This window comes from Pseudovibrio sp. Ad5, assembly GCF_001623095.1.
Lineage (GTDB): Bacteria > Pseudomonadota > Alphaproteobacteria > Rhizobiales > Stappiaceae > Pseudovibrio.
In genome coordinates, this window is record NZ_LMCH01000066.1 from 400,535 (window position 1) to 458,205 (window position 57,671).

Sequence of the window (57,671 nt, forward strand, 5' to 3'; positions counted from 1 at the left end):
CCTATGAAAATCGGTGTAGTTGGTGTTGGCGCTGTTGGAAGTACTGCAGCCTACGCCATGGCCATGAACGGTGTGGGCAACGAAATTGTGCTCGTCGATTACAATCCGAAACTCGCTATTGCCCAGGCGGAAGACATTCTTCACGCGACCCCATTTGCGCGCCCGATGAGTGTTATTGGTGGCGATTACAGTGACTTGAAGGATGCAGCAGTCGTCGTGATTGCAGCTGGTGTCAACCAGCAACCGGGAGAGACCCGGATTGAGCTATTGGCACGCAATGCTGGTGTGTTTGCAAAAGTCATTCCTGAGGTGCTGAAATATGCACCAAATGCGATCCTGATCATCGCAACCAATCCGGTTGATATCATGACTCAGGTTGCGACCGAGATTTCTGGTCTGCCGCGCAATCGCGTTATCGGCTCAGGTACAATTCTGGATACTGCACGGTTCCGTACTTTATTGGGTAAACATCTGGGCATCACACCAACCTCTGTACATGCAGATGTGCTTGGTGAGCACGGTGACAGTGAAGTGCTTGTCTGGTCTGGCGCCAAGGCAGGCAACACGCCGTTGTTTACCTTTGCCGAGCAGATCAACAAGCCAATCACTCAAGATGTTCGTGACCGTATTGACCATGGTGTTCGTTACGCTGCCTATTCGATCATCGAAGGCAAAGGGGCAACCAACTATGGCATCGGTGCTGGGCTCTCCCGTATCGTGAAGGCTATCGTGACAAATGAACACGCCGTCATCAGCCTTTCCATCGTCAATGAAGAGATTGTTGGCGTGAGGGATACAGCCCTTTCAGTGCCGCGAGTGCTGGGTGCTGATGGTATTGAAGCTACCCTCTTCCCTAGTATGGATGAGTTGGAACGCAGCCAGCTGCAAGCGTCCGCAGTGGCGTTGGAAACAGCGGCAAAAGAAGTGCTTTCCAAACACCTGAAATAGTGCTGATCCCGCAAAAGCTTTATTTCGGCAGTTTTATTAGGCTTTTGCGGAATTTTCTTATTCTCACCTTGGCAAAAACCTGTTTTTCACCTATGCCACAGACCTAGTTTCTGATGCACAAGCGCATACAATCGCCAAGTTAGCTATTGGATTAGGTTTGTTGCGCGCGTCTGTGCACCACTTGCAGCGCGGAGAGTATTGATGACACAGGCGGATATCGGCCTTGTTGGACTAGGCGTCATGGGAGCCAATCTGGCTCTTAATATCGCAGACAATGGCTTTAAAGTAGCGGTGTTCAACCGTACTGCAGAGGGAACCCAAGCTTTCATGGAGAAGGCTGGACACCTCAAAGACATGTTTATTCCCTGCTACAGCACAGAAGAGCTGGTAGCGAACATCAAAGCCCCTCGTCCTATCATTTTGATGGTTCCCGCAGGCGAGCCAGTTGATCAGCAGATTTCTGTTCTGAAAGACCATCTGACAGACGGTGACATTCTGATTGATGCAGGCAACAGCGACTTCCACGACAGTAATCGCCGCTACAAAGAATTGGCCGACACGCCATTCACCTTTGTTGGTATGGGCGTTTCTGGTGGTGCGGAAGGCGCTCGCTTCGGTCCATCAATCATGGTTGGTGCTTCTGAAGCCGCTTACGGGCGTATCGAACCTATCCTGAAAGCGATCTCAGCAAAGCACAATGATGAACCTTGTGTTGCTTTGATGGGTCCTGAAGGCGCTGGCCACTTTGTAAAAACCCTGCACAACGGCATTGAGTATGCCGACATGCAGATGATTGCTGAAGTGCACGAAGTGCTCACCGAGACCCTTCACCTAAGCATTCAGGAACAAGCCGAGATCTTCTCCAAATGGAATGAAGGCCCGCTGGCGTCTTACCTCATTGAGATCACCGCAAACGTTATGGGTGTGATTGATGAAGAGAGCGGCAAGCCAATTCTGGATGTTATTCTGGATACTGCTGGTCAAAAAGGCACTGGTCGCTGGTCCGCTGTCGAAGCGCATCTGCTTGGCGTTCCGGCAACTGGCATTGATGCAGCTGTTGCAGCTCGCTGCATGTCTGCAAGTCGCGCACTCCGTCAGGAAGTTGCAGAACTATACCCGCAGTCTGATGCAGTGCTGACTTGGGAACTCAAGCAGGAAGGCATTGATGCCTGTGAACGTGCTCTGATTGCCGGTAAAATTGCAGCCTACGCTGAAGGTTTTGCTGTGCTGGCTGCTGGTGGCAAGGAAAACGGCTGGGATCTGCCAATGGGTGACATTGCCCGCATCTGGCGTCAGGGCTGTATTATCCGCTCACGCTTCCTGGATGAGATTGCGCAGGCATATGACCAAAATCCTGACCTGAAATCTCTCTACCTGGCTCCTGCTATTGCTGAACGTATGAAAGATGCTGTTCCTGGTCTGCGCGATATGCTGAGCTTGAGCATCACCAACGGCGTGCCTACGCCTGCTCTTTCAGCAGCGCTTGGTTCGTTTGATATGATCCGTCAGAAGCGGACTGCTGCCTACGTCATTCAAGGTCAGCGGGACTTCTTCGGTCAGCATGGCTTTGAACGTACGGACAAAGAAGGTTCCGGCTTCCATGGCCCTTGGCCTGCTGGTGGCGCGTAAGCCAGATACAACTTAGGCATGCTAGTTATTAACTAGGCTGTGCTATGCCTGATTGAAATTTGATACAGAAACTGGCAGGACCCCTATGTGGCCCTGCCCGTCTTTAAGAAGGCTGGCATGTGGAAGCTACAAACTAAGCCTTTACTAATCCCGGGAATAAGATGTGACTGCCAATTCACCCAATGGAGCTGAGATTTACCGCCGTCTCATTAAAGCGATTGAGAGCCGTGAGCTGAAACCCGGCAGTCGCTTGAGAGAAGCTGAACTGGCAGAGAAATTCGGTGTCAGCCGCACACCTATCCGGGAAGGCCTGAAGCGCCTTGAGGCGCAAGGGCTTGCTGTTCATGAACCAAACCGCGGCATGGTCATTCCTAGTCTGGACCATAACCAGATCAGCGAACTGTACTATCTGCGCGAAGTTCTGGAAGGAACTGCTGGTCGTCTTGCTGCGCAGCACGCCTCAAGCGCTGAGATCGAAATTCTGCAGGAAATGGTCGAGTCCGACATGCAGAACCTTGCGGATGCAGAGCGTCTGATCAAGACAAACCGTGAGTTCCATCGCCGCTTCTATCTCGCTTCCCACAACCGCTATCTGGTTGAGCAGATTGATCATATGCGCCTATCTTTGCTGCTGCTCGCGGGTACGACCCTGACGGATGATGACCGTCGTCGTCTGGCGATTGAAGAACATGCTGAGATTGTGGATGCAATTTCCAAGCGGGATTGTGACCGTGCAGACAAAGCTGCACGTCACCACATCGCAGAAGCCCATAAGGCTCGCTTAAAATTCTTCACTCAACTCACCTGAGTCTTGTCAAAATCTGGATGATTTGGAGCGCGTTCTGCTAACAGGGCGCGCTTTTTTGTTTAAGTGAGTCGGTATAAGTACCTAGAAAACCAGCCAAAACAAGCTTCACTTTTATTAGTATGAGATATCACATAAGTTTCATATGAACATAGTAGACGTTCATATGAACAGCATATTTGCAGATTGAAGCAGACTTTTGTGATGGAAACAGCGCTCAGTACAAGACAATCAGAGATCATCTCTCTCGTGCGGTCCAATGGTTTCGCGAGCGTAGACTCGTTGTCGGAGCAGTTTGCGGTTACCACCCAGACGATCCGTCGAGACATTAACCGCTTGAGCGAGCTGGGGCTTTTGAGACGGGTTCATGGTGGCGTCGAGGTTCCGGCAAATAGGGGCAACATCACCTACAAAGCCCGAAAGATCCTCAATTTTGAAGCAAAGAACGCGATTGGGAACTCTGTTGCGGAGTACATCGACGATGGTGCAACACTTGCTTTTTCCATCGGCACGACGCCCGAGATTGTTGCAGAAGCACTTGATACCCATGAGGGGTTGAAGATCTTCACGAACAACATGAACGTAGCCATTGCAGCACTACGGAATACTTCCAGCGAAGTTACGATTGCAGGAGGCCGATTGCGTCATGGCGACCTAGACGTTCTTGGTTCAAGCGCGGAAGGTTTTTTCAAAAACTACAAGTTTGACGTCGGCATCTTTGGCGTTGCTGGCGTGGATAGCGATGGCACCCTTCTGGACTTCAATGAGGATGAAGCCACTGCCCGTCAGGCCATTTTGGCGAACTGTCGTCAATCATTTCTTGTTCTGGACCATTCCAAGTTCGGTCGCCTCGCCCATGTTCGCGCTGGCTTTCTGACTGATGTTTCGAAGATCTTTTGCGAAGAAACTCCGCCAGCTTCAATCCTTTCAATAATTGAGAAGTCATCTGCAGAGCTCGTAATCTGCAAACAGGAGCCTACTCTATGAGCAACCTGAACCATCCAGCTCGCCTAGAACTCTCAAACCTGACCAAGTCCTGGGGAGACTCAACGGCAGTCGACAATGTCAACCTGTCCGTGGATGGTGGAAGTTTTACGGTCTTATTGGGGCCAAGTGGATGCGGCAAATCCACGACGTTGCGCTTGATTGCCGGGTTGGAAGAAGCGACTTCCGGGCAAATTACAATAGGCGGGAGGGATGTAACTTATCATTCCCCCGCCCAGCGCGACATCTCTATGGTGTTCCAAAACTATGCGCTCTTTCCGCATATCTCTGTGGCTGAAAACATTCTGTTTGGGCTCAAAGTGCGCAAAGTAGGCAGAGCGGAACGGGATGAGCGGCTGAAGACTGCAGCTGATCTTCTCGGGATTTCTCAATTGTTGGACCGGAAGCCATCCCAGTTATCCGGAGGGCAGCAACAGCGGGTTGCTCTAGGTCGCGCCATCGTTTCACAAAAGCCTGTTTGCCTTATGGATGAGCCTCTCTCTAACCTTGATGCCAAGCTTCGTCAGGAGATGCGCGTAGAGCTGAGGGCACTACAGCAGCAGCTTGGGCTGACAATGGTTTATGTGACCCATGACCAGACAGAAGCGATCACCATGGCCGATCAGGTAGTGCTGATGAACAAAGGTGAGGTTGAGCAGGTTGCAACACCAAAAGTGATCTATGAGCGCCCTGCCAGCGTGTTTACAGCGCGTTTCATTGGTACTCCGCCGATGAACATTGTGGAGCTGGATAAGGTTCGTTCTGTCACCCCTGTCACGGCTCAATCCCTGCTGCCTGATGCACCAAAAGGATGTTTGCTGGGCCTGCGCCCGGAGGACATCAGATTAACTGGTGAAAACGGCGTTCCGGCCCAGGTGATAAGCCTTGAATACATGGGGGCAGATACGCTGGCTAATTGTTCTGTTGGCGGTGAAAAGCTGTTTGTTCGCGTGAAAGGCTGCACCGAATTGAGCCCGGGGCAGAACATTGGCCTGGCCTGGGATGATAAAATTCCTGCAAGCTTTCAGAGAGATACCGGCAAGCGCCGGGAAGAATTCAAGCCGGTCGAGGTGCAATTCGAGCCGGCTTGAAAAACGCGCATCAGCGCATTGGAGTGCCCCAATTACTAGGGCAATTTGAGGATATAAACCTATGAAATCCATTTTCAAGTCTTTAGGTCTGGCAGCTTCTGTTGCTGCTCTATCCCTTGGTACTGCGATCAGCGCTCATGCGGTTGATCTGCAATTCTATTTTCCTGTGGCTGTTGGCGGTACAGCCGCGACAACAATTGAAGAACTGACAGCAGAATATGCAGCGGCTCATCCTAACGTGAATATCGATGCTGTTTATGCCGGTTCTTATCAGGATACTGTTTCCAAAGCTCTGACCGCAGCGCGTGGCGGCAACCCTCCGCAGCTCTCTGTAATTCTGTCAGTCGACATGTTCACTCTGATCGATGAAGACGTGATTATTGCGTTTGATGATGTGGCAAACTCTGACGAAGACAAGACGTGGTTGAATAGCTTCTATCCTGCCTTCATGGAAAACTCCCAAACTGGTGGGAAGACTTACGGTATTCCGTTCCAGCGCTCGACACCAGTTCTCTACTGGAACAAGGAAGCCTTTAAAGCGGCAGGTCTGGATCCTGAAAAAGCACCTGCAACATGGGAAGAAATGGTTTCCATGGGCCAGAAGCTGATCAAGAAAGACACTTCCGGCAACGTCACCCAGTGGGGCGTGCGCATTCCTTCCTCTGGTTTCCCATACTGGCTGTTCCAGGGCCTGACCACCGAGAATGACGCTATTCTGGCGAACGCTGAAGGGAACAAGACCAACTTTGACGATCCAAAGGTTGTTGAAGCTCTGCAGTACCTTGTCGACCTTTCTGGCAAGCATGGTGTGATGGCTCCAGGCATCATCGAATGGGGTGCTACTCCAAAGGCCTTCTTTGAAGGCAATACCGCTATGATGTGGACCTCCACTGGTAACCTGACCAACGTGCGCAACAACGCTCCGTTCGATTTCGGCGTTGCTATGTTGCCAGCCAACAAGCGTCGCGGCGCACCGACCGGTGGTGGTAACTTCTACATCTTCAAAGATTCCAGCGATGAGCAGAAAAAGGCATCTGTAGACTTCGTGAAGTGGATCACTGCTCCGAAACAGGCTGCGAAGTGGTCTATGGCGACTGGCTACGTTGCGCCGTCTCCAGCTGCTTGGGAGACTGACGAGATGAAGGCTTATGCAGCTGACTTCCCGCCAGCACTCGTTGCTCGTGAGCAGCTGAAGCACGCCGTTGCAGAACTCTCCACGTACCAGAACCAGCGCGTGACCCGTGTCTTCAACGACGCCCTGCATGCTGCAATCACCGGCAAGAAAACACCGGAAGAAGCTCTTAAAAGTGCCCAGGCAGAAGCGGATCGCATTCTTTCTGAGTACCGCTAAGCCACATTGATTTCATATGACCCAGCGAGGCGCAGCCGTTCTGTGCCTCGCTCCAGCATTTTCCAAGAGGTTGCCCGATGACCAGACGTATGCAGTGGATTTATGCGTGGCTGTTGCTCACTCCAGCAATGGTGATGTTGTTCGCGTTTACCCACTTCCCGGCCATCACCACTATCATCAATAGCTTCTTCTCCACTCCGCGTGGGCGCAGGCCGACCAAGTTTGTTGGACTACAGAACTATGAGGAGTTGATGGCGGACCCAACCTTCTGGAAAGTGCTGGTCAATAACCTTTGGTATGCGATGGCAACCATTCCAGCTTCTATCGGCATCTCTCTGCTGATGGCCATCTGGGTGAATGACAAGCTTAAGGGACGTAGTCTTGTGCGCATGTCGTTCTTTGCACCGACTGTGTTGCCTTTGATCGCGGTCGCAAATATCTGGCTGTTCTTTTATACGCCGGGCTTTGGGTTGATCGATCAGATCCGCATGGGTGTCTTCGGGCTTCCCGAGAACTCATGGCTGGGCCAGCAGGAAACAGTGCTGATTTGCATGATGGTTGTGACTATCTGGAAAGAAGCCGGGTTCTTCATGATCTTCTATCTGGCAGCACTACAGGCCATTCCACCCTCCTACAAAGAAGCTGCTGATATTGAAGGGGCGAGTCGTTGGACCTTCTTCTGGAAAATCACATGGCCTTTGCTTATGCCAACAACTTTGTTCGTATCTATCAACGCTGTTATCAATTCTTTCCGTCTGGTGGATCACATCTTCACCATGACAGGCGGAGGGCCAGATAACGCATCGTCTTTGCTGCTCTTTTATATTTACGAGGTCGCCTTCAAGTACTGGCAAACCTCTTATGCCGCCACGCTGACTGTCGTGATGCTGGCGCTTCTTTCGATCATTGCGATCGGCCAATTCTTCTTCATGGATCGTCGGGTGCACTACAGATGAGCGACTTATCTCTTTCCAACACTGTTGAAGCAACACGTCCACGCCAGTTCGATTTTGACCGTGCTCTCAACACGTTCGGAGCATGGACACTGGCGATCTTATGGGCCCTGCCTCTGCTCTATGCGATCTGGACTGCATTCCATCCAGCAGCTTATGAAGCCAACTTCGAGTTGTTTGCACCGCTCACTTTGGAGAACTTCACTAAAGCCTGGTCAGCAGCTCCATTTGCTCAGTACTTCCTGAACACGACCATGCTGGTGACGATCATTTTGATAGCGCAGTTTGTTTTGGGCACTCTGGCAGCTTATGCCTTTGCACGCTTTGAGTTTCCCGGCTCAAATATCCTATTCACTCTGGTGCTTTTACAGCTGCTTGTGATGCCGGATATCCTGATTGTCGAGAATTACAAGATGATCCGAAACCTTGGCCTGATAGACACCATCGTAGCAATTGGCTTGCCCTATATGGCATCTGGGTTCGGAATCTTTCTTCTGCGACAGACATTTAAGACTATTCCGCGAGAGTTAGATGAAGCCGCACGCGTTGAGGGCGCCGGACCTTTAATAGTGCTCTGGAAGGTTTACGTGCCGCTGGCAATTCCGACCTACCTCGCTTACGGGCTTGTTTCAGTCAGCCACCACTGGAACAATTTCCTCTGGCCTCTGATTATCACCAACTCGGTAGAGACGCGTCCCGTCACTGTTGGACTTTCTATCTTTGCTGCGGTTGATGGAGGTGTGGAGTGGAGCGTTATCAACGCAGCAACGCTCATGACATCAGGTCCGCTGTTGATCGCTTTCCTGCTGTTTCAGAGACAATTTGTGCAGAGCTTCATGCGCGCAGGGATTAAGTAGGGAAATCGTAATTCTTACCCCTCAAATTTAAGTGAAATAGGTGACCTTTAAGGAGGTTCACGACAGTTTTTTGAGGGGAATGAATGAAACTTACCGCGATAACAGCCAGTATCTTTACAGTATTACTCGGAATTTCTGGGTGTGCCGTGGTTTCAGTCGGGGGAGCTGCGGTCTCTGTTGCTACAACTGCAGTAACAACAACTGCAAAGGTTGGAACAAGTGTCGTAGGAGGAGCGGTGGATCTTGCTATTCCGGACGATAACGAAGATGATGAGTAATAGGCCTGTTACTTCAGGTAGATAGCGTAGTATTTCAGATTAATCTACGCTAACGGTATCAGTACTCGCCAAAACCACTTCTATTGCGCGATGTAACTCGGACATTTGATCTTCATCGAGAACTTCAACGAGCTCACTGCGCGTTTCGACATCCAGTTGCTCAAGTGAAAACTTGTCAGCAGGAAGCTCCACGAGAGGTTCTGCACTGGCAGAAATCGGCAGAATTGGGCTATCCAGGCGCTCTGCTTTGACACGAGCATCTTCCAAAATGACATGCACGAGGCCACGGCGGTCGTCAGGGAGGTTAACCTCGGCAACAATCGCATTGACAGTGTCGCGGTCTCCCAGCAGCAATACTGGCGGCTTGGAAGTCGCAGAATTGGTCATCGAGAGGGCAGTCAGCAACGCGCCCATAAACACTACTAGAAGATACGGCATATACTAGATTCTTACGGTCTAAGTGTCAGTTCAAGCTCAGATTATACAGGACAGAAGTATGAAGTAATAACCGCTCGAACTGGTTCATTTCTTTATATTCTTCCAAGGTGTTACGCGCCAGTGCAGGATCATCCGTGATAATTCCATCTACGCCCATGGAGATGTAGCGCAACATGGTAGACGGATTGTTAACCGTCCAGACGAAAACCTGCTTACCGGTCTCTTGTGTTCTTCTAATGAAGTTCAAAGAGGCGGAGGCGGAGGAGACGGCTACGAAGTTTCCTTTGAGTTCGGAGAAATTACCGATAGATGTGGCGGTAAGAAGGCCGATGTTCCAATTTGGTTCTAATTTTCGCATTCTTGTGAGGGCTGATCGCTCTAACGACATGATTGCTATGTCGTTTTCCATGTTAGCCTGCGTGATGATGCGTGCGACCTCATTTTCGAGGTGTTCGTTGCGGCTGCGGGGATAATATTTGAGCTCGATGAGGAGAACTGCCTTCCCCCTCACAATCTCAAGCGCCTCGCGAAGCGTTGGGACGCGTTCACCCTGAAACTCCATCCCAAACCATCCGCCCACATCGAGAGCCTGGATTTCCTCCAGTGTCAGGTCCCAGACATTGGCTGGCTTGCTGATGAGGCGCATGAAGTCGCTGTCGTGGGCGATGACCACGGAGCCGTCTGCGGCTTCCTGAACATCGACTTCAATCCAGTCGGCTTTGTCCTCAATTGCTCGCTCCAGTGCTGCTATGGTGTTTTCCGGCGCATGCGCGGAGGCCCCGCGGTGGGCGATGATCAGGACATCTTTTTGCGGCAGATCGGCTGAGACCCAATACGTCCCTGTCAGCACCACGATGGTTCCGACCACTCCAATGAGAGCGGCAAGGCGCATAGGTGTCAGTGGGTTGGCCCACTTACTCTCCAGCTTTGGCGTATGCGGCACCTCAGAGAACGTGTGCCCCTTTCCATCGGCAACGAACAAAGCTGCCTTGAAAAGCAACGCCATAGTGCCAGACATCACGCCACTGATCAGTGTATTGCCGACCAACAGAAGCACGACGAGACTGCCCAGGATCGCTGCCAATGTCTCGGGGGAGCTCTCCCCAAACGAAATGGCGTAGGAGCCGATCAGTTCCAGCGAGATCAGGAAGAACGCATGGATGAGGATGTCCAGAAGTAACCACAGCGAGACGGCACCTGCAAAGACAGGACGGAGGCCACGCGAGAGGAACCGGGCCCGCGAATAGGCGGAGCCAACAGGATGATCTCTCAGCACCACGAGCGGCAACGACAGTCCCCAGACGAGGATCGCGTAGAGTGGCATAACGATAACCAGTGCCACCCCAATTCCGATGAAGAAGGCAGCCATCCAGAACTCAACAGGTTGAAACTGGAGATAGTAGCTGAAGTCATGCTCTTGCAAAAAGATCAGTATACTCAGTGCGATAATGACAAGACCCGGGATCATTGCCATCACTAAGCGTTGTGTCAGCCGCCATGTAAACATACCAAGGCGGGGGAACATGCTGAGCGTCGAAAACAGGGCATTACGTGCAGCAGGGAACGCGCTTTCCTGCCTGTCCAGCACCGCGAGCAGAGCGACCTGCTCAAGCAGTGCCATGGCGATGAAGACGACGACAAAGAAGAACGCACCGAGCAGCCCAATCGGCGACAGAAAGAAAGACGCGATCTCATAATCGGCCAGCACTGCATTGCCGGAAAGGCCAATAACGAAGTTGCCGATACCAGCAACAATAGGTGTGATTGCAACTGCACCGAGAAAAACAAAGGCATAGTGAACCAGCAGCAAGCGAAATGCGTTTGCTTTCCAGCCACGAAGTATCAATTGAGCAAGCGTGTTTAATCGAGCTGCCATACCCTGTTCTTATCGTTGTTGGTGCAGACAGACTGGCTGATTGATGCCAATTAAATGCAATGTACCTGAAGAAGGTTCCGTAAGAGCGCATAGGTGCTGCGAAGTCAAGATATGCCAAACAAACGGTAACAGTTGAGCGGGGGATTCGCGTATTTTCCCAATATTATCCCATTTATTTATGCGAATGATTTGCAACTGCAAAAGTGCGGAAAAGCTTTTAATGACAATAAGTTGCAACTGAAACTCATATTTAGAAATACTCTAAACTACTGAAAGTGCACGTTTTTAAACTTGACAACAATAGTCAGGAATATGAAATAGCCGCAGTTTTCTCACGCTTTAGGGCGTGACAACATTTGGCAAACTGAATTCGTGCAGCCCGGATTTTCCGCTCGCAGCGCGAGGCGAATTCACTGCACATTTAAGGGGATTACAATGAGCTTTATCCGTGGCGCTTTGCTCGGCACTGTAGCACTCGGCAGCCTTTCTACTGTTGCTGTCGCTGCAACTCCTTCTGACGTTCTTGCAACCTACGGCGACATCGCCCAGGCAGCGTTTGAAGACTCTCTGACAACTGCGAAGACCCTTCAGGGTGCAGTGGACGCGCTTGTCGCAGAGCCAACTGAAGACAACCTGAAGGCCGCACGCCGCGCATGGATTGCAGCTCGTAACCCATACCAGCAGACAGAAGTTTACCGCTTTGGTAATGCGATCGTTGATGACTGGGAAGGCAAGGTCAACGCCTGGCCGCTTGACGAGGGTCTGATCGACTACGTTGATGGTGCTTACGGCAATGAGTCCGAAGAGAACCCATTTTACGCAGCGAACATCATTGCAAACACTAAATTGACTGTCGCTGGCGAAGAAATTGACGCCACTGAAATCACCCCTGCGCTGCTTGCTGAACAGCTTCAGGAAGCTGGTGAAGTGGAAGCAAACGTTGCGACCGGTTACCACGCAATTGAATTTCTGCTGTGGGGACAAGATTTGAACGGAACGGGGAAAGGTGCTGGCAACCGTCCTGCTTCTGACTTCGACACTGCAAATTGCACCGGCGGCAACTGCGAGCGCCGTGCAGACTACCTTCAGGCTGCAACAAAGCTGCTTATCACCGATCTGGAAGAGATGGTCGCAGCATGGAAAGCCGACGGCGCAGCACGTAAAGAGCTGGCTGACAAAGGCGAAGCTGCAGGCATCGCAACCATCCTGACCGGCATGGGTTCCCTGTCTTATGGTGAACTGGCTGGTGAGCGCATGAAGCTCGGCCTGATGCTGAACGATCCTGAAGAAGAGCATGACTGCTTCTCTGACAACACCCATATGTCCCACTACAACGACGTGGTTGGCATCAACAACGTATTCCAGGGTAAATACACCCGCGTTGATGGTTCTGTTGTTGAAGGCGCTTCCCTTAAGGACTTGCTTGCGAAGGCAGATTCCGCTGTTTCAACTGAGCTGGAAGGCAAGCTGAATGCTTCCCTCGGCACCTTTACAGCCATGAAAACCCGCGCTGAAACCACTGAATCCTACGACCAGATGATTGGTGAAGGAAACACAGAGGGTAACGCAGTGGTACAGGCTGCTATCGATAGCCTGGTTGACCAGACATCTTCCATTCAGCGTGCTGTTCAGGTGCTGAAGCTGGAAAATATTGCATTCGAAGGCTCCGACAGCCTCGACAACCCTTCTGCAGTATTCGAATAAGATATCCAGTCCCGCACGAGACACCTCGTGCGGGACTTATCCCCCTCGCCTTTTGTTTGCGTTGTTATGTGCGTTCATTTGCGTGTTTTAGCGTTTTTGCGAAGGCCTATGTAAATACAGGCACCCGTTATGCCAGGAATGGTTCCAGCCACACTTCGCCGTCGTGCAGGAGTGATAGCCACTACCGCCGCTTTTACCAGCTTCCTCATTCCCGCCGCTTCTGCTGTTGATCTGAACCAGCGTACCGATCTCAGTGACGGGGATAAAGCGAAAGTCAGCCGGGTTTTGAAGGCGCCGACTGATTTCTCCAAAGCTGAAAATTTTGAGTTGATGCAAGCGGGGAAAACAACGACCCGGAAGCCTCTCAATCGCGCTGTCTTTACCTACCCAAGTGCCAACCTCCCTTTCGAGCAGCATCAGGACTTCCGTCTGGGTGAGAGCCTGTTCCAGAAATTCTGGGTATCGACCCCGAGTTCTACGCGCGCCTCCGACGGTCTTGGTCCGTTGTTTAATGCCCGCGCCTGCGAAAGCTGTCACCCGAAAGCAGGGCGTGGTCGCCCACCGGTTGATGACGAACGCCCAGTTTCCATCTTCATGCGCCTCTCAGTTGCCCCTTCCACACCGGAAGAGCGGGCTCTGATTGAGAGCGGTGAAGTCCCTCTCCTTCCCGAGCCGACCTATGGTGGCCAGTTGCAGAACTTTGGCGTGCCAGGTGTTCCGGGTGAAGGTGAGATGAAGATCACTTATGAAGAGATCAAGATTGATCTTTCTGAAGGTGAGACTGCCTCTTTACGCAAGCCAACCTACACCATTGAAAATCTGGCTTACGGACCGATGTCTGAGCATGCGTTGATTTCGGCTCGTGTTGCGCCGCCAATGATTGGCCTTGGCCTGCTGGAAGCGATTGCAGAAACCGACATCACCTCGCAGGCAGACCCGGATGACGCTGACAGTGATGGCATTTCTGGCCGTGTGAGTTGGGTAAATCCCGCTGATCCAGAGGTAAAGCAAATTGGCCGCTTTGGCTGGAAAGCCCTGAACGCGACCGTGCAATCTCAATCTGCGGGTGCATTTGCGGGCGATATCGGTATTTCCACACCGTATGACCTGCGCAATTATGGCGACTGCACCGAAGCCCAGACAACGTGCTTTGAGCAGGCGCATGGTGAGCAGGCACATCTTGGTGTTTCAGAGGCTCCAGACCCGGTTCTGGACCTTGTGGTGTTCTATTCTCAAAACCTTGCTGTGCCAGCGCGCCGCAATGCAAATGATGTCCAAGTGCTTGCTGGGAAAAAGGTATTTTACGAGACAGGCTGTGCAAGCTGTCACACGCCTAAATATGTCACCAGCCGCACAGCTGAAAATGCAGAGCATCAGTTCCAACTGATCTGGCCTTATACAGACCTGCTGTTGCACGATATGGGTGAAGGCTTGTCTGATGGTCGCCCGACAGGTTCTGCCAGCGGAAATGAATGGAAAACACCGCCGCTTTGGGGTATTGGACTGACAGAAACTGTCAATAATCACAGGTTCTTCCTGCACGATGGACGTGCGCGTGGCCTGCTGGAAGCTGTGCTGTGGCACGGCGGTGAAGCAGAAGCTGCCAAAACCCGTGTAGTTGAAATGCCTGCTAAGGATCGAGCTAATCTGATCCGGTTCCTGGAGTCTCTTTGATGCAGTTTAAGCTTGCTGTCACTCTCAGCCTGGCCTTTGCCTCGGCAACTATTGTCTCTACGCCCTCTTTTGCGGCAGATACCACTGACTATGCTCAGTTCCCGCGCTCCAGCGTAGAGCAGTATATTCGCCCGGCGACCAAACAGCTTGTCAGCGCGCTAAGCGACCTTGAGAAACGGACTGGTGATTTGTGCATCAATTCCACGACAGAAAGCACCACTGCCTTTAACGAGGCTTTCAGCAAATCCGTTGCCGCACTCGCTGGCGTTGACTTTTTACGCTATGGGCCAATGGCGCAGGACAACCTTGCTCAGCGCCTTGCCTTTTTGCCAGACAGCCGCGGTGTGGTGCGTCGCCAGATTAACAAAGTGGTTGCCAAGCAGGATCCCACGGTTCGTGATCCTGCCTCTCTTTCTGTCAAAAGCGTTGCCTTGCAGGGGCTGACTGCTCTTGAGCGCATCTCTTATGCCAGTGATGGCAGTTTGACGCTTGGCTCAGGCAAGGACGCTGTTTACCTTTGCGATTATGCCGAGAGCATCAGCATCAATCTGGTTGGTGCCGGATTGGAACTTGAAGCCGAATGGGCTGATCCTGAGGGCTTTTCAAAAGTTCTTCTGGAGCCAACCAAAGGCGGCGGTGTGGTGCACACCCACAAAGAAGCTGCGGAGATGGTGTTCAATGCCATCACCACGGGGCTGATTGTCAACAAAGACCAGTATCTGCTTGTTGTGCTTGGCAAGACCGAGAAAAAGGCCAACCCAAAGAAGGCTCCGTTTGCCCGCAGTGGCAATGCTGTCACTTACCTTTCAGCTAGCCTTGCTGGTTTACAGGGTGCTTTGAATGCGGGCGGCTACGCAAAGGTGCTGGAAGACGAGCAGGACTGGGTGGAAAGCTCACTGAACTTTGAGTTCTCCAATGCACAGCGTGTGCTTGCTAACTTACCAACGCCACTTCAGGACACAGGCAAAGAGCCAGAGGTGCGTGAGCAGCTGCGTTATCTCATCACCATTATCGATGGCATCAAAGTTGTAATGGCAGAAGACCTTGCTGGCTATGTTGGCCTCGCAGGAGGCTTTAATGCGCTTGATGGCGACTAAGCCCCTTGCTCTCAGCAGACGGCAGTTTTTAACCGGCCTTGCTGCCTCTGGTGTTGCTTTAAGCGCGGGCAATTCTCTGGCTTTTGCGAATGGCCTGCCTTTTGCTGAGGCGGAAGACTTGCAGCTGTTTGCCAGTGCTTTGCGTACGCCAACAGGCGGTTACGCTGTTGCTGTGTTTAGCGAAGATGGCGAAATCCTGTACCAGACCCCGTTGCCGGATCGCGGGCATGCCATTTCCTTTGATCGCAACAGTATGCGCCTGCTTTCGTTTGCGCGGCGTCCCGAGACATTTGCGGTGCTTGCAGACCTGACGGGTGTGCGAGAGCCGGTTGTTTTTACATCTCCAGAAGATCGCCACTTCTATGGGCACGGAGTATTCTCCCCCGATGGCCGTTTGGCTTATGCGCCTGAAAATGACTTTGTAAACGTGCGCGGTGTGATCGGCGTTTATGATGTGTCCGGTGACCAGCCAATGCGGATCGGCGAGTTCGAGAGCTACGGTGTTGGGCCGCATGATCTGCTAATGTCTCCCGATGGCTCGCAGCTTGTTGTCGCCAATGGTGGGATTGAAACCCATCCTGGCATGGGGCGTGAGAAGCTGAACCTGGACAGTATGAAGCCGAATGTGGCTTTCATTGACACTGCAACGGGTGATCTGCTTGCCAAGCAGGCCCTGGGTTCTGACTTGCACCAGCTTTCCCTGCGCCACATGAGCTTTGACGGCAATGGCGATGTGTGGGTTGGCGGACAGTTTCAGGGTGCGACAGATGCAACGCCTCCACTGATGGTGCATCTGGGGCTTGATAAGGCCGCCACTGCGCTGGAGATGCCTCTGGAGCTTACAAAGGGTCTGCAGAACTATGTTGGCAGCGTAGAGATGAACCGCTCCGGCGACGTGATTGCAGCCTCCTGCCCGCGTGGTGGCAAAATCCTGTACTGGAATGTGGCGCAGCGGTCTTTCATCGGGTTCCACCAGGTTGCAGATGGCTGCGGTGTGGCTCCGCTGGACGAGACCAGTTTTGCGATTACCGACGGAAACGGCGCCATCAGCTTTGGCGGAACCGAGGATGGTGTGGCTCAGATTATCAGCCAGAACGCTGGCGTCAGCTGGGATAACCACCTGACACCACTGGGTATCTTGCGGGAGGGGTAAGCTCTCCCCGCGCCTTTCCACATTTTCGAGGGTTGTTGTAATTGGCGCATTGCAGCGCGGCCTAGGATCGGGTAAAGACTACAACACCTCAAGGGCACCTACGCCCGACACAGGCACCCGTAGCTCAGTTGGATAGAGCGCTGCCCTCCGAAGGCAGAGGCCATAGGTTCGAATCCTATCGGGTGCACCATATTTTTCAATGAGTTAGATAGATTTTTGCGGTTGTGGATTTCAGCAAAGGAACCACATAGTAACCACGAACAGGCAGTTCATGTGATTTGGTAACTCACCAAATAGGATCAATCGTCCTCTAAATTTTTGGCAGGTTGAGACCAGCCTCCTTCAGGCGGTTTACGATATTCTTCATCTTGTTGAACTCAGTTCCAAAAGACTTTTTTATGCCCACGCTATGAGCAAACTCCTTACCCGTCACATGTTCTAGCTCTTCAGCATATTAAGTGACTGAAGATGTATCTCCGCAGCTCTGCCTCCTTCAGGAGCCGCATCAATGGCTTGCCGGACTGCATTAAAGATCTTGGATTTATCAGCCATATCTAATGCCTCAACATTCCATTGATGAAAACGAATAGGACACTCTGAAAGAATGATAAATTTCATTCTCAGAGCATCATAACGTTTCATTTTGCAACTAACTGCAAAATACTCATCCGAATTAAAGCGTAGGTTTCCCTACGATGAACCGTTTCAATAAAGCAGAGGCTTGTCGGCGCCTCAAATCACAAAATTTGCGTATTTATACTCTGGTCTGGACGGTAACAATTAAATCGAAGCTGAGTGGAATTCACTTATATTCAGAATTCATATGTCCCTTGTCCTGAGAGGCTTCTCAGGATGTTGTAGTGCGCGTCTAATATGTTAATGGAAAGTTAAATCTTGAATTAAAGTCATTTCGTTTATTAGGGGGCAAACATGCTGGAGATCACTCAAGAGGCACGCGCTGAAGAGACAGATTGCGGCGTTTCATTCCAAGTGACAATCTCCAGCGTCGTGAATTATGCGAGTTGGCAGAACTCGGTTCCCCTCCTCTCCATGGTTGAACTGCATAACTCAGCAGAACACGCTCAGAACAATCTTACGCTAGAGCTAAGCTTCACTCCGTCATTCGCAAAGGCCAAGAGCTGGAAGATTGATCGCTTACCTGCAGACGAGACACTCAGCCTTTCAAATCTTGAGGTGACTTTAGACCCAGATTACCTGCGAGGACTGGATGAGGCGGAAAAAGGTGTCGCAGTTTTCCATCTGCGCAATGCTGAAGGGGAACTTGTCGCCGAGCACAGAAAAGAATTGCGGTTATTAGCTCGCGACGAATGGGGCGGCTTTGCAGGCATGGCAAGCATTGCAGCTGCGTTTGTCATGCCAAACGATCCTGCTATCGCTCAGGTTCAGCGAGATGCCGGGGAAGTTCTCGTAAAATATGGATACTCGCCCGCCCTGGACGGATACCAAAGTAAGGATCCCAAGAGAGTTTACATGCTTGGTGCAGCGCTCTGGTCTGCTGTGGCTGGAATGGGCTTAATGTATGCAGAGCCACCCAAGAGTTTTGAAGTTCACGGTCAGAAAGTTCGGCGTCCTTCTACTATTCGAGAACAGGGGCTTGCCACTTGCTTCGACAGCACACTCTTCTTTGCATCTGCCCTAGAAGCCATTGGCTTAAATCCTGTCGTTCTCATCATCGAGGGGCATAGTTATTGCGGTTTCTGGCTGAGAGAGACAACACTTCCGTCCCTTATTGAACAAGATCCGACTGAGATCAGAAAAGCGCTTGCTGCACGCGAACTTATTGTGTTCGAAACAACAGGTATTACCCGCCGTCCGGCAGACCAGTTTGATAAAGCGATTGCGATTGCTAAAAGTTACACGAACGAAGAAAACGAAGCGGGTTTTATTGGCGCGATTGATATAGCACGCGCCAGAGCTTCTCAAATTCGTCCTATGGCGTCACACCAAGCTGCATCTTCAGAAAACCATGCTGAAGCGCCGGAGTTTGAGGCGACTACTCTACCTCTGCCTAAAGCACCTAGCTTTGATGCGCTCCCTACGGATGAAGCTAAAGAATCTCCACGTACTCCAAAGGATCGAATCGCACGCTGGCAGAATAAACTGCTTGATCTGTCGTTGAGAAACCGGCTTTTGAATTTTAAGTCCACCAAACAAACAGTTCCATTTTTATGCACGGACGTTCCGCTTCTGGAGGATCGCCTCGCTGAGCGGAAGAAAATTCGGGTTATTTCGCTGCCAGAAGAGAATCCTCATGGGGAGCGCGATGAAGATCTGCATCTCAAAAAGACCGGGCAAGATCTGGATGAAGAGTTTGCAGCTCAAGCAATTGCAAGAAACGAGCTTCCTTCCACTTTAGAGAAACGAGAGCTGGATAAGCGCCTGACAGAGCTTTTCAGGCGCGCAAAGAACGATCTGAACGAGGGCGGCTCCAACACCTTGTTCCTTGCAGTCGGCTTCCTGCGTTGGAAGAAGTCAGCTGATGACGAAAAGGCCTACAAAGCTCCGCTGCTGCTTATCCCAGTGAAGCTCACACGTAAGAGCGCTGCATCTCGCTTCAATTTGGAGCACCATGAAGACGAAGTCCGTTTTAACGCAACTCTGATGGAGTTTCTCAAGAAGGATTACAATCTTTCTCTTCCACCATTCGACGCAAAACTGCCAACTGATGAGAGTGGCATTGACGTTCCTTACGTATTTGAGATGGTTCGAAAAGCGGTACGTGACGTGCCGGGCTTTGAAGTTGTTGATGAGACGGCCCTCTCAACCTTCTCTTTTGCCAAGTTCCTTATGTGGAAGGACCTCGTTGAGCGTACTGATGATCTGCGTAAGAACCGGGTCGTAAGGCACTTAATTGATAACCCAGACAAGGCATTTGAACCGGGTGTTTCAACGGCTTTTCCATCTGAGCGCGATATCGATGTAAAATACGATCCGAAAGACATCATCACCCCGCTCCCTGCGGACTCATCTCAACTAAGCGCTGTCATGGCTGCGGTGGAAGGTCAGGATTTCATCCTTGTCGGCCCTCCCGGTACTGGCAAAAGCCAAACCATCACAAACATGATCGCTCAATGCTTGGCTAACAACAAAAGTGTTTTGTTTGTCGCTGAAAAGACTGCTGCACTAGACGTTGTTTATCGTCGCTTACGAGAACATGGGTTAGGCGAGTTCTGCTTAGAGCTGCATTCAAACAAAGCTGAACGAAAGCAGTTTTTGGAGCAACTTAAGACTTCGTGGGAGCAAGGTTCAAAGCCAGATACAGGCGAATGGGTGCGCATCAACGAGCAGCTCAAAGTTCGCCGAGATCACCTCAACGATTATATTACTGCCCTTCACACGCCTTCAGCATGTGGACTTACTGTATTTGATGCTCTGGGGTTGGCTGTAAAACATGCCAATGAATACATCCCAAAACTCACATGGGATAACGACAGAAGCATTGGGAAGGAAACGCTTGCACAGCTTCAGGACACTGTAAGCAACATCGCCAGTGTGCACCGTGAAGTACAGCCAATCCCCGCTCTCAACCTCGTGAAGCACCAAGATTGGTCTGTACGCTGGGAGCATGACCTCATAAACGTGGTTGGTGATGTATCTAGGGCGATTCATGAGCTATTAAGTCAGCTTGATGCCTTCAATAAGTACACAGACTTCAAAGCAAGTATTGATCTCACGCTATCCGATATTGAAGATATCTGCTCTCTCGCTGAGTTACTGCTGTCGACACAAGGAACAGAGCTAGGGGTAATCTTCGAAGAGCGCCTCGACGAAATCAAGGAAACGGTACGGAGTCTTGAAGAAGATTTAGTTCTTTTTAAAGCTGCAGGGCAATCACTCAGCGCGTCTTATGACGAAAAAACAATCTTGAGATTACCCATAGATTCTCTCGATCACAGCTGGCGAGAAGCCTGTTCAAAAATGTGGCCATTCTCAGTATTTGCTAAAGGGAAAGTGAAAAAGCTCCTGCAAACTTATGCACGCGCCGGGGAGGCCAACCCTGAAACTGACATTGCATGCCTACGAGAAATGCAAGACGCATTAACCTCGCTAGAAGATCAGGAAGAAACGAAGTTCTTCCCTGATTGGAATGGAACTGGCACCGATCCAAATGAGCTTCTGTCGTACTTCGACCTCGCAGGCAAAATTGATGCGGCCTTCCGACAAATAAATCATCTTAGCAACGCAACGGTCTTCAAAAACGAAAAACTCCGCTCTAGCCTGTCTGAGGGAAGAGCTGATGACCCACTGCGCTTGCAGGCATCAAAGCTGATTGAAGCAGCAAAACTCTTTCGTGCCGAGTTAGGTCGCTTTTGCGATATCACCGGCTCTAACAAAGATCACTTTGAAGGAGCTGGTATCTTGCAAAAACTGCAGGACGATCTCAGCGTCTTAAAAGAAAATGCAAAACAACTTCAAATTTGGACCGAATGGCAGAAAGTCAAAACAACTGCTGAAAATCAAGACCTTACGCCATTTATTGAAGCTGTTGAGAACAAACTCATCCCTCATGAGGACTTAGGGAAACGTTTTGCTGTCGCCTTCGCAAACTGGTGGCTTCCTGAAGCGATTGATAACACTCCTGTTCTTCGCAGCTTCAAGCGCTTCAAGCATGAGGAAATGTTACAGCAATTCCGAAAGCTCGATGATCAAGTGCGGGCTACTGCGGCATACAAAGTACAATCTGCCCTAAACCATAAGCTGCCATCACAGCATGCCGTTCCAAAAAGCTCCGAACTTGGAACGCTTCGCCACCAAATGAACTTGAAGCGGCCAAGCAAGTCTATTCGTGACGTTATTTCGGCAATGCCTGGAACATTTAGTAAGCTGGCTCCCTGCCTTCTTATGTCTCCGCTGTCAATTTCGCAGTATCTTCCTGCGGGCCAATCACAGTTTGATGTGGTGATTTTCGATGAGGCTTCCCAGATCACGACTTGGGATGCTGTTGGAGCAATCGCACGTGGTACGCAAACTATCATTGTGGGTGACCCTAAGCAGCTGCCTCCAACCAACTTCTTTGGCCGCTCAGAACAAGATGATGATGAAGAGCTAGAAGCCTACGAGAAGGATCTGGAAAGCATCCTTGAAGAGGCGAAAGCCTCTGGTTTACCTAACTTACAACTGAATTGGCACTACCGCAGTCGTCACGAGTCTCTCATCGCATTCTCCAACTGGCACTACTACGATAACAGGTTGATTACATTCCCATCACCTGTCGTGGCAGACCGTGCTGTAAAACTCGTTCACACGCCGGATGCAATCTATGACCGAGGCAAGAGCAGAACTAATAAGCTAGAAGCCCAAAACATCGTAAAAGAAGCTGTTAAACGCCTGCGCAAGTGGATTGATCTGCCGGAAGAAGATCGTCCTACACTTGGTGTAATAACCTTCAACCAACAGCAGCAAAGTTTGATTCAGGATTTGTTTGACGCCGAGTTACGCAATCATCCTGAGTTGGAATGGTTCTTTGCTGATGAACGCATTGAACCTGTCATCGTGCGCAACCTTGAAAACGTTCAGGGTGACGAACGCGATGTTATGATGTTCTCGATTACGTTTGCCCCCGACATTGCAGGCAAAATGTCCATGTCGTTTGGTGCAATCAACAAAGATGGCGGTGAACGCAGACTAAACGTTGCAATAACCCGCGCACGCGAAGAACTACTCATTTTCAGTACAGTTACAGCAGATGCTATTGATACATCTCGGACAAAAGCCCTTGGCGTAAAGCATCTTAAGGAGTTTCTGAGCTTTGCTGAAAAAGGCACAATTGCGCTAGCAGCTTCAGACGATGGTTCTGTGGGAGGCTATGATAGCCCATTCGAAGAAGCTGTGTCCGAAGCACTCCAGATGCGAGGCTGGACAATTGTTCCGCAAGTCGGGGTGTCAGGCTTCAGAGTAGATTTAGGCATTGTACACCCAGATAAACCCGGAGCGTTTATTGCTGGCGTAGAATGCGATGGAGCAACATACCATAGTTCAGCAACGGCACGTGATCGCGATAAAGTACGCGAGCAGGTACTGCGCAATCTAGGCTGGGAAATCCTTCGTATTTGGTCTCCTGATTGGTGGTACGACTCTCAACATGTAGCAGACGAGATTCACCACAAACTGCGAGATCTGTTAGTCGATAGCCGCGCCGCAGATAAATTGAAGGCAGAGCGAGCAGCAGAGGCTGAAAAACGCGAAGAAGAGCATCTTGCTGTTGAAACTCAAATTGATGAAGACACCCTAGAGGCATCTCCTGAAGATCCCGAGGAAGCGGTGGAAGCTGATAGGGGTGAACCTGAACAGAGCACTCCCTTACGTGGTAACTCTTCTGCAATGTCAGCAGCGAGTGTTCCATCGCCAACATCAAAGCCGTATGAGTGGACAGACCTCTCTGGCCTTTCACCGAACCCAGACAAGTTCCACGACTCTGATTACGCCCCGACCCTGTCAGAGATGATCAGAAAAATCGTTTCGGATGAAGGGCCAATCAAAGATACTGCATTGGCACAGCGTATTACCAAAGCACATGGTTGGAGTCGGACTGGAGCTGTATTGAGACGCGAAATTGAGAAGCACTTTGCAAACTTCGAACTTCACGAGGAAACAACAGGCACCTTCGTTTGGGAAAAAGATAGCAAAACGCAACTCATTAGCTTCAGGCCTGCAATCAACAAAGATTACAGGCGCTCTGTAACGGATATTCCAATTGCAGAAATCGCCGGTCTCATTGATGAGCAGCCGCACTTGCTTAGCGAAGAGGACCCAGTTAATGCCATCGCCCGAACAATGGGTTATGACCGCGTCGCTGCAGCCATTAGGGCAAGAGTCGCGGAAGCAATTGATTACTTTCGAGCGCACTCTGAGTAACTAAGCACAAGAGATCAAATCAATGGGCGGATCTATTCCTGCCCATTGAAAACCAAACTACGTTTGATTTGATAGCCAATTATGTGCTTGCGCGCTTTTCTGCAAAAGGAATGCAACACGACGCGCAATTTCAAGCTCTGACATCTTCTTTCCATGAATATCGAGCCCGGTTACTTCCGCTTGCAGGGCACCCCCATCCTTTCCAGTGACTTCGCTTTTTATCTTTTGACCATAGCGAGAAGGGCAACGCTTCTCTGCAATCCACTGGCGCGTTTGTATGCGCAAGCGCGAACGTTGAACGTTTTCTGCATTGAAAACCGCTGTGGTTTCACTTCGATTGATGCGCTCCATCCAGTCATTGCGAGCATCATCCGCAATCTCCAACATCTCATCAACAAGGCTGTCAGCAGCAAAACGGCGAGCTGCCTCATAGGCCTGCTTAAATTCTGGATAGCTTTTAAGGCAAATATATCTCCTAATTCCGCTCTACAAAGTTTGTTAAGTCAAACGGGCTGCTGGATTTTTTGTTTTGTGAACTCGGAGAGGCGATTCACGAAGTTTCCCAGGTCTTGTTGGAGATTGTTGAAGTTCGGGTACTTTTCGAGTGTTACTTCGCTCATGTAGAGGCCACGGCTGACTTCGATCTGGAGGGAGTGCCAGCCTTGTTGGGGGCGGCCTGTGTGAATGACCAGTTCTGCGCCTTTGTAGGGATCATTGATCTTCACCTCATAGCCAAGGCTCGTGAGGATCTCCCAAGCGGTGTAGATGTATTCGCGGTCGCAGGTGGTACCATCCCGATCACTGAGGGTGATGTCTGGCCGCTTCTCACCTGCTCCAGTTTCGTGCATGACGGTGGAGACCGCCTGCATGCTGTGGCAATCCAGGTGATAGGCCACACCGAAACGCGCATGGGCTTGTTCCATCAGCCGCGTGAGTGCGTCGTAGTAGGGTGTGTAATAGGCATCTATGCGGTTCTCGATCTCCGCAACGCTCAGTTCACGGTCATAAAGCGGACCGCTGGTGGGTGGGGCTTCTGTCCAGATGAGGCCTTTGCCAAGGTCACTGCGGAAATCTGGTTTTGCAGCTCGTGTCCAGCCTTTGATGGTAGCCGGGTCAATGTTGTCGGCACGTCGATTTGGATCGATATAGATGCGAGGGAAGAGCGCCTCGAGGTAGACGCCACCGGTTTCAGCTGCTTTTTCAAAGAGTTCGTGGACGTATCTGTCTTCTGCGCATTTGTAGCGGCTGGCGGGCACACAGGGGCGGAAGTCCGCGGGGTAGATCTCTCCGGAATGAGGAGAATCCACCACCAGCGGGTTGGTCAGCTCTATGGGTCGATGGATGTTCAGCACGTTTTCGATGGATTGGGGCAATGTGTTTCTCTCAAATGTTTTTGGTTTAACTAGGCATCATTAAGGTGACAGGCAGAGACATGGCCGGGAGCAATTTCCCTCAGGGTTGGCTGCTGCTCTGAGCATCGTTTGGTGGCAAATGGACAGCGCGGATGGAAATGACATCCGCCTGGTGGTGCAAGAGGTGACGGGATTTCGCCTTTGATCGGCTCATACACCTGTTTGCGGGCGTCAATGCGCGGGACTTCGCGCAGCAGGGCCTGCGTGTAGGGGTGGTTGGGCTTGGAGAAGAGTTCATCCGTTTTTGCAATCTCAACTACGCGGCCCAGATACATGATCACCACACGGTCCGAGAGGTGCTCCACTACGCCGAGATCATGACTGATGAACAGATAAGTGAGGCCGAGCTGTGCCCGCAAGTCCATGAAAAGGTTGATGACCTGCGCCTGAATGGACACATCCAGCGCTGCAATGGACTCATCACAGACAAGGAATTCCGGGTTTACGGCCAAGGCGCGGGCGATGCCGATGCGTTGACGCTGTCCGCCGGAGAACTGATGCGGGTAGCGGGTTTTGAAATCTGGATCTAAGCCGACGCGGAGAAGCATCTGGTCCACATAGTCGGAGAGCTCTGCCTTTGAGACAAGGCCATGGACACGCGGGGCTTCCCCGATGATCTCATTCACCCGTTTGCGTGGGTTGAGAGAGGACATGGGGTCCTGAAAGATCATCTGCACCTTCAGTTGGGCATTTTTGGCATCCGCACCGGAGAGCTGTTTGACGTTGTCTCCATGGAACTGAACGGTGCCGTTGCTGGCCTCATGGATGCCTGCCACGACGCGGCCCAGCGTGGATTTTCCGCAGCCGCTTTCGCCAACAAGACCAACCACTTCGCCCGGTGCAATGCTGAGCGAGACATCATCGACCGCGTGAACCACCTGCTCCTTAAGACTGGAACCGAAGAAACGAAGTGTTTTCTCAGCAAGGTCCAGCTTTTTGGTGAAGCGCTTGGAGACGCCTTGCAGCTCGATGACCGGAGTTTCCAGAAGCGTCATGCCATTTCCTCCTGCTTTACAGGATGGAAGCAACGGACTTGCCTTTCCTCTCCTAACTGCGTGATCTCTGGCGTGGCGACCAGACAATCACTCTGTTTTGCCGAGCAACGACTGGAAAAGGCGCAACCAGCGGGCAAGTTGAGCAAAGAGGGTGTCATGCCAGGGATCTGGTAGAGTTTGGCGCCGCGTTTGTTTCGGCTTGGGACAGATTCAATGAGGCCCTTGGTGTAGGGGTGCAGCGGTGCGTCCAGCACCTCATCAATGCTGCCCTGCTCTACAATCCGCCCAGCGTACATAACGGCAATCCTATCTGCCAAACCGCTGATGACGGCCAGATCATGCGTGACCCAGATGAGGGACATGCCGGTCTCGGAACACAACTTGCGGACCTCGTAGAGGATCTGTGCCTGAATGGTGACGTCCAGCGCCGTTGTTGGTTCATCGGCGATGATCAGATCTGGCTCGTGCAATAATGCGATGGCGATGGCCACACGCTGTCTCATGCCGCCTGAGAACTGGTGCGGGTAGGACGTGAGGCGTTCATCCGGTGAAGCGATGCCGACGCGGACGAACGCTTCACGGCAGCGTTCTCTGGCCGCTTGTTTGGATATGTCCTCGTGGGCCTGAATAGCCTCAATCATCTGCGTGTCGATGCGCAAGACGGGATTAAGGGTCATCATGGGGTCCTGAAAGATCATGGCGATCTTCTTGCCTCGCAGCTCGCGCCACTGTTTTTCGTCTTTTCTGGCCAGATCATCTCCATTGAGGAGGATCGAGCCACCAACCACCCTGCCCGGTTCGTCCACCAGACCGATCAGCGAGAAACCCGTCACGGTTTTGCCAGAGCCACTCTCACCAACGAGACCGAGGATTTCACCGGGTTTGACGGAGAAGCTGACATCATCAACGGCTTTGACAACACCTGCCTTGGTGAAGAAGTGGGTTTTGAGGTTTTTGACTGTGAGTGTGTTTGGCGTGTTCATTTTTGTCCTCACTTCCTCAGGCGCGGGTTGAGGACATCGCGCAACTGATCGCCCACCAGATTGATGGCAACCACGGTGACAAGCAGGGCTATGCCGGGGAAGATTGAAATCCAGTATTTGCCGCTAATCACGTACTCAAAGCCATTGGCAATGAGCAGGCCGAGAGATGGTTCTGTCTGTGGCAGACCAACACCGAGGAACGACAGGGTTGCTTCCAGCGCAATGGCGTGGGCGGTCTGAACCGTTCCAACCACAATGAGTGACGGCAGACAATTTGGCATGATGTGCAGGAAGAGCACGCGGGCATGACTAAGGCCAAGGCAAGTGACGGCTTCCACGTACTCCTTCCCACGTTCAACAAGGGCTGTTCCCCTCACCGTTCGGGCGTAGTAGGCCCATTGCGCGACAACGAGGGCGAGGATGATTTTGTCGACGCCTTTGCCCATCAATGCCAGCAACATCAAAGCAACCAGAGAGGCTGGGAAGGAAAGCTGCAGGTCTACGATACGCATGATGAAGGTTTCTGTACGGCCTCCAACATAAGCTGCGATCAGACCGACGGACATGCCGATGATGAGTGCGATGATGCCGCTGGTGACACCAACAGAGAGCGAAATGCGCAAGCCGTAGAGGATCGCAGAGAAGAGGTCACGCCCTGCCCCATCTGTGCCGAGCCAGAAGGTGTACCCGTCAAAGCTTTGCTCTCCTGGCTCCATGCGTGCATCCAGCACGCTGACTTGGGCTAGGTCATAAGGGTTTTGCGGGGTGATCCATGGGGCGAACAGTGCTGCCATAATGATCGTGAACAGTAGGAGCGCAGCGACGACGGCAACTTTGCTCTCAACAAACTCTGAGAGGAAGCGGCTCATGGGAGTATCGCCAGAGAAGAGCTGCTTTCGCGGTGGTTTGAGGCTTGTTTCTATGGTCATGAGATGCCCCTTAGTTCGCCGCATCCTGAAGCCGCACTCGCGGGTCCAAAATGGAGTAGAGGATGTCAACAATGAGGTTGATGACGACGAAGAGCACCACGATAATCATCAGATAGGCCACGATGATCGGGCGATCTAGCTGCTGAATGGCATCGATGAGCAGCTTACCCATGCCGGGCCATGCGAAGATGGTTTCTGTAACTACCGAAAAAGCAATGAGAGAGCCGAATTCCAAGCCAAGGACTGTAACCACGGGGATCATGATGTTCTTGAACAGGTGCACCATAACAATGCGGTTGGCAGAGAGACCTTTGGCGCGAGCGAATTTAATAAAATCCATATGCATCACTTCCCGCACCCCTGCCCGTGTCAAGCGGATCACCAGCGAGATTTTTAAGAGCGCGAGATTGAGTGCCGGTAGAACAATGTGAGACAAGCCATCTGCGGTGAGGAACGAGACCTGCATGCCGAGCACCGAGATGGTGTCTCCACGCCCTGTAGCGGGCACCCAGTCTAGCATCACGGCGAAGAGCATGATCATCATGATGCCAACCCAAAATGTGGGCAGTGAAAAGCCCAGAATTGAGCCGCTCATGATGAGGCGTGAGGAGATGGCGTTGGGGCGTAGACCCGCGTAAAGACCTAACGGAATGCCAATGACAACCGCCATGAGGAGCGCCATGAAGGCGAGTTCCAGCGTGGCAGGCATCCGCTCTACAATAAGCTTGAGCGCTGACTCACCAAAGATAAAGGAGGTGCCCAGATCTCCTTTGAAGGCGTTGCTGACGAAGACCGTATATTGCTGCCACACGGGCTTATCGAGGCCGAAGTCGCGGATGACGCGCTCAATCTCGGCCTGATCCGCATCCGGTGCGACCAGCATATCGATGGGGTCCCCCACCACATTCACGCCAAAGAACACAATGACGGACATAGCAATCATGACTATGCCACTTTGCATCAGGCGTCTGAGAACGAAGACAGACATGTCTTTAAATCTTTCGCAGGTAAAGCCAACCCATTGAAATAATTAAGGTGAGTGCTGGCCTTAGAAAAGAAAAAGACCGGCATAAGCGCTATGCCGGTCTTTTGTTTGCATGCGATTACTCAGCGGATACGCCCCAGGACAGGGTGTATTCATCCGTGCGAGGCAGGTACTCTAGGCCCTTGCGGGTCGCCCACGTATTCACCTGATAATGCAGCGGAATGATCGCCTGATCGTTGATGGCGATTTCAGTTGCTTTTGCGAGCAGATCCTGACGCTTTTCATCATCGACAGTTGCCAGAGCTTCTTCAATCATGGCGTCCACTTCAGCATTGGAGTAGCGGCCACGGTTGGAAGAGCCGAACCCCTGGCTCTTATCGTAGGTATGGATGAGAGAGCGGAGTGGTGAGGATGCTTCGCCAGAACCAGCGCCCCACCCCACGAGAACCATTGAGAACTCGGGCGTGTTGTTTGGACCACCACGAGATGCGCGCTTGAAGTAGACAGACCGCGGCATGGTCTCCACATCGGTTTTGATGCCAACGCGGTTAAGCATCTGTGCGATAGCTTCCACGATCTTGGCATCGTTGATGTAACGGTCATTCGGGCCGTGGATGCGCAGTTCGAAGCCATCACCAACACCGGCAGCTGCAAGCAATTCTTTCGCACCCTTTGCATCATACTCAACCGGCTTCAGGTTTTCGCTGACACCAAAGAAGCCATCTGGCAGAAGCTGACCTGCTTTGACGGCTACGCCTTCCATCACGCGTTCAACGATCAGATCACGACTGATGGCCTTGGAGATCGCCTCACGAACACGCTGGTCTTTCAGCGGGTTTTTGATCGCGCCGCCGCCCATGGCTTTCACGAATGGACTGTCGTCGCGGTCATGGTCCAGATGCAGATAGATGACGCGGTTGGATGGCCCCTGCCACAAGGAGACTTTGTCGTTGCTGCTTAGCACTTCAATGTCTGTTGTTGGGACGCCGTTGATCAGATCAACATCACCTGCCAACAAAGCAGCCACACGAGACGGGCCGGATTTGATTGGCTTGAAGGTTACCTTGTCCCATTTTGGCTTTGCACCCCAGTAATCAGGGTTTGCCTCCAAAACAATGCGATCACCCGGCACGTACTCAGCATATTTGTATGGGCCGGAGCCAACGGTTGCCTTGCCGGAGTTGTACATCTCGGTTGTCGCGTCCGTTCCGGCTTCTACAGAGATGATACTGACGGTTGAAATGTCATTAGGAACAAGCGGATAAGGCTTTTCAGTCACGATATGGACTGTGTAGTCATCAATCTTTTTGACCGTTTTGCCTTTGGTGTATGTGGCAAAGCTGGATGGTGAGTTTGGCACATTTGGTGCGCGCTCAAATGAGAACACCACGTCATCCGCATTAAACGGATTGCCATCATGGAACACGACGCCTTCACGCAGTTTCAGTTCCCATGTGGTGGCGTTAATTGGCTTCCAGCTGGTTGCGAGGCCAGGCTGTAGCTGCTGTTTTTCGTTTTGGTGAATAAGCCGGTCAAACATATGATAGGCAATCATATTGTTCGGACCCAGATTATGGTAGTGCGGGTCAATCGCGCTCGGCTCTGAAGACAAGCCGATTGTCAGGTCTTCAGCAGACGCTATTCCACCCATAAGCAACATGGCACTTGCTGTTCCAGCAAGCCATTTGTGCAGCTTAATCATTGCTGCTCCCCCCTCAAAATTTTCGTTCCCTCTGGCGATTAAAATTCATTCGCCCAGTAACAATGCCGCTGCTTCTTTATATGAGTGTGCTTCTGCCAAAACGGGCAAATCACCGGTAGAGCTTCGCGGTTGACTTAAACCGTAGTATGTGTTTTCAACATTGTCATTCAAAATTTTATAATCAAAACGCATAGAACTATGTCAGATACCCCTACACGCCCCCGTCTCAGCCTGCGAGAGTTTGAAGTTTTACGCGCTGTTATCAGCGTTCGCAAAACAACTGCCGCTGCTGCTCGCCTCGGTATTTCGCAGCCAGCAGTGAGCCGCGCGATCAAGCATCTGGAGGAACGTCTCGGTAAAACACTGTTTAATCGGGAGAGCGGTCGGCTTGTGCCAACCTCTGATGCTTTGGCGCTGAATGAGAAGCTTGAGGCTGTTTTTGAGATGTTGGCGGGGATTGAGAACGAGACCTTCGTTTCTCAGCACAGCAGCAAGCCGCTGCGCCTTGCTGCGCCGCCAACAATCTCACACCGCTTTTTGCTGGGCGTGATGGCTGCTTTCATCAAGGCTTATCCGGGGCAGAAGGTTGAGTTGGAGATTGGTACATCCTCGGATGTTCGCAATCATGTGGCTGAAGGGCATGCCGATTTGGGGATTACCGACGGGTTATCCAAACACGCTGGATTAACCCTGGAACCGCTGCGCTCTGCCATTGCACATGCGGTTTTGCATCGGGATCATCCCCTTGCCAGCAAAGCATTTATTGAGCCTGAGGACTTCGATGGGCAAGATTTTGTCGCCCTCACACGAAGGTTTCCTGTGCGAGCGATTTTGGAGCGCATGTTTGCGGAACGGGGAATTCGGCCTAATATTGTTGCCGAATCTTCTACCGCCGTCTCCGTGAGTGAGCTGGTGCATGCAGGTGTTGGTGTCAGCGTCCTCAACCCGTTTCCTGTGGCGCGAAACCATCCAGAAACGCTGGTTTTTCTGCCGTTTAAGCCGCGCATCTCCTACCTCAACGCCTTTATACTGCCCGCAACGACACCAAGCACGCCAATCGCCAGAAAATTCATTGAGTTCACGCGCGCCTTTGAGATTGAGGACCCATATTCAACACCAGCCTAGATATGGTTGTTTGGCTGGTGTGACCTATACTTTTCAAGGACCATTGCCATGATTATTGAAAGTACAGCTTACCCTATCGAAATCGATTTCCCTGATATCCTGCCCTACAAAGTCGGCAATACCGGAGTGGACTGGATCACCACATTTGATTCCGGCACTGCTGGCCCGCATGTGATGATTTCTGCGCTGGTGCATGGCAATGAGCCGTGTGGCGCTGTTGCTTTGGACTGGCTGTTTAAGCAGGAAGTTCGCCCTGTCCACGGCAAGCTGAGCTTCGCTTTTATGAATGTGGCGGCTTACAACTCGTTTGACCGGAATGACCCAACTGCTTCGCGTTATCTGGATCAGGATTTCAACCGCGTTTGGCAAAATTGCTCGCTGAATGGCCCAGAAGTGACGCGCGAGCTGGAACGAGCACGCGAAGTGCGTCCTGTTGTCGATACCGTAGATTACCTGCTGGACTTGCATAGCATGCAGCACAAGAATCCGCCGCTTATGCTTGCTGGCGATCAGGAGAAAGGCCGTGCGTTAGCCAAGCAAGTGGCTGATCCTGAGTGGATTATCTGCGATTCCGGCCATGAGGAAGGCAAGCGGCTGCGTGATTATGATGGGTTTGGCGAGCCGGCCAGTCCAAAGGCCGCTCTTTTGCTGGAAGCCGGGCAACATTGGGAAGCTGCGGCTGGGCCGCGGGCGATTGCAGCGTCTATCCGGTTCCTGCGCGCAACAGAATGTGTGCCTGCTGATTTTGGTGAGGCGTTTCTTGCAGAACAGCCGCCACTGGTTCCGCAAAAGACGATAGAAATCGTGGTACCTGTTACGGTTCAGCATGAAAATTTCCGTTTCAGCGATGATTACCTTGGGATGGAGGTCATTGCCGAGAAAGGAACTGTGATTGCGATGGATGGAGGCGCGCCTGTCACAACACCGCATGACAACTGCGTGCTGATTATGCCAAGTCGCCGGTTACTGGTTGGGAAGACTGCCGTGCGCCTTGGGAAGCTGTTGAATTAAGAGTGCTTTGGGGCTGGGAATCTGGTTCCCAGCCACGCAATTTAAGCGCTTAACTCTGCGGTTTCAGAGCAGATATTCTTCAAGCTTTCCCATTGCCATTCACTGAGAACGGGCGTTTTCTTTGCCTCTGGGTCGGCAAGCTCATTCAGCGTATCCACGCGCTCTTGTGTTGGCGGATGGCTGGAGAGGAAGCCCAGAGCCTGTGTGAGAGCATTGGCTTCACTGTGCTCTGCTGCGATCTTTTCAAGGAAGCTCGCGAGCCCGGTGGAATCTACGCCTGCATTTTCCAGCATCTGAACAGCGAAAAGGTCGGCTTCACGCTCCATGTCTCTGGAGTAAGAGCTGTCGAGCATAGACTCCCCAACACTGGCGACGATGCTGCCGCCGGTGAAGTCTCCGATGAACATGGAAAAGACAATACCCGTGCCCGCCACGTTGATGAGCTGCTGCATGGAGTGACGGTGTTTGACATGGCCAAGCTCATGCGCCAGCACGGCGGCCAGTTCGTCAGGACTGTCAACCACTTCCAACGTTTTGGAGAGAATGGTGATCCTGCCGCCGGGAAGGGCGAAAGCGTTGGGTATTTTACTTTCAACCACTGTCATCACCGGGTCAAACGGCAAGTCCATGCCCTTTGTGAGGCGCTTTGCCATCTGCTCCAAGGCAGCCTGACCCGTTGAGGCCTTACAGATTTTCTCTTCACTCAAAGCCGGGATCAGTGTTTCTTCAAGGCTCTTGCCAAGTTCCGCTTCCCAGGACTTCGGCACGTTGTGAACCGCGTATTTGGAGAACGCAGGTAAAAAGTAAATCAGCGCAAGTGCAATCAGGGCAATGGATGCCAAGCTGCCAAACACGATTTTTTTTGTGTTTTCGCGCTTTGGAAGGCCCGCTACCAAACGAATTTTGCGCTCAACGGATTGCGCGGTCTCTGTATTCGTAATTTTGACGTAAGCAGTGCTTGTCGGCTTGTTCAGCTCTACCACCATGGCGGTTTGAGATGTCCAATCACAGAGCAGCTTTGCCGCGGACCAGCGCGCATATTCCTGATTGCCTGCCAGATCTGTCAGGACCATCTCATCATAGTCAAACCAGATCTGACAGTTGCGTACAGCTGCAGACGTGCCATCAAAGAACTCAGCGTTTCCAAGCAGTAACTTCATGGTCAGATAACTTCAAACCCTGCATCAAGCGTATCAGCAAGCCCCATGCCAACTGCATTTTCCAGATCGCCCCCCGCAATTGCATCTTGTACGCTGTGTGCATTGATCACCACAGTACTGCTCATTTTCCACTCAAACATCATGACTTGCAAAACCATCATGTTAGCAAACAGCAGAACGCCATAATAAAGGGCAAAAACTGGCAGGGCAGCAAGACTGAACAAGCCGCTCTCCGGCTCTATTTGGACCCCAATAGTTAAGGCTAGCAAGGTGCCGATTGCTCCAACAATAGCAACACCAACCCCAACAATCACAGCATGAATGATGTAGGCGCCATAGAACTTGGAGGCCCCGATATGGCTCTCAAAGCTAGCATCGCCAATCTTTGTGGAGTTGACTTGCAGACGGAAGATATCAGCCGCGATGTAAGGCCACGTGAAAAATGTGAGCATAGGAGCAATTATTGCAGCCGCAAATACAGATGGGCCAATCAGCGCAATTGGAATGAACAAGACAACAGCCAGCGCATAAGCTGGCAACAACGCATCAAAGTAATTTTTTGGAGTTGCAGAATAGCTAAACTGCTGATTTCCAAAATAACTGGCTTCTGCCAGCATTCTGTCCAGCTTTGCCATACGCCATGGTAGAGCAATGCCCAGAGTAATGACTGACAGGATAGTCCAGAAAAGCCAAACGCCCACATAACGCCAAGCAGAGCCTTGCATGTGGAAGCGAATGCCGCGCCAGCTTGTGCGAGTCAGCAGGTATCTGCGGCGGCGGAACAAGGCGTAGGGTGTGAGCAGAAAACCGACTACAAACATAATGGCAAAGCCAATGATTGTTGCAATCAGGCCCATAAACTGAAGGCCGAAACCAAGCGCATAGAATGGTATTAGGATCGCCAGAGCAATCAGAAAACCAATAAAGAGTTCTTTACCCGTGCCATGGTAGCGAAGATGATCGCCTTCCAAATGGGTCGCAGACCAGAGAGATCTGCGCAGGCCTGTCATTGCCCAGAAACGGTAGATACCCAGCGTGATAACCGTCAGGGTGACCCACTTCATAACCCGCGCGAAGAACGAACCACCAGAAAAGAGAATATAACTCCGCTTTGGTGAGCCCGGATTTTCCTGAGCAACTTCAATAGTCATGGCACGATCCAAATTTTTTAAATAAAAACGTCTTTCTCTGTAATTCCACTCGTCAAATTATGCAAACATCCGAGGGTTGAGTGAGCACTATTCTTCTAAAGCAACTCTTAGGTCGTGAATGCCTGAGGATTTCTTAGGTTAACGAAAACAGGCGCACCTTTGCAGATGCGCCTGTGTAGAATCGATGAATGTTCTGCGTCCTAAACGAAGCAGTCCATGATTTCCTGTTCGCGAATGATACCGACCGGGCGGTCTCCGCGATAAACTGCGATTGGACCAGCGCTGTGGCGTTTCATCTCAATCACTTCGCGGATCATCTGCTTTGCTGTGCACTTTGGCATCTCTTCAACGCTCACGATCACATCAGCACTCATCTGCGAGAGATCAGTCATGATGTCTTCAGCGTGCAGAACGTTGAGTGGGTTCATGTGCGCGACAAAGGACTCAACGTACTCATCCGCTGGTTTCTTCACGATTTCCTGCGGAGTGCCGATCTGCACCACATGACCACCTTCCATGATGGCGATGCGGTTGCCGATTTTGGCGGCCTCATCAAGATCATGGCTCACGAACACGATGGTTCTGTGTAGTCTTTCCTGCAGCTCCAGCAACTCATCCTGCAAACGGCTGCGAATGAGAGGATCGAGCGCAGAGAACGGCTCATCCATCAGCAAGATTGGAGCATCTGTTGCAAAGGCGCGCGCCAGACCAACACGCTGCTGCATGCCGCCGGAAAGCTCATGCACGTATTTGTCGCCCCAGCCGCCAAGACCAACAAGTTCCAACTGTTCTTCGACACGTTCCAGACGCTGGGTCTTAGGAATGCCAGATAGTTCCAGACCGAAGCCAACATTGTCTCGCACGGTGCGCCAAGGCAGCAGGCCGAACTGCTGGAATACCATGGCAACACGTTCGCGGCGCAGTTTGCGCAGGCGCGAGGTAGAGCAGGTGGTTGGGTTGACCTGCTCGCCATCGTCAGCAACGAGCACTTCGCCGCGGCAAACCTTGTTCAGGCCGTTGATGGCGCGGAGCAGGGTGGACTTACCAGAACCGGACAGGCCCATGAGAACGAGAAGTTCGCCCTGCTGGATGTCGAAGGTCGCGTTGGCAACCCCAACCAGCTGGCCGGTTTGATCCTGAATTTCAGCGCGGCTTTTGCCGGCATCAATTAAGGGCAGGGCAGCGTCGGGCTGATCGCCGAAAACAATGGAAAGGTTTTTGAAGGAAACAACAGGATTGGTCATTTTTTGCTGCCCTTTTCTTCTGAGCTTTTGAAGAAACGGTCAAGCACAATAGCAATCAGCACGATTGCAATACCAACCTCAAATCCTTTAGCGATGTTCACTGTGTTCAACGCACGAAGTGTTGGAACACCAAGGCCATCCGCACCAACAAGGGCGGCGATCACAACCATGGACAGTGACAACATGATGGTTTGCGTCAGGCCAGCCATGATGTTTGGCAGCGCATATGGCAGCTCAATCTTAAAGAGCTTCTGCCAATAGGTCGCGCCAAAAGCTTCACCAGCTTCCAGCAGATGTTGCGGCGTGGAGGCAACACCAATCTGGGTTAGGCGAATGGATGCGGGCAGGGCGAAGACGACAGTTGAAATCAGACCTGGAACGACACCCAGTCCGAACAGGATCAGGGCGGGGATCAGGTAGACAAACGTTGGAATTGTCTGCATCAAATCCAGCACAGGCCGTACCCATGAGAAGAACTTAGGGTGATGCGCGGAGTAAACGCCGACAGGAATACCAATCAACATACAGATAAAGGTGGAGCTGAGGATCAGCGCCAGCGTTTCTGTGGTTTCATCCCAATAGCCCTGATTGATGATGAGCAGCAGGCTCACCGCAACAAACGCTGAAAAGACGAAGGATCTTCTGACCACAAAGGCCAAAGCTGTGGCAATGACCACAATGCCGAGCGGGTGAGGGGCTTGTAGAACCCATAGTACACTGTCGATGAGCCATTCGATTGCAACGGAAATCGCATCGAAAAAGCCACTTGCATTGTCGGTGAGCCAGTCAACTCCCCACTTGGCCCATTTGCCGATGGGTAGTTTGTGCTCTGTTAGCCACTCCACGGGAAACCTCAGATTTTGTTATTGTGTGTCAACGCGTTAACGTCATTTCATTTGTAGGGCAGGATACAAAATTATTGGTACCGACAAGCAGCTTGCCCCAGTGCGCAATGGTTATTCCAGGTGCCGGAGTGTTCTGGAATAATGCGCTAAGAGGCGGACTGCGAGTGTATCGCATCCGCCTCTCAATTCATGCTCGGTAATGACCCTTAGAGGCCGAATGCAGTCTTTGCAGCAGCAAGACCGTCTTTACCGTCAAAAGTAGTTACGCCAGCAAGCCATTTATCAAGAGCCTCAGGGTTCTTCTTGATCCATGCTTTTGCTGCGTCTGTTGGCTCTTCACCGTCGTTCAGAATACCGTTCATGATCTCGTTCTCCATCTGCAGGGAGAAGGTGAGGTTCTGAAGGAATTTGCCCATGTTCGCACACTCAGCAGAGTAACCTGCGCGGGTGTTGGTCAGAACGTCAGCGCCACCGAAGTTTGGACCGAAGAACTCGTCACCACCGGTGAGGTACTCCAGCTCAAAATTGGAGTTCATTGGGTGCGGAGCCCAACCGAGGAAGACGATGTCCTGGTTCTTGCGAGTTTTACGCGCGACCTGGGACAGCATGCCAGCTTCAGATGATTCGACGAGGTCGATTTTGTTGAGGCCGAACGCGTTTTTCTCGATCATATCGAGGATCAGACGGTTACCATCGTTGCCTGCTTCAATGCCGTAGATCTCGCCATCAAGGTCTCCAGAGAATTTTGCGATGTCCGCAAAGTCCTTCAAACCCTTGTCATAGGTATACTTAGGAACAGCCAAAGTATACTTGGCGCCAGTCAGGTTGGTTTGAACAGTATCAACGGTGCCAGCTTCGCGATATTTCGCAATATCAGCTTCCATTGTCGGCATCCAGTTGCCAAGGAATACATCAATATCGTTGTTTGCGAGAGACGCATAAGTGACTGGAACGGAAAGTACTTTTACGTCTGTTTCGTAACCGAGCGCGTCCAGCACAGACGTTGCTGTGGCGGTGGTTGCGGTGATGTCTGTCCAGCCCACGTCAGAGAAGCGTACGGTTTTACAGGCTTCCGCTTCTGCGGCGAGAGCTGACCCAGTGATTAGTAATAGTACTGAAGCAGAAGTAGAAAGTTTCTTTATCAGGCCACTAGCAACACTCATGTAAATCTCCCCAATTTCGATATTTATTTAATAGAGCCGTAGAATTGTGCAGAAAACATGTCCTAAACACTACCTAGACGACAATTAAATTTTCAAATTCCTTCGTTCACTAAAGCTAATAAACACCCGATGGACTAAAGGCAACCTCTCCGTCAGATATTAATTACGATAAATCTGAGTGCAATACTTTTCAAAAGCTCCGAAATGTTCTAAGAACTATTTTTATTGATTGAACGTTCAATAAAAATAATCTTGGAGTGAGTTCGGCACAAATGCCTAAGGTCGGAATGGAAGAGGAACGCAAAACCTCGATAATTATGGCAACGATCAAAGCGATCCATGAAAAGGGGTACGCAGCGACAACAATGGCAGATATTGCCAAGAATGCCGGCGTTTCGACGGGCCTGCCACATCACTACTTTGGCTCGAAGGCAGCTGTCTTCAACGCGACCATAAGCTTTTTGCTGACGGACTTGAGCAAGCAATCCCGCAAGCGCTTGCTGAAGACGAAAACCCCTATGGAGCGGATCGATGCGATCATCCATACCAACTTCAGCGATGAGCAGTTTCAGCCCTCCGTTATCTCGGCGTGGTTTGCGTTTTATGTGGTGGCACGAACGGAACCGGGAACACGCCGGTTGCTTCAGATCTACCACCGACGGCTGATCTCGAACCTCACTGCGGAATACCACCGCGTCACAGATCGAGAGACGGCGATTACAGCGGCAGAAGGTACAGCTGCGATGATTGACGGGCTCTGGCTGCAATGCGTGCTAACGACAAACCGACCTGACGGGTCACCGGCAACAATGCTGGTTCAGGACTACGTGAAGAAATGTTTCGACAGCTTTGAAACGACAGAAACTACACAATAATAACTGGAATACGGCTTCAAGCCCAAGAGAATACAATGACTGCAGATTTCATTATTGTAGGCGCCGGCTCTGCTGGATGCGCCCTGGCAAACCGTCTTTCGGAAGATCCCCAAAACAAGGTGGTTTTGCTGGAGTTTGGTGGTACGGATATCGGTCCGTTTATCCAGATGCCCGCTGCCTTGTCCTATCCCATGAACATGTCCCGCTACGATTGGGGCTATGAGAGTGCGCCTGAGCCGCATCTGGATGGGCGTAAGCTTGCTTTGCCACGTGGTAAGGTGATTGGCGGCTCTTCCTCCATCAACGGTATGGTCTATGTGCGCGGCAATGCCTGCGACTTTGACAGCTGGGAGGAAATGGGGGCGAAAGGCTGGGGTTACCAGAACGTTTTGCCTTACTTCCAGCGCCTTGAGAATACCGAGATCGACGGAGACTGGCGCGGAAAGTCCGGCCCGCTCTACGTCTCTCGCGGTACACGCTGGAGCCCGCTTTACGATGCCTTTGTGCAGGCTGGTGAAGAGGCTGGTTACGCCAAAACTGACGACTACAACGGTTATCGTCAGGAAGGCTTTGGCGATATGGAGATGACGGTGCACAATGGCCGTCGCTGGTCCGCCTCCAATGCCTACCTCTGGCCCATCAAAGGCCGCGAAAATCTGGAGATTATCTCTGGTGCGCACGTTAATCGTATTCTCATGGAAGGCAAACGTGCTGTTGGCGTTGAGTATGTACGTGGCGGGCAAGTACATCAGGTCAAATGCTCCCGCGAAGTTGTCGTTTCTGCGTCTTCCATCAACTCTCCAAAGCTTCTGATGCATTCCGGCATTGGTGATGCAGCTGCTCTGTCAGCTCTGGGCATTGATGTGATTGCAGATCGCAAGGGTGTTGGTGCGAACCTTCAGGATCATCTGGAACTCTATATTCAGCAGGCGTGTACTCAGCCGATTACGCTCTACAAGCACTGGAATCTGCTCTCTAAAGGCGTGATCGGAGCTCAGTGGCAGCTGGCAAAATCTGGCCTGGGCACCACCAACCACTTTGAGACCTGCGGTTTTATTCGCTCCAAAGCGGGCGTGATGTACCCTGACATTCAGTTCCACTTCTTGCCGTTTGCGGTTCGTTATGACGGGCAGGCGGCTGCTGAAGGCCATGGCTATCAGGTTCATGTTGGCCCGATGCGCTCCAAGTCTCGCGGTGCGGTGACGCTGCAATCTGCGGACCCAATGGACAAGCCGAACGTGCTGTTCAACTACATGAGCCACGAAGACGATTGGGAAGATTTCCGCCAGTGCATTCGCCTGACACGTGAGCTTTTTGCTCAGCAGGCGTTTGATCCGTTCCGCGGCAAGGAAATTCAACCAGGCAAAGACGTTGAAAGCGACGATCAACTGAATGCTTTCATCAAAGAACATGTCGAGAGCGCGTTCCATCCGTGTGGCACCTGTAAGATGGGTGACGCGAATGACGAAAGTGCTGTGGTTAACAACGAATGTCGTGTGATTGGTGTTGACGGTTTGCGCGTTGCGGATAGCTCCATCTTCCCGCAGATTACGAACGGAAACCTCAATGCACCTTCCATCATGGTTGGTGAGAAGGCTGCAGACCATATTCTCGGAAAAGGTATGCTTCCTGCCAGTGATAAGCAGGCGTGGGTACACCCGAACTGGCAGAACGAACAACGGTAAGTGTTGGATTAAGAAATGACGAAAACAGATAACCTGACAAATGCATCCCTGCGTGCGCAGCCTGGTGGCTCTCACTTTATTGGCGGCACTTACGTTGAAGATACGATGGGTGAGGAGATCCTCAGCCTTTATCCAGCAACACAGGAAGTGATTGCGCGGGTTCACTCCGCAACGCCGGCAATCATCACCAAAGCTGTTGCATCCGCACGGACTGGCTTTGCGATCTGGCGTTCCATGGCACCTGCTGAGCGCTCACGCGTTCTGCGTAAGGCTGCTGACCTGATGCGCGAGCGCAACCGTGAACTTTCCGAGCTGGAAACGCTTGATACGGGTAAGCCGCTGCAGGAAACTCTGGTGGCTGATGCTGCTTCTGGTGCTGAAGCACTGGAATATTTTGCAAGCGTTGCGGCTACCTCTAACGGCGAACACATCGATCTGGGTGGCTCTTATGCCTTGACCAAGCGCGAGCCACTGGGCATTTGCCTTGGCATTGGCGCCTGGAACTACCCAATCCAGATTGCTGCATGGAAAGCTGCTCCGGCGCTGGCTGCTGGTAATGCGATGATCTTCAAACCATCTGAAGTGACTTGCCTGTCTGCGCTGAAGCTTGCAGAGATCTTCCGTGAAGCTGGCTTGCCGGATGGTGTATTCAACGTGGTGCAGGCAAACCGTGACGCGGCAGCTTCTCTGGTATCCCATCCTGAAATTGCCAAGGTTTCCCTGACGGGTTCCGTGCCAACCGGTATGAAGGTTGCTGAAAAGGCAGCTTCTCAGCTGAAGCACATGAGCCTTGAGCTAGGTGGCAAATCTCCGGTGGTGGTATTTGAAGACAGTGACATCGACAATGCCGTTGCTGCAGCGATGAACGCTAACTTCTATTCCACCGGTCAGATCTGCTCCAACGGCACACGCGTGTTCGTGCACTCTTCCATCAAGGATGAGTTCCTGAAGCGTCTGAAAGAGCGGACCGAGAAGATCCTTATTGGTGATCCGCTGAATGAAGACACACAGCTTGGCCCGCTCGTCTCCAAAGCTCAGCTTGAGAAAGTGATGGACTACATCGCGATTGGTCAGAGCGAAGGTGCGGTTCTCTATGCTGGTGGTGGACGTCCGCAGGTGGCTGGCCTTGGTCGTGGACTGTTTGTTGAGCCAACCATCTTCACTGAGGTCAAAGACGACATGCGCATTGCTTGCGAAGAGATCTTTGGTCCTGTGATGTGTGTGCTGGACTTTGATGATGAAGCTGATGTGATCCGCCGCGCCAACAACACCGAGTTTGGTTTGGCTGCTGCTGTGTTCACCAAAGACATTCAGCGTGCTTACCGTGTGATTGATCAGTTGGAAGCTGGCACTTGCTGGATCAACAACTACAACCTGACCCCGGTCGAGATGCCATTTGGTGGCTTCAAGAACTCCGGTATTGGACGTGAGAATGGTCAGTGGGCGCTGGATCAGTACTCTCAGGTCAAGAGCATCTATGTAGAGATGGGTGATGTTGAGGCTGGCTGGTAAGCAGCCTCAACCATCATTTTGAATGAGCAGAGTAGGGGCTTTTGTTCGCGTATCTTTATCCGAAAACCGGTTTCCACTTTTCGGCGATACACGGCGTCCCTACTCACGCATTGCGTGGGCGATCTGATCAACCATTGGCTTCATGATGTATGAGATCACCGTGCGGTTTTCTGTTTGAATGAACGCCTCGACCGGCATACCCGGCACCAGATTTTTACCACCCAGCTTGTCCAGCTGATCTTCTGAGATTGTCAGCTCAGCCATATAGAAGCTGAGACCGGTTTTGGGGTCTTCCAAAAGATCAGGTGAGATCGTCTTCACCTGAGCTGTCAGCTCGGGTGTTGTGCGTTGATCAAAGCTTGGCAGGCGGATCGTTGCTTCCTGATTGGGCGTCAACTGATCCACATCGATTGGCTGCACCTGCGCTTCAATCACCAGAACGTCTTCACGTGGCACAACTTGCATCAACACCTCACCGGGAGCGATAACACCGCCGATGGTGTGAATGGTCAGGTCGTGCACTGTGCCAGACTGAGGTGATTTGATTTCCATGCGCATCAGCTGGTCCTGTGCAGCGATCTTCTTTTCTTCAAGCTGGGCAACCTCTGCGCGGACTTGCTGAAGCTGTTCCAGTGTCTTTGTCAGCACATCTTCTTCGATCTGCATGATCTGAATATTGCGTTCCGCGATGGCTTCTTCTGTCTTAGCGACCTGAGCTATGAAGTCCCCATATTCACCCTGAAGCTTGGTTTTTTCGCGCTTGAGGGCTGTGACACGGGACTCTGTGACCAGTCTTTTGGCCAGCAACTTGTTGAGGTCTTCCAACTCGCCATCGATCAGGCTGATCTCGATTTCTTTGGCATCTCTTTGTTGAGACAGTCCATCAATTTGCTTTCTATACTGCTGAATCTGAGCACGCATCTGGTCCTGTCGGCCACGCAGGTTTTTGGTCTTCGCGACCATCATCCGGCGTTGCCCTTCCTGAATGGTGTTCAGGACCTGTGAATGTGCATCATCTGTGGCTCGTGTTGAGAAGAGTATTTCTTCTTCTCCATCACGTTCTGCGATCAAACGGGCTTCCTGCGAGTAAAGATTGTCGAGCTGTTTGGTCACGACAGCAAGGTTGGCGCGGGTCACCGTGTCATCAAGGCGGAGCAGGGTGTCTCCCGCATCAACGGTATCCCCATCAGTCACCATGATGGAGCGGACAATGCCGCCTTCCATGTGCTGCACATTCTTGGTGTTGGTTTCAACGACGATGGTACCGGGCGCGATGATCGCGCCGCGGATTTCCATCAGGCCGCCCCAGAGACCTACGCCTCCAACAAGGATAACCACCAGAAGGCCAGCGCAGATCAGATGGAATCTAATGCTACCCTTGATCTGCTTGTCACTTTCAGAATGATTATACATTATGCTGCTCCTCGTTTGGCAGGAGCTTTAATTGCTGCTTTTTGCGGGACTTGCTGAGTTTGAACCGGGGTTACAAGTTGCTTCATAACCTCATCTCGCGGACCAAAGGCAGCTTGTCGGCCATCATTGAGCACAAGCACCTTATTAACCGCCGCAATCGCACTTGGGCGGTGGGCAATGACAATGACGATCTTACCTCGGCCCCGCATCAGTTTGATCGCATGGGTCAGACAGGCTTCACCTTCAGAATCCAGGTTGGAGTTAGGCTCATCCAGAACGATGAGGAAAGGCTCACCATACATGGCACGGGCGAGGGCGATGCGCTGACGTTGGCCGCCAGATAAGGCATAACCACCACTACCGATAATCGTGTTGTAACCATCCGGCAGGCCCGTGATGAACTCATGGATACTGGCAATTTTCGCAGCTTCGATGACATCATCAGGGTTTACGTCTTCCTTGAACCGGGAAATATTCTCCGCAACCGTGCCATCAAACAATTGAATGTCCTGCGGCAAGAAGCCCACAAATTCACCGATACGCTCCGACGTCCATTGATCCAGCTCTGAGCCATCAAACCGGATTGACCCTGTCAGCGCATTGGTGATGCCGACAATCGAGCGAGACAAGGTTGATTTGCCAGAACCGGACTTGCCAATAACGCCAAGACCTTCGCCAGCCGCAAGACTAAACGAGATGCCTTGCACGATTGGTTGACGGATACCAACCGGACCGCATGCCACACTGTCCAGATCAACTTTCTGATGCGGAAGGGGCAACTCCATCACGTTGTTGGTGTCATCTTTATTTTCGACGACCTTGCGCAAACGGGCGAGGCCTTGTCGTGCAGCCAGAAAGCCTTTCCATTGGGAAACGGCTTGCTCAACAGGAGCCAAGGCACGGGAAGACATGATTGAAGAGGCGATCATGACACCAGAGGTGACCTCCTGCTGAATAACCAGCCATGCGCCCATGCCAAGCATGGCGGACTGCAAGATGAAGCGGAAGGTTTTGACGGCTGTTGAGAAAAAGGCAGCTCGGTCACCCGCTTTTCGCTGCTTGACCAAGTAGGCATCATTGCCCTTGTGCCATCTGTTCTTCATCGTTTCCATCATGCCCATTGCCTGAATGACTTCAGCATTGGAACGACTGGCTTCAACGATAGCAGAGCGGCGGTTTGTTTCGGCAGCAGCCTCGCTTGAAGGTCTGCGGGAGGTTAGTTCATTCACTCCAACGAGCGCACAGATGATCAAAGCGCCACCGATTGCCATCATGCCAAGATAGGGATGGAAGAGGTACACGATACCGAAATAAAGTGGCATCCACGGCAAGTCGAAGATGGCAGCAGGGCCTGGGCCTGAAAGGAAACTGCGCACCTGATCCAAATCCTGAACCGGGCGCATCTTTGCGCCTTTGGGGCCGAGAATAAGCGGTAGGCTCGTTGAGATTTCGTAGGAAACACCAGAGAGCTGGGCATCTACACGTTGCCCAAGACGGGACAAAACACGACTGCGAAGTGTTTCCAGAATTCCATAGAAAAGGAAAAGGACGCCAACAAGGGTTGCTAAAACGACAAGCGTTGGGACCGACCCACTCGCCAGCACGCGGTCATAGACCTGCAGCATAAAGAGTGGTCCTGTCAGCATCAAAATATTCAACAGCATGCTGACGCCACCAATTCCAACCAGTGCGGACCTTAGAGATCTGAATGCACTGGTGATTACAGATTCTTTCTGTCGTTGGCTGCCGGGCATAAGCTTTTCTCTCAATTGCTTCGGGAATTAAAGCAAGAAACCCCCTCCCGGTATTGACCGGGAGGGAGCAGTTCTTTTCGTTAGCTCATCGATCAGATCAAGTTATCGTCCTGATTGACCGAATGCATCTGATCTACAACACCGCCTTCTTCAGTTACGATGGTGTTGAAGTCGTCAGCTTCGAAGTTCTCCGCAGAGAGGTCTTCTACGCTGATGCCGTTCAAGGTGTAGGTGTGACCACCGTTATCCAGAACCTCGATCACAACACTGTTGTTCTCTTCCGTGATCTGAACCTGTGATGCATTCAGATTACCGAAATCAATGGTGTCGGTAGCAGGGTCGAAGTTTGTGATGACTTCTTCTGATGCCCAATCCCAATTGATCTGAACGGTATCGCCTCCGATTGCTCCGTTGCCATTGGCCGCAGCTGCAAGAGCTGGTTCAGGAGCATTCTGAGCTTCACGAGGTCCAGTTTCCTGTTCAGCTTCCTGAGCAGAAGCGGCAACCGCATCATCATCTCTGTCATTGGAAGCAGCTGCTTCCTGTGCAGTGGTTGATGCTTCAGGAGCCTCTGGAATGTAGGTAGAGTCTACACTTTCAGCTTCGGACTGAGTTCCCACATCTGCCAGATTTTCAGCATTTGACAGGAAGTCATCAATCTTAGCCTGAGCAGCTGCATCATTTGCGATGATGCTGTTTGCTGTCAGATCAGCTACGACAATGCCAACCAGCAGAAGTGACCGACCACCGTTACCCGGCAGAGTGAACAACACACCATTGTCGGTCTGTTCCACTTCGAACTGGCCGCCGCCAATCCAACCGATGTTCACGGTATCCTGTTCCGGATTGAAGTTTGCGACTTCTTCCTGCTTGCCCCACTGCCAATCCAGTGTGAACTCACGAGGTGAACCATCGCCCGGATCAACTGGGTCAACCGGATCCACTGGATCTACAGGATCGACCGGGTCAGGATCTGGGGTTGGGTCTGGGTCCGGAGTTGGATCTGGATCCGGAGTTGGGTCGACAGGTGGCTGTGAACCTTCACCGCTGAGCAGATCAAGGATTTCCTGCAATGTAGATGGATCTTTGATGTCGAAGTTATCGGCATTCAGATCCTCAAGGAACACACCTTCCAGCAGGAGGGTTTGTCCACCATTTGAAGGCAGGGAGATCACGAGACCGTCTTCAGATTCTGTAAAGCTAATCTGGTCTGCACTGATCCAACCAATGCTAATCTTATGTTCCGCTGGGTTGAAGTCGGTGATAACGCTGTTTTCACCCCAAGCCCATGTGAACACGACCACTCCATCACCAGGAACCTGACCTGGAGTGCCTGTACCCGGATCAACTGGGTCAACCGGATCGACTGGATCAACCGGGTCAACTGGGTCCGGATCTGGATCAGTTGGGTCGACTGGGTCAACCGGATCAGTTGGTCCGAAGTCACCCGGTCTGGTCTGGTGGCCATCCGTTGTGTCGCCAGCTGGCGCTTCCGGAGTCAACAGGCCTTCACGGCTAACGAGGGTTACGTCACCCTGATCAAAGCCGAATGGAACTTCAAGGTTATCTTCCATAACCTGATCGAAGTGGAATTCCAGCTGACCTGGAACCAGATCATCAAGAGAAATGCCTTCGAACAGGAAGCTCTGACCACTTGGCAGAGTAGAGATCAACAGGCCGTCATCGGTTTCTTCAACGCTCAGACGCTCACGTGTACCGTAGTACAGGAAGCTGATCTTCATGGATGATGGGTCAAAGTCAGAGATAACTTCGTGTACGCCGTACTCATGAGACCGGATGTAGACTGTGTCGTCTTCGCGAGGGCCCACGCCTTGTTCCCAAGAGACCACGCCACCAAGATCTTGACGGAGGTGTTCATTACCGACCACTCCGAAGTCTGAGATGTCGACATCCTGGAAGGTGACGCCCTGCACGATTTGTGCAGAAGAGCTCCACGGGCTGTCGAGAACAATTTCACCGGCAGGAGACTTGGTCACGATGAGGCCGTGAACAGATGTTCCGCCGAAGTCCAGCTCGTCCCGATCAGGGTCAAAGCCAACGATATCATCTGCGTTTACGTCAGCGCGGAACTTGGAACCACCTTCATCGGTCGTGCCGGTGACTGTTGGTGGGTTTGAACCGTCGTTGTCGTAAACAAGCTCGTATCCGCCGCCCTGACTTGGGTCTGGTACTTCAACGGTCTCACCAATGGCAGAGACAACTTCGTTGAACGCAGACTGGTCTGCGACAGAGAAGTTTGCCAAAGACAGATCGGAGAGTGTCACACCCTGGAAGATGGTGGTGGACATGATGTTACCGAACTGATCAGTGATCACAATGCGGACTGTTTGTCCGAGTGCGTCGCCGCTTTCCTCGAAGATTTCAAACTGTTCGCCAGTCACACCTTCCAGAATATGGATCATGTCAGAGGATGGATCGAAGTCTGCGATGACCTGAGACTCACTGTCCAGACCGAGCATATACATGTCGCCAGTATGGCCACCATGCCCATCATCGCCATCGCCTGGATGACCATGACCATCGTCACCATCACCTGGATCAACCGGGTCGACAGGATCTACCGGTTCAACGGGATCAACCGGATCCGCAGGGTCTACCGGATCAACAGGATCGGTTGGTTCTTCAGGCTGAGTGTTTCCGCCAACAAGGTCTCTGATCAATTCAGCTGCTGATGCATCCTGAATGGAGAAGTTTGCCAGTGTCAGGTCAGCAAGTGCAACGCCGGCCAGGAGCAGCGTCTGCCCGCCATTGGACGGAATAGAGAAGAGCACACCGTCTGGTGTTTCGGTTACTTCAAGCTGGTCAGCACTGATCCAGTCAACGAAGATCACGCCATCTTCTGTATCGAAGTCGTTGACGACTTCCTGTTCACCATAGGACCATGTGACGACCACATCGGCATCTTCTTTTGGAACACCAACGCCTGGCAGAGTGCCGTTCAGGCCTTCTTCACCAGTCAGACGATCCTGGAAGTAGTCGATTGCTTCATCAACAGTTGGGCTTTCAAAGCCGCCAAACTGCTCAACATACTGCAGAATAGAGGTACCGTATTCATCCTGAGAAACGTTGCCGCCCTGCAGGAGAGCAAGTGTACCGTATGCGCCACGCAAGTGGGCAGCAGCCAAAATACCCGTCAGTGTGAGGGTTACGCTGACATCCTGACCGTTCTGCTCGTAGGTGAAATCCTGTCCAATAAAGTCGTCCAGTGACTGGCCGCTGTTGGACAATCCGTTTTCGATAATCTGGAGATTGAAGCCAAATGCTTCCTGAATGGCAACTTCCTGTGCTTCAGGAGTCATAAACTCTTCTAGTGAGTCGACGCCGTTTTTACCGGTCCAGGTGCCATCCCAAGTGTTAGTGGATGCGCCGTTGCCGTAAAAGACATCATCATCATAGTAGCCCAGATCGATAAGCAGAGCTTCACCGAACTGGTAGCCGACGAACCCAAGTGAGTTGGTGGAGCGATAAGACATCGCACTCCATTGGTCGTCGTTCAGATCCCCCCAACTGTCATACTCTGGAAAGAAGTCTTGCACCGGACCGCCTGCCCATTCAGTGAGCTGCCAATCCTGAATTCTGCCGTCGTTGTATCTTTCGCGATCCCAACCGGATTCGAAAGCCCGCAATGCGTCACGGAATTCGTCATATGTGCCACGATAGTCCATTGTATTCCCTCAGTTTTTATTGAGAGGTCCCAGACAACTCCGAAATTAAAGGAGCAAGCCGAATTGCTAAGGTCCGGAAGGCTCACCGAGCCGCTCTCGTTAAAAACGAACGCTGATGCGATCTGACTGCAATTTTGATCTTTGCGTTTCCAACAGCGCATTGTTTGCAGTGCATCTGATCGCTTCCGCGTTCGACGAGGCTGATTTTTCTGGAAATTGGGGCCAAATTTCGAAAGAAAAATGGAGTATTTATTACAGACGAATTTAAAAAAATCTCTGCGATTCAATGTTTTACATCACAGAATACCGTTTTTAGAATCTGATGATTCTGTTTTCTCTCAGTATTTCCGCGGCTTAACGATTCTATTGATTTAGAAAGATCTTTGGTATTTTATTGGCGTTTAAGGTGCCTTATTTGCCTTATTTGGCTTGTATTACTTTAGGATATGTACCTACACATTCTTGTGAATTATGCGGATATCACAGGTGCTGAACGCACTATCAGGCTTCCGACTCAAAGTGCCTAAGCAATCCCTAAAATTCTACCCGCATACATTGCTGATTTTAGTGACCGGCATTTGCCCCCAAAATAAGAATGGTGACTAGTTCATTCTGGGAGGAAGCTATGGCCACGATCGCTATCAGCATGGCTTTGGCTCTGTGCTTTACGTCCATTGCTCTTTTGTTTCTTGCCGTGAAAAACAGGTGGTCTGCCCGCTATAGGGTTCTCAGGCGCAAAGCACCGATCAAAGGGGAGTTTTCCCTCCACCCGCTTAATCTCATTCGTGAAGAAGAAGAGAAGATCGAGAAAGAGCGCCTTAAGCGGCGGGACGATCTTTAAGGGCGCTTGCTCTGTTTTTGTATAGTCAGAACAGCAAACGGCCTGGGTTGCCCATCCAGGAACGCAGGCCGCAAAGCGTGATTATGCTGTACTTAGGACGGACGTAGCTCTGACCAGGATTTGCCGAGGTTCCGGCCCTTTGCCAGATGACCCCACTTGGTTTCCAGCATGCGGTCATCAAGATGGTAGACCGAGCGGAGTAGGTCGGTTGTTACAACATCCTGCGGCGTGCCGTGCGCAACCAGATTGCCGTGGTCCAGCACAAAGATCTTGTCGGCATAGACGCAGGCCAGATCGATATCATGAAGGACTGCGATAACACCGCCACCTTCATTCGCGTATTTGCGGCCTGTCTCCAGTACGTCGATCTGGTGCTTTAGATCCAAACTCGCGGTCGGTTCATCCAGAAACAGATAGTTGGCACGGCTATTTTGTCTTGGTTCCCAAACCTGACAAAGCACACGGGCCAAATGAACACGCTGTTTTTCGCCGCCAGACAGTTCCTGATAGTACCTATTCAGGTAGGACGTGAGACCGACACGATCCAGAGCTTCCAGAACACGCGGGCGTAGTTGCTTTGCGCTTAGGCCGTGACTGCCGGAGACCAGACCCAGCATAACAACCTCTTCAACAGAGAACGGAAAGGACAGCTGCGAGCTTTGAGGCAACACCGCCCGGCGGCTTGCAAGCTCGACTGCGGGGACTGACCAGATAGACGTTCCATCCAGCATTACGTCGCCTTCCGATGGCGACAAATCACCCGTCAGGCATTTGAGAAGCGTCGACTTACCGGCGCCATTGGGGCCGATGATTACCGTCAGTTCTCCCGGACAACTGCGGAAGTAGATGTCTCGGAGAAGTTTTTTTGTGCCAATGCTTACCGTGATGTTTATTGCCTCAAGCATCTGGGATCCTCACAATTGGACTTGGTTTTTGCGGCCAAGCAGGATGGAAAGGAACACAGGTGCGCCAATGATTGCTGTGATGATGCCGATTGGCAGTTCAGCAGGCGCGACCACCGTTCTGGCAACAACATCAGCGGCAACCAGTAAGGATGCACCGAGCAATGCGCAGGATGGCAGGAGGAAGCGGTGGTCTGGTCCAATGAGCAGTCTTAAGACGTGGGGCACAACAATCCCGACAAAGCCAATTGCACCAGCCGCCGCAACAGAGGCTCCGGTTGCACCCGCAACCAGAATAATAATCAAACGTTTGAGGTGCTGTGTGTTGAACCCCAGATGAAAGGCTTCAGCCTCACCCAACAGAAATGCATTCAAACCTTTTGCGATGAATGGGAGAGAAGCGAGCACAGCCAGAGCAAACGGAAGTGTGGACCAAACTCTTGGCCACGTGGAACTTCCCAGTCCGCCCATGCCCCAGAATGTCAGGTCTCTGAGTTCTTCGTCTGTGCTACCGAAAACGAGAAACCCTGTGACAGCACCAGATAATGCGCCAAGCGCAATGCCAGCCAGCAGCATGGTCGCGATGGAGGTTTGACCTCGACGGGTTGCGACTTTGTAGAGCAGGGCGGTTGTTGCAGCACCGCCAACAAAAGCGCCCCACGGAAGGAGGTAGACCGAATAGTCATCCAAAATCCATGCAGGCAAACCGGAAGACAGAGTGATCACGCAGACTGCGGCGAGGGCAGCGCCCGATGAAACTCCCACCAAACCCGGATCAGCAAGGGGGTTTCGGAACAAGCCTTGCATCATCGCACCGGAAGCAGCAAGAGAGGCGCCAACCAGACATCCGAGTACCGTTCTTGGCATACGAATATCCATCAGAATGACTTTGTCTCGGAGCGTGAGTGCGGTTTCATCACCGAAGAGCCAGTAATCAATCGCGCCGAATATGTGTGAGACGGAAACCTCTGTCGGCCCCACGGCCAACGACACGAAGCAGACAACCAAAAGCAACAGGGTTAGTGCCTTAACTGCGTACTGCTGGCAGATTTCTCTGCTTGTTTTTGCATGGGTTACTGGTGACTTGAACGCCTCAGACAGTGTCATCTCACTCATGGCCGCCTGACCTCACGATTTTACGTCAGATTTAGCTGCGATTTTCACAAAGCGATCGCTCAGATCTCGAAGGGCTTGCGCTGTGCGAGGGCCAAAGCCGAGGAGATAGACGCCATCCATGACGATGAGATTGCCGTTTAGGCCCGCAGGGGTGAGGTTGAAACCTGGTTCTTTGAGAATTTTTGATTGGTCGCTTGAGCCTGGACGAGACATCATCATCACAACATCAGGAGCGGCTGCAATCAGCGCTTCTTTTGAGACTGGTTTGTAGCCGCGCAGGTTTGCAAACACGTTGGTTGCGCCAGCCAGTCCGATTACGGCATGAGCCCCTGTTTCGCGGCCTGCGACCAGCGGTTTTCCGCCACCTTCAGAGATGACAAAGACAACTTTGAGCGGTTTTGCTTGCTGATGTGCGTAGGCAATAGCCTCATCAAGATCTGCTTTGACCTTCGCTTTCAGCGCTTTTGTTTCCTCTGGAAGCTGCAATGCGGTTCCGACTACATCAATCTTCTCAAGAATGCCTTCCGGGGAATAAACCTCTTTCACTTCCGTCAGCTTGATAGAGGCAGCTTTGAGGACATCAACCGCTGTTGATGGGCCTGAACCTTCCATCATGAGGATATGATCTGGGTTGGTTGCGAGCACGCCTTCTGCGCTGAGAGCTCTCATGTAGCCCACATTGGGAAGCTTTGTTGCCTCCTCGGGATAGAGACTTGTGGTGTCGACAGCGGCCAACCGATCCTGAGCTTCCAGTGCGTAGACAATTTCTGTCAGAGATGAGCCAATTGAGATAATGCGCTGATCATTTTGTGTGCCCTCAGCCTGGACCTGACCGATGAACATTCCAAAGAACAAGCTCAGGAGCGCTGCGGCCACATAAGGAAGCATGAGAGAAAATGAATCGAGGGCTCTGGTTAGAACACGCATGGTAGCACCCATTTGAGAGGAGGTATTTCATTCCTTCGGGCATGAGTGGCTTCTGGCTTCCCAAATTCGCCCAGTTCGTAAAACGCTATCTTTCAAAATAACATGAGTGAAATACTCATATTTATATATCGGGTCAATCTCTAAATTGAGCTGGGAAGGAAGACAGGCAAATATAAGAAATAATACTTGACTATTAAATTCATATTTTTCTACATACGCGGATCGAGAGCCTTTTAAAGGCGCATCGTTAAGACCATTTTGCCAGCCAAGCGGTTTAAATCGCTAGCCAGCCTCCGCATACCCCTCCCATTCCTATTGTGGTATGTGTTTTGAGAGTGGCTCTGAAGACCTGAAACTTTGCTGAGCTTTTGACTGGAAAGGCTCATGTACTAATTGGCTAAGGAGTTCCGGCGTGTACATCGCAATGAACCGTTTCCGCGTGGTGCGGGGCAAAGAAGAAGAGTTTGAAACCGTTTGGAAAAATCGTGAGCGTCACTTGAGCTCCGTTCCCGGCTACATCGAATTTCGTATGCTCAAAGGCGAGACAGCTGAAGACCATACCCTTTATGCATCCCATACCACCTGGGATACCTATGAGAATTTTGTCGGCTGGACGAAGTCTGAAGCGTTTGCATCTGCTCATAAAGGCGCTGGCACCCGCATGAACTTCTACCTGGGCGGCCCACACTTTGAAGGCTTTGAAGTCATCCTGACCGAGACCCGCGAAGTCGCTTAAAGCCTTCCTGACTGGAAGCTGCAACTTGCTGTAGCTTCCTTTCTCCCCCGTCCAAAGTATCAATTGTGCCGTTATATTTTGTGTGCAAACTATTTGCATGCAAAATTTATGGAGTGTCTGTGATGCGCTTAGATAATTGCATTTTTTATCTGCTTTCCCGCAGCGCCAGAAGTGGTGCGCGGTTCTACAAGAAGCAACTGGAAGAACTGGGGCTCACACCGGTCCAATCTATTGTGTTGCAAGCCCTTGCTGTTCAAGACGGATGCACAACGTCTCAACTGGGCAAGGCTGCCGAACTGGACAATGCAACACTTACCGGTGTGCTGGACCGGCTATGTCCCGCCGGGTATCTGGAGCGCAAAGCAAGCCCGGAAGACCGACGGACCCAGCATATTTTCCTCACCAAGCAAGGTCAGGAGGTTTCCGAAATTCTTGACAGTTTAACCGAAGACGCGAACGCCAGATTTCTTGCGGAGCTGAGTGATCGTGAGAGGGACGATCTCAAGGCACTTCTCACCCGACTTTAGGCTGGGCGCTCAAGTTCATTTGAGCATTGTTTTCATTGCGTAATCTGATTGAACACCAGCAATCACTTGCAGGATTACGCCTTTATCTCAAAGATTTTCAATAGGACGGATTGAAAAGATGGATGTAAAAGTGATGTCAGGACTGGAGTTCCTGAAAGCCATGCAGAAAGCGGGCAATCGTCCGCCAATGGCGGAAACCATGAATGTAGACCTTGATTGCATTGAGGATGGCCTGGTTCGTTTTAAATGCATGCCAACGAATGATCATCTCAATCCGGGCGGTACAGTTCATGGCGGCTATGCTGCAACAGCGCTGGATTCCGTTCTTTCTCTTGCGGTTCAGACCAAACTCAAAGACGCCTTCAATTTCCGCGGCACCTCAGAACTCAACGTCAAGTACATACGTCCCATTAAGGTAGGGCAGGTTCTTTACGCTGAAGGCCGCGTGGTCAGCATGACGCGCCAGACCGGGATCTCTGCCGGAGAAATCGTCGACGAAGAAGGCAAAATTTACGCCTACGCTTCTGGAACTGTGATGATCAAACCAGAATCCTGATCGCATAGTTTTGGATAGGAGCACATAATCGCCTCTATGTGCTCCTTCTTTTGTGGACAAATTAGCTGGCTAAATTAATTTATTTTTGTCTGCTATATTTCCTGTTCCGTTGGTTGAAACTCTTCAAAACTGCCGATTAATTAGAATTTATAGCTTTGAAATTGTGTCTTTTTATTCGATTAAATAATAGTTACAATGAAGGGCGCAACAATACGCCCTACCCCTAAGGAACTATATTTTACAATTGCACGTAACATAGTTTACACGCTATACGTGCTTATGGTGTTCCTGTGATGAGAAATCCGAAGCTATTTAGTGTAATGTGCTCTCGGATTCGTCTCTATCCAAAAAAAAGCGCTTTCTGTCATGCTGCACTCGATCTCGGACCGCTCGCTCGTTTCTCGCTTTGGAATTTCTCCCTGGTCATCCACCAGCAATCGTAAAAGTGACGCTGTCTATCTTTACCTGGAAGAACAGATCATCGTTGGTGCTCTTAAGCCTGGCGAAGCAATTGCCGAACAGACGGTAGCTGATGCGTGTGATTGCGCGCAGGGAACTGTACGTGAGGCCTTGCTTAAACTTCAGCAGTCCGGCTTGGTGGTACGGCACGATTACAAAGGTACTCGCGTTGCGGGTATCAGCCGCGCTGAAGCTGTCGAGATTGTCAAAATCCGCATGCAGCTGGAAGAGCAAGCCGGACGAATGATTGCCTCTAACATTTCAGGCGAGACGCGCGACCGGCTCTTTGAAATTCTGGATGCTATGTGCCAGGCAGCCGATGACAACGAGGTGTTTCTTTGCAGCGCTTATGACCGCCTCTTCCATGCAACCCTGTTCCGTCAGGCAAACTTGCGCGGATTAGAGCCTATTCTGGAACGTTGTGCGCTCCATATGCATCGTGTGACGCTGTCTCACCGAGACATTCCACTCAATGGTACTGACATTCATGAAAAGCATATTGCGATCATCGAAACGCATTGCAATGGCACGCCTGAAGAAGCTGCAAACGCTGCGCGTGGGCATGTGAGCTTTCTGTTTGACCGCTGGATGTCAGAGCACACCTTCCTCAGTCTTTCCATTTAGACCGTCGCCAGCCTTATGCTGGAGCAAGGCATAAAAAAAGCCGGAGTGCAGAAGCATCCGGCTTTTGTTGTTTTTTACGCTTGTGCGTTGCTTAAACGTCGAGGTTCGCAACGGATAGAGCGTTGGTTTGAATGAAGTCGCGGCGTGGCTCAACTTCATCGCCCATCAGCTTGGTAAAGATGTCATCAGCTGCGTCAGCTTCCTTGATCTTCACCTGCAGCAAAGAGCGTACATTCGGGTCCAGCGTGGTTTCCCAAAGCTGTTCTGGGTTCATCTCACCCAGTCCCTTATAGCGCTGCATGGAGATGCCACGACGCCCTTGCGCGTAAACAGCCTCCAGAAGGGCTTGTGGGCCGCGAATTTCGACAGACTTGTCTTTACGCACCAAGGATGCGGCCTTGTGATAGACCTCATCCAAATGCTTGAAGTAGCTGTCGAGGCGACGCGCATCTGCAGAAGCCAGTAGGGCAGCATCAATCGTGGTGACTTCTTTCACGCCGCGAACAACACGGCTGAAGATGAGATCACCCTCTTCAGTTGCTTCACCTTCCCAACCACGCTCAAACTCGTCAGCCAGAATGTCCAGGCGACGCGCGATGTAAGCAGCAGCTTCCTGCGCTTTTTCGTGGTTGTGCAGGTTGTCGGAGTTCAGCGCACCGGCAATTGCAGCCTGTTCGACGACAGCTTTGTTGTAGCGGGAATGCAGGCCGTTGAGAACGTCGGAGATTTCACGAGCCTCATTAACGACGCTGCGAAGGTCTTCGCCCATACGCACTTCGCCGCTTGCAAGGCTGAGTGACGTCTCATCCAGACCACTGCCGATCAGGTATTCTTCAAAGGCCGCTTCATCTTTCAGGTACTGCTCGGACTTGCCGCGCGTAACCTTATAAAGCGGAGGCTGAGCGATGTAGACGTAGCCGTTTTCAATCAGATCAGGCATCTGACGGAAGAGGAAAGTCAACAGCAGCGTACGAATGTGCGCACCGTCGACGTCCGCATCGGTCATGATGATGATCTTATGGTAACGGAGCTTTTCGAGGTTGAATTCCTCGTTGCCGATACCTGTTCCCAATGCAGTGATCAGCGTGCCGATTTCCTGCGAGGAGATCATTTTATCAAAACGTGCGCGTTCGACGTTCAGGATCTTACCCTTCAGCGGCAGCACAGCCTGATTTGATCTGTCACGGCCCTGTTTGGCAGAGCCACCCGCGGAATCACCCTCCACTATGAAGAGTTCAGCTTTAGAAGCATCGCGCTCCTGACAATCGGCCAGCTTACCGGGTAGGGACGCGATATCCAGCGCGCCTTTGCGGCGTGTGAGCTCGCGAGCTTTACGAGCAGCTTCGCGAGCGCTCGCAGCTTCCACCACTTTGGAAACAATGGACTTTGCCGGAGCCGGGTTTTCTTCCAGCCATGTAGAAAGCGCTTCACCAACGAGGTTCTCAACCACCGGACGGACTTCTGAAGAAACCAGCTTGTCTTTGGTCTGGGAGGAGAACTTTGGATCAGGCACTTTTACAGAAAGCACGCAGGACAGGCCTTCGCGGCAATCTTCGCCAGTTGGGTTTACTTTCTCACGCTTCAGGATCCCTGAAGAATCTGCGTAGCCGGTCAACTGACGTGTCAGAGCGGCGCGGAA

The 57,671-nt window shown here is 51.6% G+C and carries 47 protein-coding genes and 1 tRNA gene (1 of these 48 cut by a window edge); 25 read left to right on the top strand and 23 right to left on the bottom strand.

Translation table 11 applies throughout. The annotated features are described in order from the left end of the window. The first annotated feature begins 3 nt into the window (after window positions 1-3). The 9 genes from PsAD5_RS26965 (at window position 4) to PsAD5_RS27005 (ending at window position 8,896) form a co-directional block, all read left to right on the top strand. A complete protein-coding gene (locus PsAD5_RS26965; protein WP_063294320.1) occupies window positions 4-948 on the top strand; it encodes an L-lactate dehydrogenase in 945 nt (314 codons plus the stop codon). A gap of 201 nt (window positions 949-1,149) precedes the next feature. Next, the gene (gndA, locus tag PsAD5_RS26970; protein WP_063294321.1) at window positions 1,150-2,577 is read left to right on the top strand and encodes an NADP-dependent phosphogluconate dehydrogenase; all 1,428 of its coding nucleotides are present in this window, start codon (window positions 1,150-1,152) and stop codon (window positions 2,575-2,577) included. A gap of 163 nt (window positions 2,578-2,740) precedes the next feature. After that, the gene (locus PsAD5_RS26975) at window positions 2,741-3,385 is read left to right on the top strand and encodes a GntR family transcriptional regulator (RefSeq protein ID WP_057463095.1); all 645 of its coding nucleotides are present in this window, start codon (window positions 2,741-2,743) and stop codon (window positions 3,383-3,385) included. Window positions 3,386-3,586: 201 nt separating this feature from the next. After that, window positions 3,587-4,369 carry a DeoR/GlpR family DNA-binding transcription regulator gene (locus PsAD5_RS26980; RefSeq protein ID WP_063286329.1) on the top strand — a complete coding sequence of 261 codons (783 nt, stop codon included), beginning with the start codon at window positions 3,587-3,589 and terminating at the stop codon, window positions 4,367-4,369. Then, a complete protein-coding gene (locus PsAD5_RS26985; protein WP_063294322.1) occupies window positions 4,366-5,457 on the top strand; it encodes an ABC transporter ATP-binding protein in 1,092 nt (363 codons plus the stop codon). The genes PsAD5_RS26980 and PsAD5_RS26985 overlap by 4 nt, the downstream gene beginning before the upstream one ends. Window positions 5,458-5,518: 61 nt before the next feature. Continuing rightward, window positions 5,519-6,808: an ABC transporter substrate-binding protein gene (locus tag PsAD5_RS26990; RefSeq protein ID WP_063294323.1), complete on the top strand. Its 1,290-nt coding sequence runs from the start codon at window positions 5,519-5,521 to the stop codon at window positions 6,806-6,808. Window positions 6,809-6,885: 77 nt separating this feature from the next. Then, window positions 6,886-7,764: a carbohydrate ABC transporter permease gene (locus PsAD5_RS26995; RefSeq protein WP_063294324.1), complete on the top strand. Its 879-nt coding sequence runs from the start codon at window positions 6,886-6,888 to the stop codon at window positions 7,762-7,764. Next, window positions 7,761-8,618: a carbohydrate ABC transporter permease gene (locus PsAD5_RS27000; RefSeq protein ID WP_063294325.1), complete on the top strand. Its 858-nt coding sequence runs from the start codon at window positions 7,761-7,763 to the stop codon at window positions 8,616-8,618. Before PsAD5_RS26995 ends, PsAD5_RS27000 begins: the two co-directional genes overlap by 4 nt. A gap of 83 nt (window positions 8,619-8,701) precedes the next feature. Beyond that, on the top strand, window positions 8,702-8,896 hold the full coding sequence (locus PsAD5_RS27005) for a hypothetical protein (protein WP_063286325.1): 195 nt from the start codon (window positions 8,702-8,704) through the stop codon (window positions 8,894-8,896). A gap of 39 nt (window positions 8,897-8,935) precedes the next feature. On the opposite strand, the gene PsAD5_RS27010 is transcribed toward PsAD5_RS27005, so the two are convergent. Both PsAD5_RS27010 and PsAD5_RS27015 read right to left on the bottom strand, forming a co-directional pair. After that, entirely contained in the window at window positions 8,936-9,334 is a 399-nt protein-coding gene (locus PsAD5_RS27010; RefSeq protein ID WP_063286324.1) for a hypothetical protein, read from the bottom strand. Window positions 9,335-9,359: 25 nt separating this feature from the next. Then, window positions 9,360-11,210 carry a glycerophosphodiester phosphodiesterase gene (locus PsAD5_RS27015; protein ID WP_063294326.1) on the bottom strand — a complete coding sequence of 617 codons (1,851 nt, stop codon included), beginning with the start codon at window positions 11,208-11,210 and terminating at the stop codon, window positions 9,360-9,362. A 435-nt stretch (window positions 11,211-11,645) separates the two neighbouring features. On the opposite strand from PsAD5_RS27015, the gene PsAD5_RS27020 reads away from it, so the two are divergent. The 5 genes from PsAD5_RS27020 (at window position 11,646) to PsAD5_RS27040 (ending at window position 17,028) form a co-directional block, all read left to right on the top strand. After that, complete coding sequence (locus PsAD5_RS27020; protein ID WP_063294327.1) at window positions 11,646-12,914, top strand: imelysin family protein; 1,269 nt, start codon at window positions 11,646-11,648, stop codon at window positions 12,912-12,914. Between the two features lie 129 nt (window positions 12,915-13,043). After that, window positions 13,044-14,588: a di-heme oxidoreductase family protein gene (locus tag PsAD5_RS27025; RefSeq protein ID WP_084406057.1), complete on the top strand. Its 1,545-nt coding sequence runs from the start codon at window positions 13,044-13,046 to the stop codon at window positions 14,586-14,588. Next, window positions 14,588-15,685: an imelysin family protein gene (locus PsAD5_RS27030; RefSeq protein ID WP_063294328.1), complete on the top strand. Its 1,098-nt coding sequence runs from the start codon at window positions 14,588-14,590 to the stop codon at window positions 15,683-15,685. The genes PsAD5_RS27025 and PsAD5_RS27030 overlap by 1 nt, the downstream gene beginning before the upstream one ends. Further along, window positions 15,675-16,838 carry a DUF1513 domain-containing protein gene (locus PsAD5_RS27035; RefSeq protein ID WP_063294403.1) on the top strand — a complete coding sequence of 388 codons (1,164 nt, stop codon included), beginning with the start codon at window positions 15,675-15,677 and terminating at the stop codon, window positions 16,836-16,838. The genes PsAD5_RS27030 and PsAD5_RS27035 overlap by 11 nt, the downstream gene beginning before the upstream one ends. Before the next feature lie 113 nt (window positions 16,839-16,951). Then, a tRNA-Arg gene (locus tag PsAD5_RS27040) sits at window positions 16,952-17,028 on the top strand. Between the two features lie 120 nt (window positions 17,029-17,148). Here PsAD5_RS27040 and PsAD5_RS28910 read toward each other — a convergent pair. Then, window positions 17,149-17,271, bottom strand: a complete 123-nt coding sequence (locus PsAD5_RS28910) for an HTH-like domain-containing protein (RefSeq protein WP_446737493.1) — start codon at window positions 17,269-17,271, stop codon at window positions 17,149-17,151. Between the two features lie 5 nt (window positions 17,272-17,276). Further along, window positions 17,277-17,480, bottom strand: a complete 204-nt coding sequence (locus tag PsAD5_RS28205) for a hypothetical protein (RefSeq protein ID WP_206599608.1) — start codon at window positions 17,478-17,480, stop codon at window positions 17,277-17,279. Window positions 17,481-17,768: 288 nt separating this feature from the next. On the opposite strand from PsAD5_RS28205, the gene PsAD5_RS27050 reads away from it, so the two are divergent. Continuing rightward, window positions 17,769-23,714, top strand: a complete 5,946-nt coding sequence (locus tag PsAD5_RS27050) for a DUF3320 domain-containing protein (protein ID WP_063294330.1) — start codon at window positions 17,769-17,771, stop codon at window positions 23,712-23,714. 57 nt (window positions 23,715-23,771) lie between these two features. On the opposite strand, the gene PsAD5_RS27055 is transcribed toward PsAD5_RS27050, so the two are convergent. The 7 genes from PsAD5_RS27055 to PsAD5_RS27085 all read right to left on the bottom strand — a co-directional run bounded on the left by PsAD5_RS27055 (window position 23,772) and on the right by PsAD5_RS27085 (window position 30,720). After that, window positions 23,772-24,194 (bottom strand): terminase small subunit-like protein, encoded by a 423-nt coding sequence (locus tag PsAD5_RS27055; protein ID WP_342585884.1) that lies wholly within the window; start codon window positions 24,192-24,194, stop codon window positions 23,772-23,774. Window positions 24,195-24,217: 23 nt separating this feature from the next. After that, window positions 24,218-25,087 carry an N-formylglutamate amidohydrolase gene (locus PsAD5_RS27060; protein WP_208988857.1) on the bottom strand — a complete coding sequence of 290 codons (870 nt, stop codon included), beginning with the start codon at window positions 25,085-25,087 and terminating at the stop codon, window positions 24,218-24,220. A gap of 29 nt (window positions 25,088-25,116) precedes the next feature. Continuing rightward, complete coding sequence (locus tag PsAD5_RS27065) at window positions 25,117-26,121, bottom strand: ABC transporter ATP-binding protein (protein ID WP_057463106.1); 1,005 nt, start codon at window positions 26,119-26,121, stop codon at window positions 25,117-25,119. Further along, on the bottom strand, window positions 26,118-27,104 hold the full coding sequence (locus PsAD5_RS27070; RefSeq protein WP_063294332.1) for an ABC transporter ATP-binding protein: 987 nt from the start codon (window positions 27,102-27,104) through the stop codon (window positions 26,118-26,120). Before PsAD5_RS27070 ends, PsAD5_RS27065 begins: the two co-directional genes overlap by 4 nt. An 8-nt stretch (window positions 27,105-27,112) precedes the next feature. Further along, window positions 27,113-28,033, bottom strand: a complete 921-nt coding sequence (locus PsAD5_RS27075; protein WP_057463108.1) for an ABC transporter permease — start codon at window positions 28,031-28,033, stop codon at window positions 27,113-27,115. 10 nt (window positions 28,034-28,043) lie between these two features. Continuing rightward, window positions 28,044-29,021, bottom strand: coding sequence for an ABC transporter permease (locus PsAD5_RS27080; RefSeq protein WP_057463109.1), 978 nt, complete (start codon window positions 29,019-29,021; stop codon window positions 28,044-28,046). Window positions 29,022-29,136: 115 nt separating this feature from the next. Next, the gene (locus PsAD5_RS27085; protein WP_057463110.1) at window positions 29,137-30,720 is read right to left on the bottom strand and encodes an ABC transporter substrate-binding protein; all 1,584 of its coding nucleotides are present in this window, start codon (window positions 30,718-30,720) and stop codon (window positions 29,137-29,139) included. A 198-nt stretch (window positions 30,721-30,918) separates the two neighbouring features. On the opposite strand from PsAD5_RS27085, the gene PsAD5_RS27090 reads away from it, so the two are divergent. Together PsAD5_RS27090 and PsAD5_RS27095 are read left to right on the top strand one after the other, a co-directional pair. Next, a complete protein-coding gene (locus PsAD5_RS27090) occupies window positions 30,919-31,845 on the top strand; it encodes a LysR family transcriptional regulator (RefSeq protein ID WP_057463111.1) in 927 nt (308 codons plus the stop codon). 48 nt (window positions 31,846-31,893) lie between these two features. Further along, a complete protein-coding gene (locus tag PsAD5_RS27095; RefSeq protein WP_063294333.1) occupies window positions 31,894-32,856 on the top strand; it encodes a M14 family metallopeptidase in 963 nt (320 codons plus the stop codon). A gap of 41 nt (window positions 32,857-32,897) precedes the next feature. Here the strand turns inward: PsAD5_RS27095 and PsAD5_RS27100 are convergent, their stop codons facing one another. From PsAD5_RS27100 to PsAD5_RS27120, 5 genes are all read right to left on the bottom strand, one after another. Further along, the gene (locus PsAD5_RS27100; protein WP_063294334.1) at window positions 32,898-34,016 is read right to left on the bottom strand and encodes a M48 family metallopeptidase; all 1,119 of its coding nucleotides are present in this window, start codon (window positions 34,014-34,016) and stop codon (window positions 32,898-32,900) included. Window positions 34,017-34,018: 2 nt separating this feature from the next. Then, the gene (locus tag PsAD5_RS27105; protein WP_063294335.1) at window positions 34,019-35,167 is read right to left on the bottom strand and encodes a DUF898 family protein; all 1,149 of its coding nucleotides are present in this window, start codon (window positions 35,165-35,167) and stop codon (window positions 34,019-34,021) included. A gap of 200 nt (window positions 35,168-35,367) precedes the next feature. Beyond that, on the bottom strand, window positions 35,368-36,411 hold the full coding sequence (choV, locus tag PsAD5_RS27110) for a choline ABC transporter ATP-binding protein (protein ID WP_063286303.1): 1,044 nt from the start codon (window positions 36,409-36,411) through the stop codon (window positions 35,368-35,370). Next, window positions 36,408-37,256, bottom strand: a complete 849-nt coding sequence (gene choW / locus PsAD5_RS27115; RefSeq protein WP_057463116.1) for a choline ABC transporter permease subunit — start codon at window positions 37,254-37,256, stop codon at window positions 36,408-36,410. The genes choV and choW overlap by 4 nt, the downstream gene beginning before the upstream one ends. Before the next feature lie 206 nt (window positions 37,257-37,462). Beyond that, entirely contained in the window at window positions 37,463-38,419 is a 957-nt protein-coding gene (locus PsAD5_RS27120) for a choline ABC transporter substrate-binding protein (RefSeq protein WP_063286302.1), read from the bottom strand. Between the two features lie 272 nt (window positions 38,420-38,691). Between PsAD5_RS27120 and betI the strand changes: the two genes are divergently transcribed. Genes betI through betB form a run of 3 tightly spaced genes read left to right on the top strand, consistent with a single transcriptional unit; the run spans window position 38,692 to window position 42,491 of the window. Further along, window positions 38,692-39,294, top strand: a complete 603-nt coding sequence (gene betI / locus PsAD5_RS27125) for a transcriptional regulator BetI (protein ID WP_063286301.1) — start codon at window positions 38,692-38,694, stop codon at window positions 39,292-39,294. A 35-nt stretch (window positions 39,295-39,329) separates the two neighbouring features. Further along, entirely contained in the window at window positions 39,330-40,979 is a 1,650-nt protein-coding gene (gene betA, locus PsAD5_RS27130) for a choline dehydrogenase (protein ID WP_063294336.1), read from the top strand. Between the two features lie 48 nt (window positions 40,980-41,027). Further along, on the top strand, window positions 41,028-42,491 hold the full coding sequence (betB, locus tag PsAD5_RS27135; RefSeq protein WP_193778180.1) for a betaine-aldehyde dehydrogenase: 1,464 nt from the start codon (window positions 41,028-41,030) through the stop codon (window positions 42,489-42,491). Window positions 42,492-42,590: 99 nt separating this feature from the next. On the opposite strand, the gene PsAD5_RS27140 is transcribed toward betB, so the two are convergent. From PsAD5_RS27140 to PsAD5_RS27150, 3 genes are all read right to left on the bottom strand, one after another. Next, window positions 42,591-43,904 carry an HlyD family type I secretion periplasmic adaptor subunit gene (locus PsAD5_RS27140; RefSeq protein WP_057463121.1) on the bottom strand — a complete coding sequence of 438 codons (1,314 nt, stop codon included), beginning with the start codon at window positions 43,902-43,904 and terminating at the stop codon, window positions 42,591-42,593. After that, window positions 43,904-45,658 (bottom strand): type I secretion system permease/ATPase, encoded by a 1,755-nt coding sequence (locus PsAD5_RS27145; protein WP_063286299.1) that lies wholly within the window; start codon window positions 45,656-45,658, stop codon window positions 43,904-43,906. Before PsAD5_RS27145 ends, PsAD5_RS27140 begins: the two co-directional genes overlap by 1 nt. A gap of 92 nt (window positions 45,659-45,750) precedes the next feature. Next, window positions 45,751-49,344, bottom strand: coding sequence for a hypothetical protein (locus tag PsAD5_RS27150; RefSeq protein ID WP_063294338.1), 3,594 nt, complete (start codon window positions 49,342-49,344; stop codon window positions 45,751-45,753). Between the two features lie 625 nt (window positions 49,345-49,969). On the opposite strand from PsAD5_RS27150, the gene PsAD5_RS27155 reads away from it, so the two are divergent. After that, window positions 49,970-50,185 carry a hypothetical protein gene (locus PsAD5_RS27155; protein ID WP_057463122.1) on the top strand — a complete coding sequence of 72 codons (216 nt, stop codon included), beginning with the start codon at window positions 49,970-49,972 and terminating at the stop codon, window positions 50,183-50,185. 92 nt (window positions 50,186-50,277) lie between these two features. On the opposite strand, the gene PsAD5_RS27160 is transcribed toward PsAD5_RS27155, so the two are convergent. The 3 genes from PsAD5_RS27160 to PsAD5_RS27170 are packed head-to-tail and all read right to left on the bottom strand — an operon-like array spanning window position 50,278 to window position 53,130. Continuing rightward, window positions 50,278-51,090, bottom strand: coding sequence for a heme ABC transporter ATP-binding protein (locus PsAD5_RS27160; RefSeq protein WP_063294339.1), 813 nt, complete (start codon window positions 51,088-51,090; stop codon window positions 50,278-50,280). Window positions 51,091-51,099: 9 nt separating this feature from the next. After that, window positions 51,100-52,203, bottom strand: coding sequence for a FecCD family ABC transporter permease (locus tag PsAD5_RS27165; RefSeq protein ID WP_063294340.1), 1,104 nt, complete (start codon window positions 52,201-52,203; stop codon window positions 51,100-51,102). A 12-nt stretch (window positions 52,204-52,215) separates the two neighbouring features. After that, window positions 52,216-53,130, bottom strand: coding sequence for a heme/hemin ABC transporter substrate-binding protein (locus PsAD5_RS27170; RefSeq protein WP_244271702.1), 915 nt, complete (start codon window positions 53,128-53,130; stop codon window positions 52,216-52,218). A gap of 412 nt (window positions 53,131-53,542) precedes the next feature. On the opposite strand from PsAD5_RS27170, the gene PsAD5_RS27175 reads away from it, so the two are divergent. The 4 genes from PsAD5_RS27175 (at window position 53,543) to PsAD5_RS27190 (ending at window position 56,032) form a co-directional block, all read left to right on the top strand. Then, a complete protein-coding gene (locus PsAD5_RS27175; RefSeq protein WP_057463125.1) occupies window positions 53,543-53,866 on the top strand; it encodes an antibiotic biosynthesis monooxygenase family protein in 324 nt (107 codons plus the stop codon). A gap of 122 nt (window positions 53,867-53,988) precedes the next feature. Beyond that, the gene (locus tag PsAD5_RS27180) at window positions 53,989-54,393 is read left to right on the top strand and encodes a MarR family winged helix-turn-helix transcriptional regulator (RefSeq protein ID WP_057463126.1); all 405 of its coding nucleotides are present in this window, start codon (window positions 53,989-53,991) and stop codon (window positions 54,391-54,393) included. 118 nt (window positions 54,394-54,511) lie between these two features. Next, complete coding sequence (locus tag PsAD5_RS27185) at window positions 54,512-54,949, top strand: PaaI family thioesterase (protein ID WP_057463127.1); 438 nt, start codon at window positions 54,512-54,514, stop codon at window positions 54,947-54,949. 366 nt (window positions 54,950-55,315) lie between these two features. Then, on the top strand, window positions 55,316-56,032 hold the full coding sequence (locus PsAD5_RS27190; protein ID WP_063294341.1) for a GntR family transcriptional regulator: 717 nt from the start codon (window positions 55,316-55,318) through the stop codon (window positions 56,030-56,032). A gap of 91 nt (window positions 56,033-56,123) precedes the next feature. Here PsAD5_RS27190 and gyrB read toward each other — a convergent pair whose 3' ends face one another. Further along, window positions 56,124-57,671: the 3' portion of a DNA topoisomerase (ATP-hydrolyzing) subunit B gene (gene gyrB, locus PsAD5_RS27195; RefSeq protein ID WP_063286294.1), read on the bottom strand. 906 nt of this gene lie beyond the right edge of the window; 1,548 of the gene's 2,454 nt are visible here — the last part of the coding sequence; its start codon lies beyond the right edge, outside the window; its stop codon occupies window positions 56,124-56,126.

What these genes read in the sequence shown, in the direction of transcription:
- PsAD5_RS26965 (WP_063294320.1), top strand. Translation starts at nt 4, where the DNA reads ATGAAAATCGGTGTAGTTGGTGTTGGCGCTGTTGGAAGTACTGCAGCC.
- gndA (WP_063294321.1), top strand. Translation starts at nt 1,150, where the DNA reads ATGACACAGGCGGATATCGGCCTTGTTGGACTAGGCGTCATGGGAGCC.
- PsAD5_RS26980 (WP_063286329.1), top strand. Translation starts at nt 3,587, where the DNA reads ATGGAAACAGCGCTCAGTACAAGACAATCAGAGATCATCTCTCTCGTG.
- PsAD5_RS26985 (WP_063294322.1), top strand. Translation starts at nt 4,366, where the DNA reads ATGAGCAACCTGAACCATCCAGCTCGCCTAGAACTCTCAAACCTGACC.
- PsAD5_RS26990 (WP_063294323.1), top strand. Translation starts at nt 5,519, where the DNA reads ATGAAATCCATTTTCAAGTCTTTAGGTCTGGCAGCTTCTGTTGCTGCT.
- PsAD5_RS26995 (WP_063294324.1), top strand. Translation starts at nt 6,886, where the DNA reads ATGACCAGACGTATGCAGTGGATTTATGCGTGGCTGTTGCTCACTCCA.
- PsAD5_RS27000 (WP_063294325.1), top strand. Translation starts at nt 7,761, where the DNA reads ATGAGCGACTTATCTCTTTCCAACACTGTTGAAGCAACACGTCCACGC.
- PsAD5_RS27005 (WP_063286325.1), top strand. Translation starts at nt 8,702, where the DNA reads ATGAAACTTACCGCGATAACAGCCAGTATCTTTACAGTATTACTCGGA.
- PsAD5_RS27010 (WP_063286324.1), bottom strand. Translation starts at nt 9,334, where the DNA reads ATGCCGTATCTTCTAGTAGTGTTTATGGGCGCGTTGCTGACTGCCCTC.
- PsAD5_RS27015 (WP_063294326.1), bottom strand. Translation starts at nt 11,210, where the DNA reads ATGGCAGCTCGATTAAACACGCTTGCTCAATTGATACTTCGTGGCTGG.
- PsAD5_RS27020 (WP_063294327.1), top strand. Translation starts at nt 11,646, where the DNA reads ATGAGCTTTATCCGTGGCGCTTTGCTCGGCACTGTAGCACTCGGCAGC.
- PsAD5_RS27025 (WP_084406057.1), top strand. Translation starts at nt 13,044, where the DNA reads ATGCCAGGAATGGTTCCAGCCACACTTCGCCGTCGTGCAGGAGTGATA.
- PsAD5_RS27030 (WP_063294328.1), top strand. Translation starts at nt 14,588, where the DNA reads ATGCAGTTTAAGCTTGCTGTCACTCTCAGCCTGGCCTTTGCCTCGGCA.
- PsAD5_RS27035 (WP_063294403.1), top strand. Translation starts at nt 15,675, where the DNA reads ATGGCGACTAAGCCCCTTGCTCTCAGCAGACGGCAGTTTTTAACCGGC.
- PsAD5_RS28205 (WP_206599608.1), bottom strand. Translation starts at nt 17,480, where the DNA reads ATGAAACGTTATGATGCTCTGAGAATGAAATTTATCATTCTTTCAGAG.
- PsAD5_RS27050 (WP_063294330.1), top strand. Translation starts at nt 17,769, where the DNA reads ATGCTGGAGATCACTCAAGAGGCACGCGCTGAAGAGACAGATTGCGGC.
- PsAD5_RS27065 (WP_057463106.1), bottom strand. Translation starts at nt 26,121, where the DNA reads ATGACGCTTCTGGAAACTCCGGTCATCGAGCTGCAAGGCGTCTCCAAG.
- PsAD5_RS27070 (WP_063294332.1), bottom strand. Translation starts at nt 27,104, where the DNA reads ATGAACACGCCAAACACACTCACAGTCAAAAACCTCAAAACCCACTTC.
- PsAD5_RS27075 (WP_057463108.1), bottom strand. Translation starts at nt 28,033, where the DNA reads ATGACCATAGAAACAAGCCTCAAACCACCGCGAAAGCAGCTCTTCTCT.
- PsAD5_RS27080 (WP_057463109.1), bottom strand. Translation starts at nt 29,021, where the DNA reads ATGTCTGTCTTCGTTCTCAGACGCCTGATGCAAAGTGGCATAGTCATG.
- PsAD5_RS27085 (WP_057463110.1), bottom strand. Translation starts at nt 30,720, where the DNA reads ATGATTAAGCTGCACAAATGGCTTGCTGGAACAGCAAGTGCCATGTTG.
- PsAD5_RS27090 (WP_057463111.1), top strand. Translation starts at nt 30,919, where the DNA reads ATGTCAGATACCCCTACACGCCCCCGTCTCAGCCTGCGAGAGTTTGAA.
- PsAD5_RS27095 (WP_063294333.1), top strand. Translation starts at nt 31,894, where the DNA reads ATGATTATTGAAAGTACAGCTTACCCTATCGAAATCGATTTCCCTGAT.
- PsAD5_RS27100 (WP_063294334.1), bottom strand. Translation starts at nt 34,016, where the DNA reads ATGAAGTTACTGCTTGGAAACGCTGAGTTCTTTGATGGCACGTCTGCA.
- PsAD5_RS27105 (WP_063294335.1), bottom strand. Translation starts at nt 35,167, where the DNA reads ATGACTATTGAAGTTGCTCAGGAAAATCCGGGCTCACCAAAGCGGAGT.
- choV (WP_063286303.1), bottom strand. Translation starts at nt 36,411, where the DNA reads ATGACCAATCCTGTTGTTTCCTTCAAAAACCTTTCCATTGTTTTCGGC.
- PsAD5_RS27120 (WP_063286302.1), bottom strand. Translation starts at nt 38,419, where the DNA reads ATGAGTGTTGCTAGTGGCCTGATAAAGAAACTTTCTACTTCTGCTTCA.
- betI (WP_063286301.1), top strand. Translation starts at nt 38,692, where the DNA reads ATGCCTAAGGTCGGAATGGAAGAGGAACGCAAAACCTCGATAATTATG.
- betA (WP_063294336.1), top strand. Translation starts at nt 39,330, where the DNA reads ATGACTGCAGATTTCATTATTGTAGGCGCCGGCTCTGCTGGATGCGCC.
- PsAD5_RS27140 (WP_057463121.1), bottom strand. Translation starts at nt 43,904, where the DNA reads ATGTATAATCATTCTGAAAGTGACAAGCAGATCAAGGGTAGCATTAGA.
- PsAD5_RS27145 (WP_063286299.1), bottom strand. Translation starts at nt 45,658, where the DNA reads ATGCCCGGCAGCCAACGACAGAAAGAATCTGTAATCACCAGTGCATTC.
- PsAD5_RS27150 (WP_063294338.1), bottom strand. Translation starts at nt 49,344, where the DNA reads ATGGACTATCGTGGCACATATGACGAATTCCGTGACGCATTGCGGGCT.
- PsAD5_RS27155 (WP_057463122.1), top strand. Translation starts at nt 49,970, where the DNA reads ATGGCCACGATCGCTATCAGCATGGCTTTGGCTCTGTGCTTTACGTCC.
- PsAD5_RS27160 (WP_063294339.1), bottom strand. Translation starts at nt 51,090, where the DNA reads ATGCTTGAGGCAATAAACATCACGGTAAGCATTGGCACAAAAAAACTT.
- PsAD5_RS27165 (WP_063294340.1), bottom strand. Translation starts at nt 52,203, where the DNA reads ATGAGTGAGATGACACTGTCTGAGGCGTTCAAGTCACCAGTAACCCAT.
- PsAD5_RS27170 (WP_244271702.1), bottom strand. Translation starts at nt 53,130, where the DNA reads ATGCGTGTTCTAACCAGAGCCCTCGATTCATTTTCTCTCATGCTTCCT.
- PsAD5_RS27180 (WP_057463126.1), top strand. Translation starts at nt 53,989, where the DNA reads ATGCGCTTAGATAATTGCATTTTTTATCTGCTTTCCCGCAGCGCCAGA.
- PsAD5_RS27185 (WP_057463127.1), top strand. Translation starts at nt 54,512, where the DNA reads ATGGATGTAAAAGTGATGTCAGGACTGGAGTTCCTGAAAGCCATGCAG.
- PsAD5_RS27190 (WP_063294341.1), top strand. Translation starts at nt 55,316, where the DNA reads ATGCTGCACTCGATCTCGGACCGCTCGCTCGTTTCTCGCTTTGGAATT.